The sequence below is a fragment of the Enterococcus avium ATCC 14025 genome, from assembly GCF_000406965.1.
Lineage (GTDB): Bacteria > Bacillota > Bacilli > Lactobacillales > Enterococcaceae > Enterococcus_A > Enterococcus_A avium.
Genome location: NZ_KE136357.1, coordinates 297,352 through 355,022 on the forward strand (window position 1 = coordinate 297,352; position 57,671 = coordinate 355,022).

Genomic DNA, 57,671 nt, shown 5'->3' on the forward strand with positions numbered 1-57,671 from the left:
ATTGAGCAGAGGCTTCATAATCCTGTCGTTCACTCGCCGCTTGTACTCGCTGATCAATGCGGGTCAGTAAAGCAGTAGATTGACCTAAAAGAGTCTGTTTGATCTCCTGAATACGCAATTCAAATTCCGCCTCTGGTGTCATATCATCGTAGTTTTTAACGATTCCCGCTACGTATTTTAATGGGCCATCTAAACGATAGGTACTATTAATAATTTGCTTCAATTCTTGGATTTTGCTTTGTTTAAAAAAAGGACCGATGACTAAGCCATCTTCAGACCATTCACTTAAGACTTTCAGATACGGAGCTTTATCAATAAATTGAAAGTAGCCGTAACCTTCATAGTAATTCATCATTCGATTATAACGAGGGCGAATTTGATGAATTAAATGGCATTCTAATAAGAGAGCATCAAATTCTGTATCGACCGTTTTGTAATCAAAATCATCGATCCAACGAATCATTTCTAAAACTTTTCGTGAGTGCTGCCTATTTTGAATAAAGTAAGAATTGACTCGTTGTTTCAAATTTTTTGCTTTTCCCACATAGATAATATCTCCGTGCGTGTTTTTCATCTTATAAATTCCAGGTGATTTTGGTAAATTCTTAATTTTCTCTTTTAGCATCGTTTCACTCCGTTTGTTCGATTTGACAAAAAGACTTTTAATAAATCGTTTAAAAGACTATTCCAGAATCAATTTTTTAAGAAATTTGAAAATAATTGAAAAGTAGGCGTTTTTGGTCTATTCTCTGAAAAAATAATCTAAAATATCAAAAAATGCAGTTGTTAAACAATGACCATCCATTTCTATTGTGTTATAATTAATTACGTTAAGAAAGCAATGAGAGAGAGAAATGGAGAGATGTTAAATGTCAAATAAGGTTTTGACCAGACGTGAATTGCGTCAACAAAAGCGACAGAAGACCATCAATTACCGTAACATTAAAAAAGGTTCTGCTGTAGTAGGTACGGCACTAGTAGCGGTTTCAGTAGCGGCACCACTACTAAACACTAACGAAGTAGAAGCTGTTGAAGGAAAAACAACCGCCACCACGTCAAATGTTGATAAGAAGGCTTTCATTAATGAGATTTCAAATGAAATCAAACCGTTAGCCGAAAAACATGACCTGTATGCTTCAATTATGATCGCTCAAGCCATCGTTGAAAGTGATTGGGGACAAAATGAATTTGCGAAAGCCCCTTATTACAATCTCTTTGGTTTAGAAGGTCAATACAAAGGTCAATCTGCAATGTTGGATAAAACGAACCAAGAAACTGGTGCTACTGAAAAGAAAGAAATGAAGCACTACGGTTCTTATAAAGAAGCAATCCAAGATTATATTGAGATCATTAAGACAACTTCACGCGATGGCAACGAAAATTATTTCAGCGGCACATGGCGCAGTAACGCTAAAGATTATCAAACAGCTGCTGAAGCACTAAAGGGACGTTTTAATGACGATGAAAGTTATGTTCAAAAATTGGTTTCAGTGATTCAAGAAAATGATTTAACTAGCTATGACGCAACTGAACCAGTGACACCGCCAGTAGCACAGCCTGCTATGGAAACTCCGGCACAACCACAAGAGTATACAGTTCAAACTGGTGACACGATTAATTCTATCACGGATCAATTCGGAATTGGTGTTGATGAGTTTACTGAATGGAACAAGATTGATAATAACATCATTTATGAAGGACAAAGAGTGGTCGTTGGCAATGGAACAGCAAGTGAAGAAACAGCTCCGGTTGTTTCAACTACTCCTGTAGAAACAGCAACACCAGTCGAAAACACCACTCCAGTAGTTAATGAACCGATTATTGATAATACACCGGTACTAGAAAATACACAAGTACAAGAGGAAACAAATAAAGTACCAGAAGCATCAGTTGTAACACCAGATGCAGTACAGCCAACGCCAGAAACGCCAGTTCAAGAAGAACAAGCACCGGCTGAAGTACAAACACCAGAGCAACAACCTGAACAAACGCAACCTGAACAAGTACAGCCAGAACAAACAACACCTGAACAACAACCAGCACCAGAAACACCGGCAACTTCAGGTGAGCAGCAACAAACAGCTCCAGAACAAACAACTGATTCTCGGGGTCAGCAAATTGTTAATGAAGCGGAAAAATATATTGGCACACCTTACGTATGGGGTGGAAAAGATACTAGCGGCTTTGACTGCTCAGGTCTTACTCAATATGTTTATAAGCAAGTAACGGGGAAAGATATCGGTGTTTGGACTGTGGCACAAGAATCATCAGGCACAACAATTGATGTTAGCCAAGCACAACAAGGTGACCTATTATTCTGGGGTGACCAAGGATCAAGTTATCATGTGGCAATCTCAGCAGGAGGCGATCAGTACATTCATGCTCCTCAACCAGGTGAAAACGTGAAGTATGGTTCGACTCAATATTACGCACCAGATTTCGGAGTTCGCGTATACTAAAATTAACTTAAAAATAATATCCAAGCAGGCTTAATTCACATTAATCTGCTTGGATATTTTTTGATTGATTAATAGAAATAATATCCGCTAAATTAAGTGACGACATTTTTGAAAATGATAGGAGAGTAACTTGCGAGAAAAACTATTGAAAACAGAGCGTCTTTACTTTTCGTTTTGGTCAGAAATCGACATAGCTTTAGCAGAACAATTATGGGAGAACAAAAAGGTAACGCATTTTATTGCTAAGAACGGCTGCCTTTCAAAAGATCAGGTGATTCAACGATTATCTTTAGAAATTCAGAGTCAAGAGGAGTTTGGTTTTCAGTATTGGCCGCTCTTTTTTAAGCAAAACGATAAGTTTGTTGGTTGTTGTGGGTTGCATCATTACGATTTAGAAAACCGAATTTCCGAACTTGGCTTTCATTTAGTTCCTGAAGCATGGGGAAAAGGCTTGGCTGCTGAAGCTGCTAGAGCAGTAATTTCTTATGCGGAGGCTCAAACAGATTTGAAGGCATTATTTGCGGGACATCATCCGGAGAATCATGCCTCTAAGAAGTTATTGCAAAAATTAGGGTTCGAATTTCAAAGGAAGGAATATTATGAACCAACTGGATTGGAGCATCCATCATATTTGTTGAAATTAACTTTGAAGGAATAGCTGATGAGATCTAGGAATCTTGTCAGCTTTTTTTTGCTTCCCCTTATTGAAAATGGTTCGAATGTAGTAAAAAAATGATTATGTTTTCTTTTGGGATATCCCTCGATCTGGAAATCTTTAAGTACGTGGCTAGTTTGGTCAAATAATTTATCAAAATGTTGGATCGACAATATTTGGCTGATGAAATAGAGTTAGAAGAACCGGAAGCATCGGTTGGCATAGAAAAAAATCTGTAAGTGTAAAGCATAATACTTTAGTTTGCTTCTAATTAAAATGGTTGGTCATTTAGTTGACTGACCTTTTTTTGATTTTCTATTGACTGGACTAAATAGGCGTGCTATAGTTTAATCAAGGATTAATCATGATTAAACCATGGTTAATGAATCGTCAGGAGGTATAAAAAATGGAACAATCAGATGCACAGAAAAAGATCTTAGATACTGTTGTTACAGCGATGCAGGAAAATCAAAATATTGAAAAATTGACGAACCGTCAAATCGCAGAAAGAGCTGGAGTGAATAGTGCATTAATCAATTACTATTTCAAGTCAAAGGAAAATCTTTTACTGGAAGCAGTCAATATCTGTATGGGGAATCTATTTGAAGATATTATCCAAAGAACTTCTACAGAAGCAGATCCGTTACGTCGACTGAAGGAAATGATCCAAGGAATCGTCAGCTTAGGCTACCAACATTATCCCTTAGTCAAAATTTCTATTCTGAATGAAATGAATGATGGCGGAATTGGCACAAACAAAATGATTCAGCCAATTTTGAAGGAGATTTTTCAAGCAGAAAAATCAGAATACGAGCTTAAACTTATTGCGGCTCAGCTGCTACTGCCATTGCAGGTGATATTTTTAAACGCAGACAGCTATCAAAACTATTTGCAGAAGGATTTAAAATCAGTCGAAGAAGAGCAGGAAATGTTGGTGGAGACGATTTTCAAAAATTTATCACTAGTCCAGTAATTTGAGAAAGGGTGTAACAAAATGAAGAAGGTTGCAGTTGTTTATAGTTCCAAATCAGGTACGACAAAAATTTGTGCAGAGTACATCGCTGCACAGATCGTTGGTAGTCAGTTAATCAATTTAAACGAGGTAATACCGGATATTTCAGCATATGATGCGGTGCTAATCGGGTCAGGCATTCGCATGGCGAAAATGTATAAACCGGTCAAGAAATTTCTAGCAAAGAATTCACAGCTATTAAATTCTAAAAAAACGATTCTGTTCCTCAGCAACTTTTATCCGGAAACGATCGATAAAACACTTGAAAAGAATCTCCCTAAAAATCTCGTAGATCAACTAGATGTAGTAGAGTGCGGAGGGTTGGCACCGTTCACTAAAGTAACAGATTGTGCGTGGCTAAAATCTGAGGAGATCGATGCGTCACTGGCAAAGCATGGATTGATTTAAAAATGAAAGGGTGAATTAAGATGTTTTATCGAGCAGAATATAAACTGGTCGCCAAAGAACGTTTGCAGGGTAGTTGGAAATATATGGCTGGAATCTATGGGATCATCTTTGGATTGATTCTATTTTATGGACTATTCAGTCATGTTCCGATTTTAGGGATCAGTCTCAGTGTAGTTTGCGGAAGTTGTTTATTATTTAGCAGTATCCGGATGAATCGAAAACTGCACCATGATGAGAAAGTGCAGCTTGCTGATTTACTCAGTGGATTTAGTCATTGTTTTAAATGTGTCGGGTTGTCTTTATGGATTGGAATTTGGGTCACTTTATGGTCTTGCTTATTGGTTATTCCTGGGATCGTTAAATTATACAGCTATAGCATGGCCGTCTATTTTTTAGAAGAAAATCCGAGGATCAGCATTCGAGAAGCATTAAATAGAAGTAAAAAACTCACCAATGGAAGAAAGTCTCATCTATTCGTTTTACAGTTGTCTTGGTTAGGTTGGATCACACTGTCGATTTTGACCTTTGGTCTCTCTTTACTGTGGTTGATGCCATACATGGGTGTGACAGAGTACGCGGCGTTTGCAGATATGCAGAGTCAAGAATCTCATGTTTTTGAAGGATAGTTTCTCTGCTTTCCAAAAGAATAGTCACTAATTAATTCCATAAATAGAATATTCGCTGACCGAGAAAAGTCAATCCTATATGTCGATTTTTCAGCATATTTGTGAATGGTTGGGAGCCTTTCACAAGGTCGATAATGATAAAACACTAGTGAGCTTCTCATCGATTGGAAGAAGTTCGCTAGCGTTTTAGTTTGTCATAAAGCGACAGAGTAAATTTTGATTTTTGGGTCTTTCAACCATAAGGGATAATTCAAAAGCCTATTGAGTCGATTCGATAGCAGAAAATGAATTTATTTTTCTGATCTAGTCTTTATCGCAAATTATCTTTTTTGTTCAGCCTTATTCACTTATTTTACAAAATTACTCGAAACATTTTCTCGTGCTCGTTTAATTCAACAAAGGAAATTTTGCCCCCGTGCTTCTCAACGATCTTCTTGCTGATTGCTAGACCTAAGCCACTGCCATTTTTTGTGGTGCGAGAACTGTCTCCGCTGACAAAGGGTTCAAATAAATGTTCTTGTAATTCTTTTGGAATGGGATTGCCATTATCCTTAATCTCTAAAATCACTTGATGATTTAATGGATAGAGTCGAATTTGAACAGTCGTATTCGCTGAATTATGCTGGATACTATTACCAATCAGGTTGTCAAATACACGACGTAGTTCAATTGGATCGCCAAAGATTTCCAATGGATCATCTGTCAGATCAATAATCATGTCAATCTGATTTTTTTCAGCTAAATCTAGATGTTCCAATAATACTTCGCGAAGTAGCTCAGATAGATCAATTTTTTGTTGCTGAAGGTGATAGTCAGGACTTTCGAGTTTTGAGAAAACCAATAAGCGATTAACAAGTTCATTCATGTGATTTGTCTTCGTAATAATCGTTTCCATTGTTTGATTCAATTTATCTTCGCTAACTAATCCATCTGCTACAGCTTTAGCAGAACCATGAATAGTGGTGATGGGGGTTCGCAAGTCATGAGCCATGTTCGCAAATAGCAGTTGCCGTTCTTTTTCATAGAGGACTCGTTGTTGTTCAGCTTCTTCCAATTGCCTTGCCATATGATTGAAGGAATCTTCAATTTCCACGTACTCATATTCTGCGTTCATATGAATCTTTTTTGAGTAATCGCCATTTTTTATTGTACGTAATCCATTAATTAGAACAGTGTTCGGAGCGATGAGATGCTCTTTGACTGATTTAGAGTAGCGTTTCAAACAGAAGATGAAAATTAATAATAATGGAATAAGTAGAAGTACAATATTTTTTAAATTAGCTGATGCGGTTGCTGAGTAAAGTCGATTAAAGACCAACATAAAGTTTCCACGAATCGTTTTTTGTGGCATCTTAGTTATACAAACGTACTCATGACCGTCTACTCCTTTGAAGGGAGCAAAGGTAGCCATATATTTTGTTTGTTGATCGTTAAACTTAAATGAAATAATACCAATTTGATAGAGCTTTTGATTGATTATGGATTGTAGCGCGTCCATTTCTAATAATTCATTTTGTGAGTAGTGTATTTTTTTTTCTGCTACTTTTCCTTTGGTGTATATGACATTATTCTCTTCATCTAGGATTTCTAACCATCCATCCAGATCTTTTAAGGTAGAAATATCGATTTTTTTATAATCTGGACGGACGATAGTTTGAGCACATAAGTTCTTAATCATCTCATTGGTACTAGAAATAAAAAACTGAGCCATCGTACCAAATAATGAAACCAATACTAATAATAGAAGCGAAGTCGTAATATATTTTTTAGTCAAAAAACGTCCAAGTGTTTTAGGCTTCTTCTTCATGGCAGTATCTTATATCCCAATCCGCGGATTGTTTGGATATAGGATTCCTCCTCTCTGGTTCCCAATTTTTCTCTAAGACGGCTGATATAGACCATGATATTATTGTCATCAACGATATAAGTGTCTTCCCAGACAGCTTCATAAATCTGCTTTTTAGTGAAAACACGGCCAGGGGAGCTCATTAGTAACCGTAAGATTTTGAATTCAATCGAGGTTAATGCGATTTGTTCATTTCCTTTGAAAAGGAGGCATTGTTCAAGATCGAGAGTCAGATCATGTAGGTCGATTTTTTTCGGACTGTTTATCTCTTGGGCACCTAAAGAATAGAAGCGGCGAAGCTGAGCGCTGACGCGCGCTACCAATTCTAAAGGATCGAAAGGTTTCGTTACATAATCGTCTGCACCAATATCCAGTCCTAAGACTTTATCTGCACTCGCGTCTTTCGCAGTTAAGAAAATGATCGGTATATTTTTTTCTGCTCGAATTTTTTTGATCAATTGATAGCCATTCATTTTTGGCATCATGATATCTAAAATCGCCAGATCAATTTTTTCTTGCTGAATATGTGCCCATGCATCTTCCCCATCTGTTGCGGTAAAAACGGTGTAGCCGTCTTTTTCTAAATATAAAGTGACGAAATCAATGATTCCTTGCTCGTCATCTGCTACTAAAATTGAGAATCCCATTGAACAACACTCCTTTGCTCATCTATTATTCTCTATTATACCGTTCAAGAAGCTATTTTATATCTACTCTTTTAAAAAGCAGGGAGGTTGATATCAAAATACAAGCGATGATTAAGATGGAAGATAAAAGTGCAGGAATTAGATTTTCCGCTTCTCCACTAATCAAATGATTGCTGACCGACAACGCTGAATATTTCGCAAACTCAAATGCATTACTGTTAATTAAATAATTGACCGCAAACAAACTAACTAATGAAAGGATAAAGGCGATAAAAGGAGATAGAAATAATCCCGCAAGTAAAGCAATTGCCATAAATAATGCTAGGTGTAAAAGGATAAACCCAATCATTGCTACTAAGTTAGGAAAATCAATCGTCGCAGAAGAGAAGCTCGCATTTCCGATAGAGGAATTGGCAACAAAGAGATAGTAACTACCAACCGCAGTGAGTGTAAACAGGACAAAAGCTCCAATTGCTGCAGTTGTAAGAGCAAAAAATTTCGCGATGATGATTGGACCTCGTTTACCAATTCGTACCAAGGTCATTTTGATTTGTCCGCTAGTAATCTCGCCAGAAAACTGAAAAGCTGTGACTAAAATCAGTAAAATCCCCCAAATTCCCAGCGTACTGAAAAATCCCCACATTGCTGTAACAAAGTCAAGACAAGCAAACGTTCCATCACTAGATATCCCTTCACCAGTAAACGTTAATCCGCCTGTCGAAATACCAAATGCCATGATTACGATCAAAATTGATGGGATCAACAGAATTAAACTATTTTTTCGTTTCAATGTTTTGATTATTTCCATTTTATAAATATTCCATATTTCCATGATGATTCCTCCTATTTCATTTGCTCAATTAATTGAGCCTGCTGGTTTTCAACGTGCGTGTTCTGATCAGAATAGCTGATAACTCCGTTGCTTAATACCAAAATATTGTCAGTCAAATCGCAAACCTCCTGCATTTGATGGCTGGAGAAAAGAATCGCTGTACCATGCTCTCGACAGAGTTTTTGTAACAATTCTTTAACTTCTTCCACACCAATTGGGTCCAAACCCACAAATGGTTCATCTAAAATCAATAGCTCTGGTTTTGTAATCAATGATAGGGCCAAAGCCAAACGTTGCTTCATACCGAAAGAAAAATTTTTGACCTTTTTCTTGGATGCGTTGCTCAGTTCCACAAACTCTAAACTTTCCATAATCATCTGTTTTCTTTTTTTTCGAGGAATCGAGTCAATTAATCGAATCGAAAGCATCAAATTATCATAAGCATTCAAGTCTTCATAAAATTGAACATCCACTAATGAACCAATTTTCATTTTCGTTTGTGTATCTGTTGTGTTTAAGTATTGTCCGTTAAAAGTCATCTCCCCTTGATAGTTTGCCGTTAATCCCAAGATACATTTCATCAAGGTTGTTTTTCCAGCACCATTTCGTCCCAACAAACCAGTAATTTTCCCTGGCAGCAGTTGCAAATTAATCCCTTTTAAGATCTCGTTTTGTCCATAGCTTTTCCGTAAATTATTAATTTCTAAAATGGTTGTTGTTACCATGATTCTTTCCTCCTCATTGTTTTTAAAATAGGTTGAGCATATATTACTCAATCAAAATATTTAAGCAAATCTTCTGTTCCTCATGACTACAGTATAGAGAGGAAAACTTGCATAGAACTGGACTTAACCTTAAAGTAACCTTACAAATAAAATAAAACGAAATAGTTGGAGCTTTAGAGATAATCAGTTAGTATTTATTAATTTTTATCATATTTTGGTATAATTAATTTGATATAATCGGATGATTTTTGGTGAATGAAAAAAGGGATATGGGGTGAAGAAGATGGCAAAGTCTTTCCAATATTTGAAGTCATTTCTTAATAATTGCGGTATACCAACGAAGAAGGCAGAGGCTGACGCAATTTTATATGAACTGATTGTTTCAATAAAAGTAGATCCCGCACCGAATTTCATTCAACATGAAAAGATAAAGGACGCTGTGGATTGGGAAATTTATGGTGAGGGTGTGTATAAGGGAAGAACTCATTTAACAAAAGAAGAAATAAAAAAGCTGCTAACAAAGGAGTTGTGTTTAGTAGAAGAGAATGTGCTTGTAATTGATGTGACAAATACTATTGTAAACGCAAAAAGTAAATAGAAAGAGGAAAATCTGCAGGCAGATCTCCTCTTTTTAACTGCTTGTATTATTGAAAAAAAAGCCACGAGCCAATGGCGATAAAAGATAATGCAATGAGATAGACGAGGACACTGGTACAAAGGATGATTAATTTACCATTTTCATTAAGAATATTGACTTTGAAAACAGGTAAAAATAAATCATATTTGTGAAAAAGGAAGACGCGACCGGCAACAATCCCAGCAACAATTCCGAATAATAGCAGAAAAAGCGAAAGGCTGATGGTGGACGTAACCTTCAGAAAAATGGAAGACGTTAACATGACAGCATAGACATATTTTTCCAAATTGATCACCTGATTCCTTTAATTATTTAGTTTCTCCCTTTATTATACGAAAATGAAATGTGAAACTGCTGCGGATTCTGTATATTTTACTGTCGTTTTTTTTACTCATCATAAAAAAAACGGGAAAAAGAAACAGCAATAAGTGTAATCAGCTTGAAAGACATCAAGTAAAAACCGAACGAGCATAAGCTTCTTTAATGAAGTGACCCCCAAATGTTAGACTTTTTTCGGAGTAGAGAAATCTACTCCGTTTTTTGTTTCTTAAGCTAAGCGATTATGCCGCTTTCTGTGCTGTTTCTCGAAACTGAACAGGGCTTTTCCAGTTCAATTTCTGTTTCATCCGGTGATTGTTGTAGTAATAGATAAAATCATCAATCGCCGTTTTTAGTTCATCAAAACTGTGATAGGTTTCTCCATGAAAAATTTCTTGTTTTAGAAGACTGAAGAAATTCTCCATGATGGAATTATCTAAACAATTTCCTTTTCGAGACATACTTTGAAAAATTTTCTGTTTCTTTAGTTTTCGACGGTAGGCTTTCATCTGATAGGCCCAGCCTTGATCCGAGTGGAAAGTGCGACGATACGGGCAATCATTCGTGATCGCTATGGCTTCTTCTAAGCCTTCCATGATTGCCAAGGCATTTGGCTTTTCCGAGATGCGGTACGAAAGAATCTCGCTATTATACATATCCATAAACGGGTCCAGATATAACTTTCTCTGACGGATCACGCCTTTGATATCCACTTCAAGATATTTGAACTCTGTTGTATCTGTCGTAATTTTTTGGTGACAAATAGTCGTATAAAAGTGACGACGAATCCGGTGTTTCGCCACTTTCCCGACTTTTCCTCGGTAAGAACTGTAGCGCCGTGATTTCCGCGTGTATGAACGCACTTCGATTCCTAGTTTTCGAATCAAACGTTGGACTTTCTTTTTATTAACATGGAATCCACGATTCTTTAGTTCGTTCGTCATTCGTAAACAGCCATAATTTTTATGTTCTTTACGAATACGAAGCATTTCGGCTTCAATTTCTTGATCAGGGTTTTCTCTGTCAAATCGTTTTTGCCAGTACATAAACGTTGCTTTAGGAAAGTCCAAGGTCTCAAGAAGCTCAACTAATTTGAAGGATCCTCGGAGGCTGTGGATGATTCGTGCGATTGATTCGTTCGTCTTTGTTGGGCTTCCTGATTTCGCAGCTTCCTCAGTTCTTTTAAAAAGGCATTTTCTATCTGAAGTGAACGGACTTGTTTTTCTAATTCTTTAATACGGTCGCGTTCTTCCGATGTTACTTTAACAAAATCTTTCTTTGGCTTTTCTTTTTTCTTAGGCACGGTAGGTGGACGTCCTTTCGGTTTTGAGAGTCCCTTGATACCATCATCTCGAAAACTCCGCATCCAACTGGCAATCAGAGCATGATTCCTCATACCGAGTCTATTGGCAACTTCACGATAGGACAACTCACTCGTTTGATATAACTCTATCGCATCCATCTTGAATTGAACAGAGTAAGTATTATCATAATGTTTTCGAAAGAGTCCTTCCTCACCAAATTGTTGATAGGAATTAATCCAGCTTCTTACTTGATCCGCGTTCTTAACTCCATACTTTTTCGCTAGATAGCGATAGCCACCTTTTCCATCCAAATAATCTTGAACAACTTTCAGCTTGATTTCAAAGCCATATTCAGTCATAAAAATACCGACCTCCAAAAAGTTAGATTTTTGGTCTAACTTTTGGGGGTCGGTTCATAATAGAAGGATTATGCTCGTTCGGTTTCTTTTTAGAATGGAGCGACTAATGAAGATTTTTAGTCTGTCTTCAAATATCGCCACAATGATGTTCGGCTGATCCCTAGTTGTTCCGCGGTTTTTGTTTGGTTGCCATTGTTTTGCTCTAACACGTTTAAGATGATTTCTTTTGAATAATCAAAAAGCGTCGGATTTTCAACTTTTGTTTGTAAGGTAAAGCTTCCCAGATGCGAGTCTGAGAAATGTTGAATCAACCGTTCTTTTTTTAACAACTGAATCACTTGATGCTCAGAAATGTAATGAGTGGTTGCATTGATGACTAATTCCTTAAGAGCGGATTGTAGCTGATTGAAATTTCCTGGCCATTCGAAGGCTAGAAATTCTTTTAAGGCATTTGGTTCAAAACCAAGTACATCTTTATTGCATTCGATGTTTATTTTATTCAACAATAATGTAGTGATCACACTCAATTCATGTTTTCGTTCCTTGAGAGGCGGGGCGTAGATACTGGCGCAATTTAATTCAAATAATAAACGATTATAGATTTTCTCTTCACTAGCATTATTGGTATTATAGGTGAACAACAAATTATTTCTTTGCAGGAGCTTGGTGTTTTTAACGATTGTAATCAGCTGTTCCGCGTCTCTTACTGAAAGTTGTTCGATGTTTTGAAAGAGCAGGGTATTATGCTCATCAACCAATGGACCATTGGTGGGATTTACGAGAAATTTCCACATTTTTTCATTCATCAGCTTGGCATCAATTGAGATTAGTTGATTATTATGCATTTCTTGATTCAAAAAGGTCTGATAGGCAATACTGGATTTGGCGGTTCCGGTCTCGCCGACGATAATGATAGAATTGTAGAAATTTTTGATTCGTTGCAGATTTCTTTTTGTTTCCTCTTGAATAAATTGAGTAAATAAAAGCTTTGTTGTAAAAATTTCTTCCACCTCAGAGCGCTTTTGGTAAAAAATGCCAAAGCGATTATTTATGATAGGCGGGGTCGAAATTTTTAGAATACAGCTATAGTAGGTTCGCTCATCAACTATTATTTTTTTTACATTAAGCATATAGACCCTGTTTTTAAAGGTATGATAGTATTGGTTTTCGTCTGTCATATCTTTTTTTGTGTTTAAAAATTTGGCGATCGAGCTGGATAAATCATTCGACGTATTTGCATAATACACCTGAAAGGCCTCATCAATGATGATAAAATCCTGTTTTTGCTGGTGAAGACTTTCTTCCAAGACTGATTTCTCATGAATGACTCTTTTTAATTGTTTGGCAATCGTCAAAGCCTCCTGGTAAGCATGCTTGATACTTTCAAACCCCGAAGTGATCAAAATAGTATTAATTGATTTCGTCAGTGCGAGCCGATTCGTGATGGCGTCGCACAGAATCATTTCGTATTGCTCCTCGATTAAGATATCCAAGGTCATACTCGTATCCGTTGATTCATCTAATGTGATGATTTTAATCGTGTATCCTAAAATATCACAAAGCAAATGAGCCGTTTCAGTAATACTGGCGTAGCCGACAATTGCGAAATTTTCTGTATAGTTTTTAGCTAAACGTATGGTTCCAAGAATATCGTAAATGGAAATTGAGACATCAATCACTGGAATTGAGACTACCTGACGAATTAAATCAGCAGTTCCTCCACGAGAAATGATCGCATCATAGTCATTTTCAAACAGCTCTGAGGCAATTTTTTGTCCTTCTTTCAAATCAGCTGTATAGATGTCGGATTCTACATCAGTAAATTGTTTACTGACGATACTCATGGAATTATTTAGTTCTTCATAAGGAGCAATTCCTAAAATTTTGATTTTTGCTGACATGCTTTTTCACCTCTTGTTTCATATTGGGACAATTATACATCTTTTTATTTAAGGAAAACATCAAAACAAAGAAAATGTTTCAATAATAAACGATTTTTTCTTTTTTTAAATATCCAAGGGCAAGGATGCAAGCTAAAATGAAACCATGAAATCTAAGGTGGTGAACGGATGATAAAGCTATTAGTTATCGCAGATGATTTTACCGGAGCGTTAGATACAGGTGTTCAATTTTCTAAACGAGGAATTCCAACGATGGTTTCGACTGATACAACATTTAACTTCAATGAAATGAATGAAGAAGTCGATGTATTAGTAATTGATACAGAAAGTCGTTACTTAAGATTTGAAGAGGCATACAGCTTAATTCATCGGATAATTGTAAGCGCTAAAAGTGCGGATGTGCCTTTCATTTACAAAAAAGTTGATTCTGCTTTGCGAGGGAATATCAGTGCTGAGATTAAAGCTGTGTTAGATGCTAGTCGAGCAACTGCGGTACCGTTTTTACCAGCTTATCCTGAAATGAATCGTGTATTAATAGATGGGAATTTATACATTGATCAAATATTAGTTTCTGAGAGTGTCTTTGGAAAAGATCCCTATGAGCCAGTGAATGAAAGTAACGTATTGCGACGATTAAAAAAAGAAGCGAATATTGATGGCCTCTTAATAAAAGAAACATTTCCGCAAAGCTTCAACGGTGTTTTACTATTTGATGCTAAAACGAATGAGGATATGGAGCAGCATGTCGAAAGGCTGCAACAGAAGAATTTGCTGTCAATGACGGTAGGATGTGCTGGGTTTGCGAAGATATTAGCAACAAAACTATTTCCCGAATATGAACCTAAAAATTATTCCTTAAAAAAACCTCTTGTGGTGATATGCGGAAGTGTCAACCCAATCACAAAAAAACAGGTCGATTATGTAGAGCAGAGGAACTATCCTAGAATTTCCTTGACCCATCACCAATTGTTACGCTCAAATTATTGGTTCGATTCAGAAGGAAAAAAGAAGGTGGATCATTATTTATCGTTAATGGAGAAGCATCCGCTGATTCTCTTTGAAACATTAAGTAAAGAAACTAGCATAGGAATTGAAAGCTACAAACAAGAACAAGGCTTAGATATTTCAGATTTTCGTTTTAAAATTGGTCGGTCATTAGGAGAACTAACGCAAGCTATTTGGTCGAAGGACTCTGAAAACACCTTCCTATTCACAGGCGGTGATACCTTGTTTCAGTCAATGAGTGTGTTAGGGATCAATCAGATAAAACCGCTGGTAGAAATTAGTGCCGGTGTGGTTCTTTCCTCAATTATATGGAAGAATCGAGAAATTCAGGTGATTACTAAGTCTGGTGGCTTTGGAAATGTTGAACTTTTTGAAGAAATCAGCCAATTAACAGAATAGATAAGAAAATGGAGGAAATAAAAATGCTTGCAGATTACAGCTTAAAAATGCCAAAGAATATTATTGCCGGCGAACATGCAATTGAGCAACTTTCAGATATCCTTGCAAAATGTGTTCAAAAGATCGTGATTTTTACCGATAAAGGAATTTTAGGCGCAGGGCTATTGGATTTACCTAAATCAATGATTGAAAAGGCTGGTGTAGAATACACGATCATATCGGAGATTCCGGCAGAACCGAATTATCATGAAGCCCAAGCGATGGTGGAGGAATTTAAGAAGGAAAAAGCAGATTTTATTATTGCAATCGGCGGCGGAAGTGTGATGGATGTTGCCAAACTAGCGTCAATCTTAGCGACAGATAGTTACACGGTTAAGGATTTATTGGACAATCCATTATTGGCTAAGAAGCAAATTACTAGCTTAATGATTCCAACTACCGCTGGAACAGGTTCAGAAGCGACTCCTAACAGCATCGTTGGAGTTCCGGAAAAGGAATTAAAAATTGGAATCGTCAATCCTGAAATGATCGCCGACTACGTGATTTTAGACAGTCGAATGATCAAAAATTTACCAAAACCGATCGCAGCAGCGACTGGAGTGGACGCGTTATGTCACGCAATTGAATGCTTCACTTCTACAAAGGCAAATCCAATCAGTAATACCTTCGCGTTAGAAGCATTGGACTTGATTATGAACAACATTATTGAAGCTTGCACCAATCCAGAGGCATTAGACGCAAAAAGTAACATGCTTTTAGGCTCCTTCTATGCTGGAGTAGCGATCACCTCATCAGGAACAACTGCCGTTCATGCACTTTCATATCCATTAGGTGGGAAATACCACATTGCTCACGGTGTTTCTAATGCGATGCTATTGACACCGGTGATGAAATTTAATGAACCAGCGATCAAAGAATTACTGGCGGTGGCATACGACCGAGTAGTAAAAAATGGCGATAAAAATTTAACAGTGGATCAGAAATCTAGTTACATGATCAATCAGCTAGAAGAAATCGTCAAAGTATTGGAAATTCCTACTAGCTTGAAAACTTTTGATGTACCAGCCGAAGACTTGGACGGTTTAGTAGCTGCAGGGATGGAAGTAACACGCTTGTTAGTCAACAATAAGCGCGAAGTGACACCTGAAGATGCAAGAAGCATCTATTTAGAAATTTTATAAAAAGGAATGGGGCAGAATAATATGGTAGAAATCAAAGGAATCATTTCTCCAATTTTAACACCAATGAAAAACGATGAGAGTGTTAATTATGAAGAGCTTCGTGTGCAAATCAATCGACTAATTGATGGTGGTATCCATGGAATCTTTGTTTTTGGGACCAATGGCGAAGGCTATATTCTTTCAGAAGAAGAAAAAATTGAAATCATGAAGGTGGCAGTTGAAGAGGTAAACGGTCGCGTACCTGTTTATGCTTCAACAGGACTTGTAGGAACAAAAGATACGATTCGTTTGTCACAAAAGGCGAAGGAGGTTGGTGTGGATGTACTTTCAATCATTACCCCTTCGTTTGCGGCAGCATCACAAGAGGAGTTGTATACCCACTTTAAAACAGTGGCTGAAAACGTGGATATGCCAATCGTTCTATACAATATCCCAGCGCGAACCGGCAATGCCATTGCTCCAGCTACCGTTGGTAAATTAAGTACGATTGACAATATTATTGGTGTGAAAGACAGCAGCGGAAATTTTGATAATATTTTGCAATACATTGAACAGACTCGTGAGCAGAAGGATTTCGCTGTTCTTTCCGGTAATGATTCATTGATTTTGTGGACGCTTCTAGCAGGTGGACAAGGCGGAATTGCGGGATGTTCAAACATCTATCCATTTGTTATGGCTCAGATTTATGAACAATTTTTAGAAGGAAATATTGAAAAAGCAAGAGCTTATCAAGATTCGATTCGTTCATTTAGAGATTGCTTCAAATTTGGTAATCCGAATACAATTGTCAAGCATACAGTAGGACTGTTAGGTTACCCAGTCGGGAAATGTCGTGCACCGTTCAATCAAGTTTCCCCACAGGCAACAGAAGCGTTGAAAAAAGTAATTGCAGAAAATCAAGAAAAAGGCATGAAATAGGATGGAGGAAGCGAAGTGAAAAAAATCGTTGGAATCACCATGGGCGATCCAGCTGGAATTGGTCCTGAGATCGCGATTAAAACCTTGAACAAACAAGCGTTATATGATCGGTGTCGTCCGCTATTAATCGGTGATGAAAGTGTTTTGAAATACTACTTAGAAAAGCATCCGGAATTAGCTCTAGCTATCAATGTAGTGAAAAAGCCAAATGAAGGAAAATTCACGTTTGGAACAATTGATTTGATTGATTTAGCTGTTGTAAACATGAAAGATTTGCCAATTGGGGAGGTCTCTAAAGTTGGCGGAAATGCCGCCTTTCAATATGTAAAAAAAGTGATCGAACTAGCGATGGCTAAAGAAGTTGACGCCACTGTTACAAATCCACTGAATAAAGAAGCAATGAATGCGGCTGGTCATCATTATGCTGGACATACTGAAATTTATGCAGATTTAACTGGAACTGAAAAATATACGATGATGCTGGCAGACGGGAATTTGCGGGTTGTGCATGTTTCGACTCATGTTTCCTTAAGAGAAGCCTGCGATCGTGCCACAAAAGAACGGGTTTTAGATGTGATTCGAATTGCGAATCAAGCCTGCAAAAATTTAGGAATCGCTGAACCGCGAATCGCAGTGGCGGGCTTGAATCCTCACTGTGGTGAAAATGGTTTGTTCGGTCAAGAAGAAATCAATGAGATCAATCCAGCCGTAGAAACTGCTAAGGCAGAAGGCATCAAAGCGTATGGTTCTTTACCAGCGGATACCGTGTTTTCCAAGGCGAACGGCGGGATGTATGACATCGTTGTTGCAATGTATCACGATCAAGGGCACATTCCGTTGAAAACATTAGGCTTTGTCTATGATCAGAAAGCAGGTGCTTGGGAAGCGGTCAAAGGAGTAAACATTACTCTTGGTCTGCCGATTATTCGAACTTCTGTGGATCATGGTACCGCATTTGACCAAGCCGGAAAATGGACGGCAAGTGAATTCAGTCTTGAAAATGCTATCGACTATGCGATTCGTTTAGCCGAGAATTCTTAGGAGGTTGAGAAATGATTATTGATGCAGTAGCAAATTTGAAACATTATACGAAATTATTTCCCAATATTCCTGATGCGCTTGAAGCAATGAATAGGATTGAGCAACAGGAATTTGGCAAAAAGTATTTCTTCGAGGGTGGTTTCTTCTTCTTTCAAGAAGGAGCGACCAAACCCATTGAAGAGACACAATTCGAAGCGCATCGAAACTTCGTAGATCTTCAGATTGTCTTGGAAGGGGAAGAATATATCGCTTGGAACAAAATTGACGATTTAACCGAAGCGATCCCCTACAACGCAGAAAAAGATGTTCAAAAGTTTACGGGTAAAGATACACATAAGATGAAAATATCTGAGGGCATGGCATACCTTTGCTTTCCTTGGGATGGTCATAAAGCGGTTTTTCACGTCGATCAGCCGCTGCGCTTTAAGAAAGCAGTCATTAAGTTAGCACTTAATTAAAAAGGAAGCACTCTGGAAAAATAAGTGAGCGACTGCCGGTGAAACCTAGTTGGATGGGATGCGACATGAATCGTTTACTTAGTTTTTCTAGAAGAAAAAATAAACACATTAATAGGAAGAATAAGGAGGAAAAAGTATGACAGAGTTACCGAAAGTACGACAATCTGAACCAAATGGCGTGGTTTATCGGGATGATTTTATGAATATAGATTTTGGATTGATTCCCACTGGCGGAAAAGCAACTGCTCATGCACCCGCATTAATTGAAACGAAGGATGGTGGGATGTTGTGTGCGTGGTTTGCTGGAAGTTTTGAAGGAAGCGGAGATATTTCCATCGCTGTTTCCAAGTTAGACCCTAAAACACAGGTTTGGTCAGAGGCAAAGATTGTTTCTAAGGGTGAAGATCGCAGTGAACAGAATCCAGCCTTTTTCAGAGCACCGGATGGCGAGATTTGGTTAATTTATACGTCTCAATTGAGCCGTCAAGAAGGCAAAGATAACATGCAGTTTACTTCTATTATTATGGTTCAAAAATCTGAGGATGAGGGAGAGACTTGGAAAGAACCAGAGGTATTGTTCGATAATGAAGGGACCTTCTCTAGACAAGCAATTCAAGTTTTAAGTAACGGCCGTTGGATTTTTAGTACATGGCTATGTGAAGATTCACCAGATGGATTGACCAATGATCCAACGGAATTTCAAGTTTCAGACGACCAAGGAAAAACGTGGAAAGCGGTTCGGATGCCTGATAGTAATGGGCGAGTACATGCAAATCTAATTGAAGTAGAAGAAGGACATTTAGTTGCCTTTATGCGTAGTCGATTTGCGGATCATGTTTATAAGAGTGAATCGCATGATTTCGGTGATACTTGGTCAGTTCCAGAAGCGACCATGCTACCGAATAATAATGCGAGTGTCAGTGCAATTAAGCTGCAATCGGGTGAAATCGCTTTAGCTTATAATGTGAACGCTGCCAATCGTGCGGAATTCGGAAAAGTGGCATGGCCTGGCTTACGAAATCCAGTTGCTGTTTCAGTTACAGAAGATCATGGTAAAACTTGGCCAATCGGCAGAGTCTTTGAACCCGCTGAAGGCTATATTGGAATCGAAAATAAAACGAATAACTCGCAGCACGAATATCCGACACTTTATCAAGACAGCAATGGGGTGTTGCATTTGGTTTATGCCTACAAGAATCGTTTGTGCGTGAAGTACGTTCGTTTTACAGTGGAAGATTTATTTGGCGAAAAAAGAGAAGCAGAGGGTGTCTATAATCCAACTTCGGGTGAAGGCGTCTAACCGAAAAAAATAACTATTTGAAGTTTCCAGCATCAGTGTGTTGCGCTGCAGAGCGACCACTGCTCAGGACTTAGAATTACATTTACTGCTGATACATAGGGCGTTGATCTTCCTTATGTATCAACAGAAAGTAAAAAATTATTTCATTTTAACAAAAAAGGAGAATACAAAAATGACAATAGAAATGATTCTCGCCCTGGGTATTTTGGTTTTCATGATCGTTTTGATCATGTCTGACAAATTGGCCTTTGGCGCTCCACCTTTGTTGGCCTGCTTGTTATTGGTTGTTACTGGTTTATCAACAGTTCAAGAGGCTTTTGCAGGATTTGTAAATTCAAGTGTAATTATGGTAGCAGGATTTATGGTTGTAATGGCAGGTTTAATGAAGACCAGTTTGATTGGCAGAGTCCAATCCACGATGATTTCTTTGGTTAATCGTGGCGGCTATAAAAGTTATGTGTTACTGCTGATCGTGGTGATGCTTGGTGCAAGTCTGACAGGTTCTGGATCTACTGGGTATTATGTTCTTATTTTATCGTTAGTATCGATGATTCCTTATAATAAAAAAATGCCTACATCAAAATTAATGATGCCTTTAGGTTTTGCGACGAACCATCCGTTACTGCCCTTTAACTGCGCGTTATTTTATGGCGTAACTGTCAGTGTGTTAGAAACGGCGGGGTATAAAGAGACGATCTCAATGCCGAAATTTGCAATCGTTAACTTCATTTTAGCAATGGGTTTCCTAGTTTGGAGTTTGATTGCTTATCGTTTATTACCAGATCATCCAATTACAGAACCAGGAGAAGAGGATAAAAAAGAAGAAGCTGAAGCAGTAGTATTGCCGGCGTGGAAAGAAAATCTTACGATTGCTTTATTCATGTTAAGTGTTGCTGGCATGATGATGATGAATACATTAGGTGATGCTTCTTATGTGATTCCGGGATTAGCAGGTGCTATCCTCTTAGTAATCAATGTGTTAGATTTCAAAGAAGTGCGTGACAGTATGGGAGCACCAGTAATCTTGATGATGGCTGGTGTTATCGGAGTGGCAGATGCCTTAGCAAATACTGGATTTACAGCGATGATCGGTGATTTAGTGGCAGATACGATCGGAACGAATTTCCATCCATTCTTCTTAGTGTTGATCTTCGCTTTATTAACTAGTACTTGTGCAACATTTACGGGTTCAAACATGGGATCTGTTTATATTTTCGCTCCAATCGCGATAGCGACAACGATTAGTTTAGGTTTAAGCCCTGTTGCAGCGGCAACAGCAGTTGTGATCTCTGGTTGGAATGGAGGGTATATGCCTGTAGATGGAATGCCAGCCATGATCATGGGGATGGGAAAATACAAGCTGCCGGAGTTCTGGAAATATTCAGTGCCTATGTATCTGATTCGAATCGTTGCACTGACAATCGGATCAGTCGTAGTCTTTCCATTTTAAATGAAGTAATTGTTTTGTTTGGATTGACCGTTCTACATTAGAATTTTAATTTCCACATAAGGGAGTAACCAGCAGTGTAACAGCTGAGACAGTATCACCAATAACGAAAAAATTTTTCTGGTGCTGTCTTGAATGGTGAGACTTGTGTATGCCTTTTTAGACATACACAAGTCTCTTTTTTTAAGAAAAATTAGGAGGAAGTTATGACAGAAACGAATAAGAAACAAAGTACAACAGCATTTTATGCGGAAGCTACAGAACTTGTTTTGACTGAAATGCAGACATCAAGCGATGGATTAAGTAATAACGAGGCAAAAAAACGTTTAGCAGCATATGGAAAAAATGAACTGGCTGAAGGTAAGAAAAAGAGTCTATTGATGAAATTTGCGGAACAGTTCAAGGATTTTATGATTCTGGTTTTACTTGCTGTTGCAATCATCTCAGCAATTGTATCTCATGAAGTTGTTGATTCAATCATCATTTTACTCGTTGTGATCATTAATGCGATCATGGGTGTTTTTCAAGAAGCCAAAGCGGAGCAGGCGATTGAAGCGTTGAAGCAAATGTCGACACCAAATGCTACTGTCTTGAGGGACGGGCATACCTTATCAATCAAAAGTGATGAGCTAGTTCCTGGGGATATTGTATTACTAGAAGCGGGAGATGTTGTTCCAGCAGATATTCGATTATTAGAAGCGGCTTCATTAAAAATTGAAGAAGCGGCCTTGACGGGTGAATCGGTACCAGTGGAAAAAGAAACGGGCGTATTACCAGCTGGTGATATTGGTATTGGGGATCGTGTAAACATGGCTTTTTCAAATAGCAATGTAACCTATGGCCGGGGTAAAGGTGTTGTAGTGAACACTGGAATGAGTACCGAAGTCGGAAAAATCGCTGATATGTTGGCTCAAGCGGACGAAACAGAAACGCCGCTGAAGAATAATTTGAATGATCTGGGTAAATTCTTGACTATAGCGATAATTGCCATCGCAGTGATTATGTTTATCGTTGGAACATTGATCAATGGGACTTCTTTCGTAGACATGCTGTTGACTTCGATTTCCTTAGCCGTTGCAGCAATTCCTGAAGGATTACCAGCAATTGTGACAATCATTTTAGCTTTAGGAACCCAAGTAATGGCAAGACGTAATTCTGTTATTCGCAAATTACCAGCTGTGGAAACGTTAGGAAGCACGGACATCATTGCTTCGGATAAAACAGGAACTTTGACACTGAATCAAATGACTGTAGAAAAATTGTATGATGAGTTTCAGCAAAAATCGGCTAAATCTACTATTGGAACAGACGACTTAGCGATAAAAATCATGAATTACGCTAATGATACAAAATTTGCTCAAGATGGAACATTGATTGGTGATCCCACGGAAACGGCTTTAGTTCAATTTGGGATTGATCAGAATTTTGATATTCACCAAAGTCTGAAAAAAGAGCCTCGTGTCGGAGAGCTCCCTTTTGATTCAGATCGGAAACTCATGAGCACGGTTCATCAACTTGCTGACGGAAGATATCTAGTTGCGGTAAAGGGAGCTCCAGATGTCTTAATTCAACGAACAAAACGTGTATTTGTAGCTGGCCAAGAACATTCCATGACGGAAAAACAAAAGAATGAAATTCTGTTTAACAATGCTGATATGGCGAAGCAAGCACTACGGGTGTTGGCGATGGGCTTCAAGTATTTAGACGAACTCCCACAAGAATTGACGTCAGAAATACTTGAAAATGATTTATGCTTTGCTGGATTAGTCGGGATGATTGATCCCGAAAGAGAAGAAGCTGCCGAAGCGGTGAGAATGGCAAAAGAAGCTGGGATTCGACCTATTATGATCACAGGAGATCACAAAGATACTGCTGAAGCCATCGCGGTTCGTCTAGGAATTATTCATGATGGAAATTCCAACGCTGTCTTAACCGGTGCAGAGCTGAACGAGCTGAGTGATGAAGAGTTTGCTAAAAAAGTGTACAACTATTCTGTGTATGCGCGCGTATCGCCAGAGCATAAGGTCCGGATCGTAAAGGCCTGGCAGCAAGAAGGAAAAGTAGTAGCGATGACCGGCGATGGTGTCAATGATGCTCCGTCATTAAAACAAGCCGATATCGGAATTGGTATGGGGATTACTGGTACAGAAGTTTCTAAAGGCGCCTCCGATATGGTACTGGCTGATGATAATTTTGCTACGATCGTCGTTGCAGTCGAAGAAGGTCGGAAAGTATTTTCGAATATTCAAAAGACTGTTCAATACTTGTTAGCAGCGAATTTAGGTGAAGTATTGACTTTATTTATTGCGACCTTGTTTGCTTGGGATACTTTGTTGCCGATTCACTTATTATGGATCAATTTAGTAACTGATACATTTCCAGCAATCGCATTAGGAATGGAACCAGCTGAAAAAGATTTAATGAGTCATAAACCAAGAGGGCGCAGTTCAAATCTATTCTCTGGTGGAGTGTTCAGCAGTATTATTTATCAAGGAATTTTAGAAGGCGGGATTACGTTGTTTGTTTATTGGTTTGCGATTCAAAATCCAGCGCATACAGCGTTAAATATGCCGGAATTATCCACTCAGGCACTTTATAATTTGCAACATGCAGATGCCTTGACGATGTGCTTTGCGACACTTGGATTTATGCAGCTATTCCACGCCTTTAACGTGAAGTCTGTGAAGCAATCAATTTTCAAAGTAGGGCTGTTCCGTAACAAAACCTTCAACTGGGCGATTTTGCTTTCCTTTGCTCTGATGGGTGTAATTATTTTGGTACCGGGACTAAACGATATTTTTCGTGTAGCTTCTTTAAATGGTATCCAATGGAGTGTAGTTGCTGGAGCGTCCTTCTCAATTATTCCGATTGTTGAATTTGTAAAGTTTTTTCAGCGAAAAGTTTCTGCTGAAAAAGTTGAAGAAGCAGTAATCGAGTAAAAAAACAGGCAGTGTGTCAGAATTTAGATACGCTGCCTGCTTTTTATGCACTAAGCTATTTTTTGGGACAGACATATTTCATTGTCATAGTCCCGACAATTATCGTATTTACATAGATTTGTTCGATGATTCCTGTTACTTTTTCTCCATGGCAGTCTACGGTAGTAATTTCATTACCAATAACATATTCCATTAATCATCCATCCCTTTCACCTGACATCCTACCACTGATTAAGGAATCATTCTCTTCAATTATTTATTATGAAACGAAATTATTAATAGTGCGTATCATTTGTTATTTTACTTTTTTAGATGATTCATCCGAAACTAAAATCTAGTAAAGAAAAATACAATTACACACCTCCTTAGTCATTGACTGATTGGTATACTCAGAGTGTAACTAAATGAAAGAGTGATTTAAGAATGAGGCGCATCTGAGGATTGTTACTCATTTAGAAAGCAATGAAGCTAAAGACTTTTGAGAAATCCTTCACCCGATTTGACGATACACGCTATAATGGGTTTAATAAAAGAATGATTAACAGGATGAGAGGTGATTCCATGAAATCAGAAAAAGAGACGACAAATTCGTTGATTGAAAATCGAGCAGCTTCCCTGCAAACTACCTCAAAGGTTGTGCTGCCACCATCTCTAGCTGAACGAATAGAACGTTATCCAGAAAATAAACGGCGGCCCGTTAATAAAACGGTTTTTAAAAATGATTATTTTCAATTGACCTACAATACAAGAAATCAATCTATGGCAATTTCCTCAAAAGGCGATTTAGTCTATTCAGCGATTCCTTATGATACAGCTCGAAACTATATCCAACGTGCCGCGATCCAATACTTGCTTCATCCAGAAGAAATTCGACGCTATATCGAGCTTCATCAGACAACAATAGAGAAATATTTGATGTTGAGCATTTTTCAGGTGTCTGGAAATCGTGTGGATGATAAATCATTTGAAGTAAAGCAGGCTTATAAAGCGATCCTGCAAAATCCGTTATTAGAAATTCAGGTTGCTGGACGATTGATGCAACACGATGAAACCGGACCGTTATCAGCGAATCTGGCCGGAAAATTTCTTTTTAGTGAAAATATAAAAACCGGAATTGCAGGCTATATTTCTGAGTATTTGAATTTCGTTGTTCAGCTGGCTAATTCATTGCCATTGATGATCGATGGAAAAGATGTTCAGTTGTTAGATGCAGTGGAGCAAGATCAACTGCTGATCGACAAAGGACTGACGATATATTCGGATATTGAATCGGCACTTTCCTTATTGCCTCAAGAAGTGAAGCATGATGTTGAACAGGCTCTAGCTGTTACTGATTCAGCTCAAATGGTCAATACTCAACCGCTTCTACGCTCTCAATATGGGGAAGAACTCTCCCGAACGCGGGAAAACTATGTTGCTCACAGTGTCCATCCCGATGAAGCAGAGAAGTATTTCAAAAACGTCCATTCCACTGAAAATCGTAATCTGATCAATGTGGTTTCAGATATCCATGCGCAGGATGGAAAGTTGCCATTTGTTAATCGACATTTTAATGTGCTGGTCGGTGATGTGTCGGATTCTCATGTTCAAGATGAAGAAATTGAAGGGATCTATGTGATAGGAGGACATGAACTAATGGATGTTCTACCTGAAACGACCGATGTATCTGATGAGCAATGGGATAAGTGGCGACCGTTTTTCAACTATGAATGGTTTAAGGAACTAATGCAAGAAACGGATGAAGCGTGGTATTTATTACCGACTGGTGAGCATGATTTTTATGAAGTGGTCAAAACGGAAATCACTAGTCGCTTTCCAAAAATGAAGCTTTTGAACAATGAGTATCTTATTTATGAAGGTATTCGTTATGTCGGTTTGACAATTCCTGTTGCGTTAGTGAGACGAAAAGAAGCGCTGCAACGATTCATTTTAAACGCGCTGGAAAAAATCTTAGGCGAGGACGTGGATACACCCACTGTAATTGTTTCTCACGCACCATTGTTCAATGAACTGAGCCTACTGCCAGAAACAAGCGATGCATATAATAAAGATTATGTTTGTTCAGAACCACAGATAGAAAAGCTATTTGAAAGATACAATATTATCGGCGCTATTCATGGACATCATCATATCCCGGCATCTTCAAGACGCTTCAAAAATGTTGAATTTGCTGGAAAACGGATGTTTGTTGTGTGCTCGATTTATTCAAAAGTAAATACCGGGTTTGAATTAATGAGCTTATTAGAATGCGGAAAATAAGTGACAGAGGAGAAGAAAGATTTTCGCCTCTGTTGATTTTTACGATTATTCAAAGATAATATATTTGTTCGTATATAGCTTTATCCGAATATGAAAGAATGTATGGAGGAAATCTATCAGAGTCGTAATCTCAGGCAATATCACTTTTCAAGAGTAATATAGAAATTTATTAACAGAACTTGCTAACGCTGGATTTGACGTAATTGACTATTCACGAGAAACTCAAAACTTAGCAGAGGAGTATCCGCAAATTTTGATGGGATTTTATAAAAAGATAGAGATCACTGATATTTTTTCCTTATTTAATCAAGATAAGAGAGGATTTTCGTCGAAAGATCGCTGTACTTCAAATGAGTCGACGGATTTAGAAACAAGTAATGAGCTGTGACGAAATTTTTGTCACAGCTCTTTTTTTGATTTTTATAAAAAATCTTGAATCAGCTTCTTATTTTCCGGTCTTTTATCAATTTCCAGTTTGGCGATTTTGTGGATTAACATATCAAGCGTAATCTCATTCATTTCTTCTTCTACTTTTTTCTGCAGCGCATCGTATTTTTCGCTAAGCACTTCTTGAATATTTGCGCCAACGATACAATTCGGATTTGTTTTAGGATCTACTTGAATCAAGTTCGTATTTCCCTCAATACTTTTATAAATTTCTAATAGCGTGATATTTTCCGGTCGTTTTGCGAGAGTGGGGTTTGGTTTTCCGATTTGTGTGAGGATCAGCCCAGATTTTTTTAGTTGGCTCATGATTTTTCGAACATTTGCTGGATTCGTTTCCACACTTTTAGCAATCATTTCACTAGATAGCGCATCAGTTCCTTTGCAGATTTCAATATAAGCAAGGATGTGGATGGCATCACTGAATTGTATCGAGTATTTCATGACCTCAGCTCCTTTTGTAATTTTCTTTCTTGACATATCTTATCATACTACTTATGATTATAGGTGTAAATTATAAATGTACAGCAAAAGAAAAGGAGCGGATCATATGAATTATTTAGTAACAGGTGCAACTGGAGGATTCGGAAATCATGCATTGGACTTCTTGAAAAAAAGTATTTCAACCTCGGAGATTTTTGCTTTGGTTCGAAGTGAAGCAAAAGCTGAAGCTTTAAAAAGGGCTGGTATACATGTTCGAATCGGTGATTATGGGGATAAGGAGGCTATGGAAAGAGTATTTGAAGGAATTGATCGTGTGCTGTTTGTGTCTGGTGCTCCAGGCAATCGACAGAAGGAGCACGCAAATGTGGTTGAAGCAGCAATAAAAGCAGGAGTATCTTACATTGCTTATACAAGTTTTGCTGAAGCGGACAAAGCAACTAGTCCTTTAGCTGAGGATCATCTTTTTACAGAACGATTGATTGAAAAAGCAGGCATCTCGCATACATTTTTGCGTAATAATTGGTATTTAGAGAATGAATTGCCGTTAGTCGAAGCGGCTATGAATAGTGGGAAATTTGTTTATGCGGCTGGAAATGGAAAAACAGGTTGGGCGATGAAAAGAGAATACGCAGAGGTGGCTGCAAAGGCTCTACTAGGAGCTGACTATCCAGCCATTTTAGAACTTTCTGGAAAACCAGTAAACTATAACACTTTGGCGAACGCGCTAAAAAAAGCGACAGGAAAAGAGTTTGAAGTAATAAGTTCAGATGATTCAGGTTTTATTAATCATTTGGTTGCCAACGGAATGCCTCAATCGGTCGCAGAACTATTTTTATCTTTCCAATATGATATTAAAAATAATCAACTAGATGTTACTTCTACGGATTTCGAAAAAGCATTAGGCAGACCACTAATGAGTTTGGAAGCAGGATTTAAAGAGCTTTTGCATTGATGGATACACAGACTTTTTTGTCTAAGCATTATAAAACAGCTAGATAAGCCTAAAATGACTATTCCTTCTTTGGAATAGTCATTTTTAGTAAATGAAAAACTTGTATGGAGATACTAATCAGAAATGATTTCATACATAATGGCAAGATCTTCCGCCGCCATTCGAACCTTTGATTTTTCAATCAAAATATTTTTACCAGTCATGATGTAAGAGGGCATGATTCGGATATTTTGATAGTAAAGTTCAGTGTTTCGCAATTTATAGGTGGAGATAGCTGGGACAATATTTCTTTTTGTAGACTTTTTGGTGATCCGATTAAAGCATTTTTTTGCGACATCGCCCATCAACATAATTACTTGAACATTTGGAAAAAGGTTCAATTCCTTTTCTAAATAAGGCAAACTTTTTTCGATGCTGTCATTAGAGATTGTCGTTTCTGATTTTGGAATTTTTATCGCGTTAGTTAGATAAATACCGTAAGACAATATGTCTTGAATGTTTGTAACCTCGATACCGGCTTTTTGAAATAATGGTATTGTAGTTTCCATGTAAGCAGCATCTTCTAAACCGTAGAAATCATTGTTTGGATCAGCAGGAACCACTTCGTTAATCATAATCGCCTTTATTAATTTTGGATCGATATCAATATCGTTTAAATAAATCTGGTCATTTTCATCTACGTATTTCTCAATTTCTTGTTTGATATTCATTTTGTGACCTCCTTTAGTTTAGTATACAAAAGAAATCTTGACAGTGAGTGTCCAGTTTAGATTGATTGCCAAAATAATTGAGCGATGCTGGATTTTGATGACAATGAACTTATCAGCTGCTAAGCAGATTATTTTCCTTCATAAAATAATCGTGTTAGGGTAATTTTATCAACTGATAAGTGGAGGTCTTTTTATGTTTTTAGCGATTAATGAAATCAAACATTCGAAATTGCGTTACACGTTAGTAATGGGAGTCATGTTTTTGATTGCCTATCTGGTATTTTTTTTAACGGGGTTGGCTTATGGGCTGGCGCAAGATAATCGAACAGCAGTAGATAAATGGAATGCAGATTCCATTCTTTTAACAGAGGAAGCGAATAATAATCTCAATATGTCAATGATACCGCTGAAAACTTTTGATGATGTAAAGGCAGATGAAAAAGCCTATCTTGCTCAAACAGCGGGAGTAATCAAAAGTGATGGGGGAGAAAAAATTGATGTCAGCTTTTTTGGTATCGATAAGGATCAATTTCTGGCTCCAAAGCTGACTAGCGGAAAGATGTTTTCTTCTGATAATGAAGCAGTAGCGGACCGTTCGCTAAAGGATGAATACAATCTGAAGCTCGGTGAAACTGTTAAAATGGCAGGAAACGATAAAACATTAAAAATCGTTGGGTTCACGGATAATGCAAAATTCAATGTAGCACCAGTATTGTATACAACGATTGGTGCGTATCAGGAAATTCGCTTTGAAACACAAGGAACTAGTGAAAACACTCGAATCAACGCGATCATTACTAGAGGAGATGTTCAATCTGTTCCAAATGATTTAGAGGAGACGGACATCAAGAGTTTTATCAATGATCTACCAGGTTACAGTGCACAGGTCTTGACCTTTGGATTTATGATCGGTTTCTTGATCGTAATTGCTGCAATCGTCATAGGAATTTTCATCTATGTGTTAACGATGCAAAAGGCAGAAATATTTGGTGTGATGAAGGCTCAGGGAATTTCAAGTCGCTATATTTCAAATTCTGTAATTGCGCAAACATTCCTATTAGCGACTGTTGGGGTAGTGATTGGATTAGCAGCTACGTTAGGAACAGCTCTGATATTACCAGATGCAGTGCCATTTCAGGTTAATATGCTGTTCTTTGGCGGAATCAGCATATTGATGATCTTAGTTGCTTTAATTGGTGCGTTCTTCTCAGTGCGAACCATTGTAAAAATTGATCCATTGAAGACAATCGGATAGGGGGAAGAAAAATGAGTGCAATTGAATTTAAACGAGTAGAAAAATCATTTAAAGATGGCGATTCAACGATTGAAGCGTTGAAGGAAACAAATTTTTCAGTGGAAAAAGGGGAGTTCGTTGCCATTATTGGTCCGTCTGGTTCGGGAAAGAGTACATTTCTGACGATTGCAGGCGGTTTACAGGCTCCTTCGGAAGGAGAAGTTCTGATCAACGATGATGATTTCAGCGAAAAGAAGGAAAAAGAACGGGCAAAATTACGCTTCAAGGAAATTGGTTTTATTTTGCAGGCATCAAACCTAGTCCCGTTTTTAACCGTCAAAAAGCAATTAAAGCTAGTCGACAAAGTTAGTAAAAGTGATAATTCGGAAATGGCGGAAAAATTATTCGAGCAATTGGATATCGCCAGTTTAGAAAATAAATATCCTGAAGAGCTTTCTGGCGGGGAACGTCAACGAGTCGCGATCGCTCGGGCGTTGTATCATGACCCAACGATTATTTTAGCCGATGAACCGACAGCCAGTCTGGACTCTGAGAAGGCTTATGAAGTTGTAAAAATTTTAGCCAAGGAAACCAAAGAAAAAAATAAGGCGACAATCATGGTCACTCATGATACTCGGCTGGTGAAATTCTGTGACCGAATTTTAGAGATGAAGGATGGAGAATTAACAGAAAAAGACATTTCAGAAGCGAACGAATAACCTTATCGCGTATAATGATGGTATCAAATAAAAAAGAGGCGATTGGATGTATGAAGAGATTTTAGATGTTGCTGAAGAATTATTTATGAAGCAAGGCTATAATGACACATCTACTAGGCAAATCGCGAAAATACTTGAGATTACGCAACCAAATATTTATTACCATTTCAAAAATAAAGAAGAAATCTATTTTCAAGTAATGCAGCGATTGGCAAATGAAGTTGGGAAAAACCTATCAGAGCTTTCAGCTCAAGATATTAGTTTTGAAGAAAAAATCTTGGCAATGGCTTTCTATTTACAACAAAGGCATCCTTTCAGCCTTTTTATGATGATGCATGATATTCAGCATACGCTGAGTCCTGAAACAGCTCAAAAGTTATTTGTACTTTGGCAGAGCTCTTATAAACATCCTTTTCTTAAGGTATTTAACAATGAATCTCAAATAAGGGAGACGGTTGATCCGAATTTTGCTGTGAGTCAATTGTTTATCTTGATATCCGCTTACTTGGATTCACCTGTGAATGTGCGGCAAGAAAATCTGGAGAAAGCAATTCAACTTTTTTTCCATGGTGTATTAAAATAACGAAAAAAATCCCACTGTCATCTTCGACAGTGGGATTTTGCTTAAGCTAAGACAGCTGCGATCATGTCTGGCAATTCTTTTTTCATGACACGTTTGGTATTTAGTGCATCTGTATAAGTAACAGTTTGATCTGCTGCGATAGTTGCCAATAATTGACGGTCTTTCTTCGGTGGGTTATAAAATACCTCGATCGCTTTATCAGCATCAGACCATTCAGCAGAGTAATTTGCTTTTGATTTTAAAGATTGATTCAATGCTTCTGCTTGGTCTGCGGTTACATCAGCACTAACAGGTTCCTTGACTACATCAGCCAAGATATCTTGAGCAAGCTCCGCTGCTTTGTCAGTATCCTCACTTTCAACAACAGGTTCTGATGTTTTAAAACTTTCTGACCATAAATTATAGATGCTGTTGGTCAATTGATTTAAGGTATTTGTTTGTGGTTTTTGAATATGAGCATTGACTAATTCTCTAAAGGAATGGTCATGCTCAGCACTTTGAATATGGCGAGTTTTTCCATCAGGAGTTGTCTCATCAAGGTGGATTTGATGTGTGTTCACTTTATCAAAATAGATTTTTACATCACTGTGGATGTGCTCACTCAGTGTTTTTTCCACTTGAGCAAAAGTTTTGTTGATTTGTTTGTTACGAATTTTGAGTGATTTTTTGATACTTTTTAAATTCACGAGTATAATTCAGTCGCTTTCTTTTAAGAGTTGTACTAATCCGTTAGTATTATAGCATACTTCGTGAAAAATGCAGTAGGAATACGATAAAATAGGTTATTTGATTCAAAAAAAGCGACTTTCAAATAAAATATTGAGTAATTCAATTTAAAAATGCTTAATTTTTTAGCATACGATGACTGTTAGTGTGGAAAAAGGGAAAGAACGGAGGTTAAAAAAAATCTCAGCTGCTTTTACCTGAAGACAGCTGAGATTTCTTACTTATCTTAAATCATCTAAAAATTCAGTTTTACCAGGATCGATTTCATCCTTCATCTTGATGATCTTGGCAGGGGTGCCAGCGACAACGGCTCCAGCTGGAACGTCTTTGGTAACGACAGCACCGGCTGCAACAACGGCATCTTTTCCAATATGGACTCCCTCTAAAACAACGGCATTAGCTCCTACTAAAACATTGTCTTCTACGACAACAGGTGAAGCACTAGGCGGCTCAAGTACGCCAGCCAACACCGCTCCTGCACCAATATGGGCATGTTTCCCAACAGTTGCACGTGCACCTAAAATAGCTCCCATGTCGATCATCGTGCTTTCACCGATGGAAGCACCGATATTGATAATGGCCCCCATCATGATGACTGCTTTATCACCAATCTCAACACGATCACGAATCAATGCACCAGGCTCAATGCGAGCGTTAACTGATGAGATATCCAGCATTGGAATTGCCGAATTTCTGCGATCGCTTTCTACATGTACATCACTGATCTTTCCTTGATGCTCGTTTATTACTTCTTGTACCGCTTGACTTTCACCAATCAAGATCCAGGTTTGTTCTTGACCGAAAAATTGAACTTTTTCTTTGGTGATTCCCGCTAAGTTTCCTTGAACATAGGCTTTCACAGGAGTCGTTTTTTCGGCATTTTTAATAAATTTAGCAATTTCATAAGGATCGGTTAAAGTCATTGAATCTGCTCCTATCTCATACTAAGGTAATTATTTTTCAAAAGGCGAAAAATAAGTTTGATTTTCGCCACGTATATCATCCAACTAAAGATTTAGAATTAAAATAGACAATGATTTATGTCTTAATAGCAATTCAAGTATAACTGCCAAAAGTTGGACTGACATCCTATCTCATACTAAGGTAATTATTTTGTCTCGTTTGTTATTTCTCATCAATCAATTTTTCCATATCGTACAAACCAGTCGCTTTATCACTGATATATTTTGCGGCTTTAACTGCGCCACTAGCAAAGATATTTCGGGATAAAGCCAAGTGGTTCAACTCGATCACTTCATCAGGACCGGCATAGATTACGGTGTGTTCACCAGGAATCGTACCGCCGCGAACGGCGTGAATACCTAATTCTGATAACGGATTTTCTAAATCATTGCCATGGCGGCCATAAATATAAGTTTTCTTTTCCTCTACCGCGTCATTTACCGCATCAGCTAATAATAACGCAGTTCCGCTAGGAGAATCCTTTTTCTGATTGTGGTGTTTTTCCACGATTTCAATATTGAATTCTTCCTCTAAGACGGGTGTGATTTCGCGAATCGCTTTTGCTAAGAGATTGATCCCTAGAGACATATTGGCTGAGAAGAAGACGGCCGTTTGTTCTGCCGTTTTAGCTATTTGTTCTTTTACTTCATCAGTCAGACCGGTTGTGGCTACAACAACAGGGATTTTCTTTTCTGCACAATAATCCAAAACAGCAGGGACTGCGGTATAGTGAGAAAAATCAATGACTACATCTGCATTTACCTGACAATCGTTGATTGCTTGAAAAGTAGGAAAGTCCGCTTCGAAGGCTTCACGATCAATTCCGGCAACGACTTGCATATTGGATTGATGCGCGATCATTGTCTGTAGAACCTGGCCCATGCGGCCATTGGCACCATTTAAGATAATATCGATCATTTAGCAACCTCCAATCCATAAGCAGCCATTTCCTTTTTCAATCCTTCAACGGTTTCGTCTTTCGCTGCAGAAAGTGGGAGACGGAAGTTTGGTTCGATTTTTCCTAATAAACTCACACCTGTTTTGACTGGAATAGGATTTACTTCGCAGAAGATCGCATGAATCAATGGAATTTGTGCTAACTGAAGTTCTTTGGCTTTTGAAAAGTCGCCATCTAATAAGGCTTGTGTTAATTCATGGGTTTGCCGTGGGGCAATATTGGCGATTGTTGAAATAGAGCCTTTTCCACCAAGGGCCATGATCGGTAAGACTTGATCATCATTTCCAGAATAGATCGTAAAATCGTCTGGCATGATTCGTGCAATATCAGCAATTTGTGAGATATTCCCACTGGCTTCCTTGATTGCTACCACATTAGGAATTTCGCCTAGGCGTTTCACCATTTGTGGTGTGATATTCATATTAGTACGTGAAGCAACAGAATATAAAATAATCGGTAATTTCACGCTTTCAGCAATTTTTTGATAATGTAAAAAGAGGCCTTCATCTGATGCTTTATTATAATAAGGAGTCACGATCAATAGAGCATCGGCGCCAACTTTCTCAGCACCAGTCGATAATTCGATGGCATGCTGGGTATCGTTTACACCAGTTCCGGCAATAACTGGAATTCGTCCGTTCACCTTTTTGACGACTGTCTCGATTACAGCAATATGTTCGTCATTGGCTAAAGTGGAAGCTTCGCCAGTAGTTCCGCAAGCGATGATTGCATCGGTTCCTTCACTGATCTGCCACTCGACTAGCTCCTCTAACTTCTTGTAATCAACAGCACCATCGGCTTTCATGGGCGTAACTAGAGCAACACCAGATCCTTCAAATATTCTCAAGGGAAACAACTCCTTCTTCATTTTTTTCAAAGCCTTTGTAAAAAGGTCTTTAATAGTAGAATTATATCTTAATTATGAGTGCCTGCCAACGAAAATCTCATGAAATTTTTAATCAAAGAAAGTCAAAAAAACAAGGACGTCTAATGTCCTTGTAAGTTTAGTTGATACATTAGCCATAGATCAAGACTAGCAATCACTAGATAAGACGTACCAATCTTGGTACCGAAGAGGAAAAAATAGGTAAGGCTACCAAGAAAATAAACGATCAGTTCTAAGCAAAGTTTCCCGTTGCCAGTCAGAACAGTTGGGGATTTTGGCGCACCATATCTCGCCCAAACTAGTGTGATAGTAATTGTTAAAACAGCGAAGAGAATTCGTTGTAAAATACCTTTTTTGATAAAGATACCACTAAAAAGCCCGCCAGCTGTTGCGATTTCAAGTAAAAATCGGATACCCAATACAATACTAGCCAAAAACGTGCACCTCCACAAAAATTTCTATCATTATAAGTAGTAGAAAATTCTAAAACATCAGGAAAAAACAATCAATGTATGGACGTTTTAAAGAATAAATGCGATCGCTACAAAAAGATAAGTCCAGCGAATATCTTTTTGGCAGAGAAGATAGATACATCCGGCAACTACTGAAAAAAAGATCGTATACAATCCGCCACTGAACCCTTGAAGAAGAAAATGAATTAGGCCCCAAGTGATCGCAAGTAGTAATCCTCCACTAGGAAATCGCTCAGACAATCCAAATTGAGATTCGAAAAATTTCTGACCAAACGCGATGACTAATACAATCAAACTACATTCTGCAAAATAATAGAATAGACGAAAAATAAAGGCAATAATACTTTTCTTCAGTTCCCCATTAAACTCGACGACTGGTTTGAATCCGCCAAAGCCGATTGTAGAAACTACGATCACAGAAAATACTAAGCAAATAATTAGTATAAGTTTTTTATTTTCCAGAGGCCGAGAAATGCTAAAAACATCAAAATTAAAGCGGCTCTTCGCATAATGAATTAAGAAAATAGAAACAACTGACCATAAAATTGCCGTCAATCCGGCATTTACAGCTAGACTCAAACCACTGCTAACCAACCCAAGAAGCAATTCCAAACTAAACCCTGCAAAAGCATAAAGTGCCAACCATAAAAAGTCGACAGGCATAATCTTTTTTTCTTTTTCCAATTTTGTTCCTCCAAATTTCTTTTTACTAAGTGTACCAAGTAATTAAGGGATAGGTACTAAAAAATTGAGTAAGGCTCAAGAGAACAATGAGAGGAGATCAAATGAATTGTAAATTTTTAGAATTTAAAATCACAATTACTCGTTTAAACGAAAGAGAATCATGTATTAATTTTGAAAAATTTCAAAAACAAATTAATGACCGCTGATGCAATCTGTACTATAATATGAGAAACTATCAATGATTTTCTAATCAAAAAATAGGATTATGAGAATTTTTATGGAAATGAGTGAGACGATGATCGATACGGAAGTCAAAGAGTTAGAAGAGTTAGTCACTACTATGCGCCGCGAATTGCACCAAATCCCCGAATTAGGATTGGAGGAAAAGCAAACGGCAGCGTATATTCGAAAGAAGTTGGCATCCTTTGGTGTCACAGAGACTTATGAAGTCATTGAGACAGGTACGATCGCGGTCTTACACGGCACCAAACCAGGTAAAACGTTAGCCTTTCGTTCAGACATTGATGCGTTGCCTGTAGAAGAACAAACGGGCTATGATTTTGCTTCAAAAACACCTGGAAAAATGCATGCCTGCGGTCACGACGGACATATGGCAACGCTGCTAGGTTTCATTGCCTATTTACACAAGTATCCAGAAAAAATTCAAGGAACGCTTGTCTTTGTCTTTCAGCCGGCGGAAGAAGGACCAGGTGGTGCGGAATTAATTATGAAGTCCGGTATTTTACAAAAGCTAGGTGTAGAAGAAATCGTGGGATTGCATGTCTTTCCAGATCTTCCAGCAGGAAAAATTTCTTGTCGACCAGGGCCAATGATGGCGCGTAATGCTGAGGTGACGATCACAATCAAGGGCGTCAGCACACATGGCGCACAGCCGCAGCTCGGAGAAGATGCAATTGTTGCTGCTGGCGGTGTGATTACTGGTTTGAATAGTATTTTAGCACGAAATATCGGACCATTGGATAACGTGGTGTTGACCTTTGGAACAATTCACGGTGGCGAGGCGATGAATATTGTCGCTAAGGAAGTTGTTTTACACGGAACAATGCGGGCCTTTGATGATGCCGTATATGAGGAAGTCGTTCGAAGGACGGAATTAGTAGCCGGGGAAATTGCTAAAGGCTATGGCTGTGAGGCAGTGGTTGATTTCAATCATATGTATCGAGTCGTTGATAACGATCCGGAAATGGTGAAGAAATTGGAAAAGGTTGCGGCTGATTATTACGTGGAAACTCCACCATATTTAATCGCGGAAGATTTTTCTTGGTATCAGCAGGAGATTCCTGGGATGTTTTTCTTCTTAGGGATTCGTGATGAAGAAAAGGGCTATACGTATCCGCTGCATAGTGGAAAAATGAAATTTGATGAGGTAAATCTGTTACTAGGGATTCAAACCTATGTAAACTTAATTGCTGGATTGAACGAGAATTAATTGAGGGGGCTTACGATGGAATTTGAAACTAAAAATGGTCATTTAATGTGGGATGGTTGCGATACTGTTGCTTTAGCAGAGAAATTTGGAACTCCGTTATATGTGTTTTCGCAAACCATGATTGAAGAGAAGTGCCAAGAACTGCAGCGAGATTTTGTCGAAAAATATGAGAATGTTCGTGTGGCTTTTGCCAGCAAAGCTTTCTCAACGCTTGCGATGCTAAAAATTATTGAAAAGCAAGGCTTTTCTTTAGATGTTGTTTCTGATGGTGAATTGTACACGGCGATCAAAGCTGATTTTCCCGCGGAGCATATTGAAATGAACGGCAACAATAAATCAATCGAAGAACTAGAAATGGCGATTGATTATGGCGTTGGTCGAATCATCATCGACAGTCTGCAGGAGGTTGATCTGATTGCGGCAATCGCCAAAGAAAAACAAAAAGTAGTGGATGTTTTGTTCCGTATCACACCTGAAGTCAATGTTCAAACTCATTCATTTATTTCGACAGGACAAAAGGATTCAAAATTTGGGATTCCGATCGATGAGGCGATCTTGTTCCCGCAAATCGAACATGCGATTGAAACACCAGAAGTGAATTTTTTAGGTTTTCATTTCCATGTAGGTAGTCAATTATTTGATAATCATGCCCATCTTGCAGCGGTAGAAATTGCTTTAGATTTGGTTAAAATGGTAAAAGACCGTTTTGACTATACAATCAAGGAATTGAACTTTGGCGGCGGTTTCGGTGTTCGCTACACAGATGCAGATCAGCCAAAGCCTTTTAGTTATTTTACAGATCCTATGATGGAAAAAGTATTGGCTTTTTGCGAAACAGAAAACTTTCCGCAGCCTGCAGTTGTGATTGAGCCAGGCCGGAGTATCGTTGCTGAAGCAGGGATCAGCCTACACAAAATCGGAGCAATCAAAGAGCTTCCTGGATTGCGAAAATATGTCAGTATCGATGGTGGGATGACCGATAATATTCGTCCGGGACTTTATGAAGCGGAGTATACAGGGATTTTAGCCAACAAAGCAGATGTTAAAGCAACGGAAAAAGTGACGGTTTCAGGTAAGGCCTGTGAAAGTACGGATATTTTGGTCAAAGATATTGAGCTGCCAGTGGTTGAAGCTGGCGATATTTTTGCTACTTTTTCAACGGGAGCTTATGGCTATTCTATGGCAAGCAATTACAACAAATTAGCGATTCCAGCCGTTGTGTTAACAAAAGCAGGACAAGCCGAAATTATCGTAAAAAGACAGACCTTGGATCAGATGATTCAAAATGAAGAAATTCCTGAATTTTTGAAATAAAGACTCTTGAAATGAGGTGGATGAATGAACATTCCTTTTTATAAACTACAAGGTGCAGGCAATGATTTTATTTTGATCGACAATCAAGAACTGAACTTTGCCAGTGAACAATTGACCAAATTTGCGGCTCGTGTTTCTACTCGTCGTGTCTCCGTTGGAGCAGATACTTTGATCGCGGTAGAGGCAGCCCGCGGATCCGGTGATTTTTATGCTCGCTTTTTCAATGCAGACGGTTCTGAAGCAGAAATGTGCGGAAATGGTGCTCGCTGTGTGGCGCGCTGGGCCTTTGAGACAGGGATAGCTAAAGAAAAAATGATCATTGAAACGATCGCAGGTGATGTGCCAGCAGAACGTTTGGACAAGAGGACCTATCGCGTACAGTTGAACTCACCAACCGTTTTTGAAGCAGACAAACTTCTTCAGGTTGATGGGAAAGAGGTAACCGTGGATTATGTTGAATTGGGAAATCCAGGGATTCCTCATTTAGTTGTTCACGTACCGGATTTAGCTATGACTGAATTAGAAACGATTCTTGATTTTGCAAGAAAATTGAGAATTCATCCCGCCTTTGAAAAGGGCGCTAATGTGAATTTCTATGATATATTGTCTGATCAAACGGTGGTAGAGCGCACCTATGAACGAGGTGTGGAAGATTTCACTTTGGCCTGCGGTACCGGAACCGGCTCAACGGCATATGCATTGACTAAAAAAGGTCTGGTCAAAAGTGATCCAGTTGTGATCGAAGTCTTAGGCGGACAGCTTCAAGTGAATGTTGTCGAGAATGACCTTTATTTAATCGGTGATACGAATATGGTTGTCAAAGGAACAATTTTAGATGAAGATTTAGCGTAAAAGAAGGTGACCGAGCGTGGTCATCTTTTTTTGGTTCCTACGTATAAATAGTCTTAGACGGGGCTTTTTTGATGATAGCGGTTTAAATCTTGCTTATTGACGCAGAAATTTGTAGAACGTATCATGAGATGAATAGAGTTACTTAGGAGGCCGACATGGAGAAATTTAAAAAAATGGTGGCGATCGAGCCAACCAAATTATTACCTGAATGGGATGAAAAACTCAAGGATCTAGCAGAAGAAACTTTTTTTTATGAGGATATTCCGACGGATGCAGCGACAATTATCGATCGAATAGGTGACGCAGATTGTGTGATGTTGAGTTTTACCAGCTTTATTGATAAGGAAGTCTTAGATGCTTGCCCGAATATTCGTTATATTGGAATTTGTGCTAGCTTGTATGCGCCAGAAAATGCGAACGTAGATATTCTCCATGCAGAGAAAAAAGGGATCGTGGTAACAGGCGTTCGTGATTATGGCGATGAAGGTGTGAAGGAATATGCCATCAGTGAATTGGTTCGTTTATTACAAGGGCGCGGACCTGCGATGTGGAAGGATGAGCCAATGGAATTGACCGATGTCAAAGTCGGCATTGTGGGCATGGGAACAGTCGGCAGCTTATTGGCGAAAACGATGAAGTTCTTTGGTATGAACGTCAATTATTATAGTCGAACGCGCAAACCTGAAATTGAAAAAGAATTGAATATGACTTATTTGTCCTTAGATGAGCTGTTAGAGAAGGTAGATATCTTAATTACTTGTCTGAATAAAAATGTTGTCCTATTAGATGAAGTAGCTTTTAATCAGTTTGGCAATGGGAAAATTTTGATGAATGTTTCGATTGCGCCGTCTCATGAAGTGCCAGCGCTAAAAAAATGGTTGGCAGAACCTGGGAACTATGCGTTTAGTGATACTGAAGCAGGATTAGGCGAAGAAGTGATAGGGTTACCGAATGTTTTTGCCGGAAAAACCAACGCCGGTCTAACTTCGATGGCAAAAGTTCGTTTGGCTCAAAAAGTCATTGCAAATATTAAGGAATTTCAAGCAAATCATTAATGGAGATTTTATGAAGATTCAAGCGTAATGTCGTTTGAATCTTTTTTAATGTCCAAGCGTATGTAAAGAAATATTACGTGAAATGTTGCTTTTTTCAAATTATTTTTATCTCATGTCATATAATATTACATTGGTTATTGAAATTCCCTTGAAAACTCGCTATGATAATACAAATGATGGTTGCGTGTTTTGAAAAGAAATGGGGAAAAGATATGGAATATCAATACTTAGTTCAGGTAGAAACGATTGTCGGAGAAATGACCGAGGAAACATTCAATACTCGTCGAGAAGCGCTGTGCTATGCAACAAATTATGCAAAAGTTAAGATGAGCAAAGTATTCAGATCAGGCGAGATATTACATGAGTTCAATTATTAAGCATTGAGACCATAGGATTATTGAAGTTTGTATAGTGTTTAGAAAAAGGCTTTGTCTCTATGGACGAAGCCCTTTTTTTCGTACTTGAATCAAATTTCCGGCAACAAAAATCAGAATACCTAACCAAATAAAGGCAAAGGCAATGAATTGCGGCAAGGCATATGGTTCATGGAATAGGAAGATTGCCATCACTAGCATGATGGTCGGATTCACATACTGGAGAAAACCGAGCGTTATATAAGATAGCTTCTTCACAGCAGTTGCAAAAAGTAGCAAAGGAATTGCCGTTACCACACCGGCCCCCATTAACAATACATTCGTACTCATTGAATAATTCATGAATCCAGTCGGTGAAATAAAAAACAAATAGATTAGACCGATTGGCGCAATAATCAATGTTTCCAAGGTGATGCTTGTTGCAGAACTCAACTGCAACTGTTTTTTTGTTAATCCATACAAACAAAAACTAGTTGCTAAAAAAAGCGAATTGAAGGGGAAAACACCGGTTTGGAGCGTCAACAATATCACTCCAGTTAGTGCCGAAAGACTAGCCAGCTTGGCTTGCTTCGTTAGCGGCTCTTTTAAATAGAGAGCGCCAGCCAGTACATTTAGTAATGGATTAATATAATAGCCTAAACTAGCTTGTTGAACTTGTCCAATTGACACCGTATAAATAAAGATTCCCCAGTTTAATGAGACGAAAATCGCCGCTATAATAACAGCGAGAACCTTTTTTCGATTTTTTAAAAGTACTTTGACCTCTTGAATAAAAGTCGGCATCTTTCGTAATGCAATCATGTAAAGCAACATAAAAATCAGAGACCAAATAATTCGATAAAACAAAATATCAATAGAGCTGACACCACCTAGCAGTTTCCAGTAAAGCGGCAGGATGCCCCAAAGAATATATGCACCAAAACCATAAACTAACCCAGAATCTTTTTTCATCAGAACCTCCTTGTTTGAATCGTATTTTACCATTTTAACATAAACAATTGAGAGATAATTTGAAAAAAAGGGATTTGATGATTATAAATAATATGTGATTACGAAAATTGGATTAACGATTTTGAGCTTCTTTGATTGATTTGAAGGCATTGATACCAAATGAAATTAGAAAAAAGAAGCTTGCTAGTTTTAAGACCGCACCCGATTGAAAGGCGAAGAAAAGTGAGACGAAAAAATAGGAAATAGCGATATAGGTATACATATTATTGAATTTTTTCAGGTTCAAAAGGATCACCTCTTTAAAGAAAGTATATGCTTTTGAGGAAACCGCGTCAAAATGGAGGTTTTGAAAAAATCGTATTCAGAAATTTTGTAATATAGAAGTTAAGAAATCTTTATAGCTCAGCTTGGGAATAGAATTGTAGGACTTCTATTAAGAAACCCAAAATGAAAAAAGAAGAGAAATGGTCGTTGAATGAAAGATTAGCCGAAAAATTTCACTTTTTACAAGTTACAGTGATTTTAGTCGTGAGAGGATCAAAGAATCCACTCCATCAAAAATTCTTCTTCAGTTGTTTCATAATCTGTTGTTTCCTTTAGAATCGTGAAACCTTGTTTTAAGTAAAACTGAACAGCACGTTCATTTTTTTGATAAACGCTTAATAATAATTTTGAATGCTTCTCTTTTATTCTTGCCAATAATTGCCCACCAATTCCTAATGATCTGTATTCCTGCAATACAAAGATTCCAGCAATATACTCGTCAATCAAGCCAAGAAAGCCGATGATTTTCTCGTTATGATAGTAGGCATAAAGATCAGCGGTAGTGAGGGACGCCTTAACTGTTTGATAATTTTTGAGCCAATAATTCCGGTCAATAAAAGCATGAGACTCCAAATTGCTCCTTAACCAAATAGATGCAATGGTTTCTAAATCTGCGTCAGTAATTGTTTCAATCCGTCTAATCATCATAAGCTCCAAATTTTTTAGTTTAATATAGTTAAAGTTCAGTCTTTATCTATCGATTGAAAAAATGGTTCTTCAGCGTTTGAGTAATAGTCTTTATTTAGTTTATCCTCAGATTTTACTCCTAATAAAGAAACGAGCATCGGACTGAATCCTAAAACACCGAGTAAAATTGCTAAGGGAATATAAACCCGTTTCTTTTCTAAGATGGATCGTTTGCTCGACATGGGAAAGACTCCTTTTCCATAATTGTAGACGAAAGATAGTTTGAAGGCAAAATTCTTTGATAACAAAAAACGCTCTCTACCCAAAACGATGGATAGAGGCGTTCATTACTTTAAGGTTTAACCGATCTTTGTTGTTCCACTGCCGATATGTGCGACATAGAAATCTGGCGCGTAACCAACAATTTCCATGTATTTGTCGTAGACTTTGTTTTTGAAGGTTGGAATATTTTCTTCTTTGACAACAGCAATCGCACATCCACCAAAGCCGGCACCTGTCATTCGAGCACCTAAGACACCGCTTTGAGCTTGAGCCGCATCGACTAAGGTGTCCAGCTCAATTCCTGTTACTTCATAGTCATGGCGAAGTGAATAGTGAGAGGCATTCAACAATTTTCCAAAGGCTTCCAAATTGCCTTTTTCTAATTCTGCCTTTGCTTCTAAAGTTCGTTGATTTTCGGTTACAGCATGGCGTGCGCGACGAATCAAGGTGTCGTCGCCAATCAAATCAATATTTGCTTCAAAAGTGGCTTCATCTAGATCGCCTAATGCTTGAATGTCCAGTTTCTTTTGCAGACGAGCAAGTGCTTCCTCACATTCGCTGCGACGTTCATTGTATTTGGAATCTGCCAATTCACGGCGTTTGTTGGTGTTCATGATCACCACTGCGTAACCGTCAAGCTTTACTGGAACCATTTCATATTTTAACGTGTTGGTATCCAGCAGAATCGCTTGATCGATATCGCCAAAGCCAATGGCAAATTGATCCATAATCCCTGAATTGACACCGATAAATTCATTTTCGACTTTTTTTCCTGTTTTTACTAGCTCAAGACGATCGGTCTTCAAATCAAATAAATCTTCTAAAACAACTCCAACTAATAATTCTAAGGAAGCACTGCTGGACAGCCCAGCACCATTTGGAATCGTCCCTTCTACTAATAGCTCGAAGCCATGATCAATTTTATGACCGGCATCCTTCAGTTTTAAGACCATGCCTTTTGCATAGTTGGCCCAGTTGTCTTTTTTATCGTAGTCCAATTGATCGACGTCAAAGGTGATGACACCAATATCTTCAAAGTTAGTGGAATAAACCAAAACTTTCTTATCTTCGCGAGGAGCCGCTATACCATAGGTTCCATAAGTGATGGAAGCAGGGAAGACGTGACCACCATTATAATCGGTATGTTCACCGATCAGATTAATCCGTCCGGGTGAAAAGTATTGGGTCGTTTCTTTGGGACCAAAAATTTCAGCAAATTTTGTGTTTAATTCGCGTTTAATTTCCATGTGTATTCGCTTCTTTCAAGTTTATTTTATATTCAGTAATCGTTTCAAATGGTGTGTTCGCAGGCAGTTTAATGGAGCCGAATTCAGGAAATTGTTCTGCTCCTGGTGCGACCTGTGTTTCAAAAGTGATGCCGCCGTGATGAGCGAGTTGTTTTCCTTGCATCATCGGTCCATCTTCACCAAAGTTGGCGGTAAAGATGACAACACTAGAAGAATCTGTTGAGACAGTTAGTTCAACTGTTCCATCAGGGCTAGTCAGTTTTGCTGCGGGTTTGTTCAAATCGCTTTCCTTTAAGAAGAAAGGATGATCCAAGCCGTTACATAGATTTTTTTGTTCAAAGTCACTAGTAAACATATCAGCCAAAGCTGTTTCTGTTTGGAAATCAAAAGGTGTTCCAGTTACATTCATGATTTCGCCCGTAGGAATGGTATCTGGTCGCAGAACAGCAACAGAGTCACTATTTAGCCAGAGCTTGTGTTCATCGATTGCTTGAGTAGGATCGCCTGTCAGGTTGAAATATACATGATTGGTAGGGTTGAACAAGGTAGTCTGATCGCTGGTAGCTTTAGTGGTCACACGCCAAACATTTTCCTGTGTCAGGGTGTGTCGAACCTCCACCTTCAAGTTTCCTGGAAAACCATGCTCGCCATCAGGGCTAGTCAGTGTGAAAATAATGGATGCTTCCTGATCACCATTTTCGATTGCATAATCCCATTTTTTCGTTTCAAAGCCTGGTTTGCCGCCGTGAAGAGAATGACCAGTTTCTGGATCAATCGCTACTTGATAGTCTTTACCATCAAGTGTGAAGCGTCCATTTTCGATTCGACCAGCGGTTCGACCGATTGAAGCCCCGATAAAAGCATCCCTTTCTAGATATTCTTCGGCTGAATCAAAGTTTAGTACCAGTTCTTTGTCGTGCCCTAGACTGACGATTCGTGCTCCTAAATCAGTTACCGATAAGTGGAAACCGGATTCATTTTCAATGCTAATTAAGTGATAACCTTGACCAAAATCTTTTTCTGTAATTTGCATATAAAAAAACCTCGCTTTTTTTGTGTAATGGAAAATTTCTCGTGTCTTAATAAGTTTAGCGATTTCTTGATTAAGTGACAAGTTCTAAGAAAAGCATCATCATTCCCTGAAATCAATTTATCAAGAAATCGTTTTCTTTTAAACGTCTTTCTGTGACGACTATTTAACTTTTTGTTGCATTTTTTCTCAAAAACAGAAGAAGATCTTCTACAAATGAGCGGGTCTTCTAAAATAATGGCTAAGATAAAAAAGAAGTAAGCCAGAAAAACCAATTACAAAGGAAAAGTTGCCAATATAATCATAAACAAGTAAATCATACCTTCCCAATGGTGTTACTAGAACAATACAAATCAAAGAACACACTGCTGCTGCAATGGTTTGGATTAAAAAGTTCTTATCGCCAGAATAGGTGAGAATCCAAGCGTAACAATTTGTAAGTATTAGCCATAAGACGAGTAAAATTAATGCATGGGAACTTCTTTCGATCAGGCGACCAGATAAAATAGTCATAAATAAAATGACAAAAACCGCAAGAGCGATCAATGGCACAATTACTGTGAGTTTTGTAAGAAACATGCCGATTTTCTTTGTTCTCGCTGAGCTGGTTAAAGTGCTGGATTTTCTTGCCAAATAGAAATAATAAAAACCTAATAAAATAAAAATACCTGAAATCAATTGTTAAACCTTCCTTATTCATAAGATAGAAATATCCTTAGTATACAATACTCAATTCATACTGCAACATGCAATCAAAGCTCACCATGTGCTTCGATAAATTTTCAGCGTTCAAGTGAGTAAAAAGGGTATCGTGACAATCAAGAATAACAAAAAAGTAATCATTCTTTTGTGCTTTTCCCTTAGCAGCAAACCGGAAGTAGCTGGATGTGATTCAATAGTTGTGAATACTATCAAAAAATACACTATTTTCATGTATACTTTAGAGTGAAGATTAGGATGGAGGTACTGGTGATGGAACAGGCAATTTTTTTAAAAAAGGAACAGCGTCAGTTGAAAACCGATCTGCATTTTGATTATTGCGGAATTTCAAAAACGCTGCCCTTTCACGCTTTTGGACCTGCGATTCGGCAAAATTATACACTGCATATCGTAATGGAGGGTAAGGGAACCTATCAAGTGAAAAATCAACAGTATCATTTAAAAAAAGGTGATTTGTTTTTGATTCGTCCTGGTGACTCAACCTTCTATTTGGCGGATGGGGAAGATCCGTGGATGTATGGTTGGCTTTCTTTTGGCGGAGCCGCAGCAGACGAAATCATTCACCATTCACAGTTTAAAAAGGATCAATACACGATGGTATCTTCAGATACGCAAAAATATATCAATACTATCCTAGCTTGTTTACCATTTGTGGAGGAAACACTCACGAATGAGCTGCATTTAAATGAATTGACCTATCGTTTTTTAGCAATTCTCTTAGAAGATGGTGGCAAGAGTCATTTAGGTAATAAAAAGGTCTATTCACCTTTGGCGGTAGCGACTGTCGAATACATTGAAGCTCATTACGCAGAGCATGTGACTGTTGAGGAAATCGCCCGGCGGTTAGCGGTTAATCGCAGTCATCTATCACGAGTCTTTCGTAATCACATGGATATTAGTATCAGAGATTATTTACTGGGGGTACGAATCAATCGAGCTGCTTTTTTACTTTCTATGACAGATGAGTCCGTCGAGAATATTGCTGAGCAGGTTGGTTTCAATAGTCTTGTGGTTTTTAGCCGAATGTTTAAAAAATTGACTGGAGAAACAGCAACAGCTTATCGCAAACGAATGAAAAATGAAGATTTTAAAAATGTATCGTTAGATGATTTAAAAAATCAATTAAAAAAACAAGCGGTGGTAAATAGAGCAACATAGCTAAGTGAGCGTTTACAAAGCCTTGAGGTTATCCTATACTTATTTTATAAGTATAGTTTTTTTACATAAAATGCCTAAGCTGTCTTTTTGGGGAAGATACCTATTTTTTAATTATCCAAAAGTATGGCAGATATGGTGAAAATAAACGGGAGGGATCCAACCATGAAAAAAGCGAGTGAAATGACCGTTGAGGAACTGGGTGCGTATATTGATCAGTCCGTATTGAAGCCGGATTTTACGGAAGCAGAGATTCGACAATACATTCAAGAGGGCATTGATTATCATTGCGCAACGGTTTGTGTAAACCCATCTTCTTTGGATATCGCAGCGGAGATGACAGAAGGAACCGATACCAAGATTTGTGTCGTTTGTGATTTTCCATTTGGGACGAGTACGACTGCCTCCAAAGTGTTGCAGGCAGAGACGTATTGTCAGCGAGGGGATATTTATGAGTTAGATATTGTCGCGAATTTTGGTTGGATTCGTAGTGGAAAATATGATGAAGTAACCAAAGAGCTGAAGATTATCGTGGAGACGTGTCATGCTCATGGGACAGCAGTGAAGGTTATTTTTGAAACGGATACATTAAATGAAGAACAAATTCGTCAAGCCTGCGAATGTGCGATTGCGGCGAATGCTGATTTTGTTAAAACAAGTACTGGCTTTATCACGGGTTATGAGAGTAAAGGAGCAACTAATGAAGTGATCCAGATCATGATGGACCAGTGCAAAGGTCGAATCAAGATCAAAGGAAGCGGTGGTATTCGTACGCGGGAGCATTTCTTAGAACTAATTGATATGGGGATTGACCGAATGGGTATCGGCTTCAAATCCACACCAGTCGTTTTAGGAATGGATAATTAATATGGAGAATAATCTACTTTTTGAAAAACGAGAAGACTTTCGAACGTGGCTCACGGAAAATGCGACAACCAGCGGCGGTGTATGGCTGGTTTTTGGTAAGACAAAGCAAGTCAAAAGTCTAAAAGCTGGGGAAGCATTGGAAGAAGCGCTATGTTTTGGCTGGATAGATGGGGTGATGAAAAAGGTTGATGAACACTCTTATCTGAAATATTTTGCTACACGACGTAAAAATAGTAAATGGTCTGAAAAAAATAAAAAAGTCTTGGATAAACTGGAGCAGCAAGGCTTAATGACAGATTTAGGTCGAGAAAAAATCGCAGAAGCAAAGCAAAATGGCCAGTGGGCGAATGCGACGAAGCCATCAGCGATTACAGATGAACAAATTGCGGAAGTAGCAGCGTTGTTGAAGAAAAATGCCGAGGCTTCAAAGAATTTTGAAAATATGCCGCCTTCGGTTAAGAAAACCTATACCCGAGCCTACTTAGATGCTAAAACTGAGGCTGGAAGAACCAAACGACTAGCCTGGATGATTGATCGATTAGAGAAAAACTTAAGACCAATGTAACGAAACGCTGGAATCTTAGTCTGATTCCGGCGTTTCTTTGCGCTGAATATAAGTTGACAATTCTTTTTGGTAAACTTGCCAGTTCGCTTCACCTGTATTCAAATAGTGAGCCAATAAATAGCCAATATACGGACCAGTTGTCAACCCAGAGGAGCCAAGCCCGCTAGCAACCAATAAATGATCATCCAATTGACCAAAAAAGGGGGCATAATCAGACGTATATGCGCGTGTCCCAACTCGATAATGAAAGGGTGTAGTTAATAATTTCTCAGGTTCTATGAGGAAATCCCGAGCACTATTCGTGAGTTGTTCAAAAGCTTCTGGTGTTTCTGACAAATCCCAAGCCGCTTCATTTTCATGTGTTGCGCCCAGTAAAATTTTTCCATTTAAGAAGGGGATCAAATCAGCTTCGCCATCTAACATGGCTACCGGGAAATTTCCGCTAGAGTTAAAAGCCGTTTCAAATACTAAGAGCTGCCCCTTTTGTGGACGTAAATCGACTTGGTAGTTTAAAGGAGCTAATAATCCTTTTAAATGAGGGCCGACAGTTAAAATAATTTGATCAAAAGCTGCTTGGTTATTGCCATAGGTGAGGGACTGTATATTTGCTAACTGAACACGTTGAGAAATAAACTTAACGCCGCTGTCTTGCGCTAATTTACGCATTCGAATCAAATAGGCCTTTCCATCTAAGCGACCGCCACCGCTAATTTTAAGAGCTGGCAAGGGCTTTAGTAAGGGTAATTCTTGCTGTGTCTGTTCGCCAGTCAGCTGCTTGATCGTACCGATTTCTGGTGCGCTTTTTTTACGTTCTTCTGCCAATGCTCGTAGCTCTGCTATTTGCTTTTCGGGACGTAAAAGCAATGTTCCAGATTGCTGATAGATTGTATGATCTAGCTGGAAATCTTGGATCAATTTTGGAAAGAAAGCCGCACCATCTTTGGCTAATCGATACCACTGCTTATTTCGGCGTTTGGACAGCCAAGGAGAGATAATCCCTGCACTGGCTTTTGTTGCTTGTCCAGTAGGATCATCAAAAAGCGTTACTTGATATTTTTTTGGATCTAAATAATTTGCCAGTGTCATCCCAATGATGCCGCCGCCAATGATTGCGATTTTTTGCATAAGTTTCAATTCCTTTTTTTCTTAAAATTTATATAGTCAGTAAGATCATATCACTAGATTGAAAAAAATGCTTTTTAGATCATTGCTGGAAGAATAGTGATAGTTTAACGCTTTCATTGATTAATTTTACTGTTTTGAAAATATTTTTCGAAAATTCAAAAATATTTTACTTTACCTGTCGTAGTAATTAGCGTACAATGATTACAACGACAGATGAAGTAATTTCAGGAGGTGGCAAAATGATTTCTAGCGATGGGATTCGCGGATACAATGATGTCATCATTTTGTCCGTACTTAAGGATGGCGATTCCTACGGGTATGCTGTTTCCCAGAAAATTAGAGATGTAAGCGAAGAAATCTATGTCATCAAGGAGACGACACTGTATTCGGCGTTCAATCGTTTGGAGAAAAATGGCTATATCCATTCTTATCCTGGAGAAATTACCCATGGTAAAAAACGAACGTATTATCAGATTACAGATAAAGGAATGGCTTTTTTGGAAGAAAAGCGGGATGAATGGAAGCAAACCAAAAAAGTTGTGAACCGATTTATGAAAGAAGGGTAAAAAATGGATACGATCAAAAATTATGTAGAGACATTATTTCTTGAATTTCCAAAAACAAAAGAAGTCTTGCGAGCAAAACAAGAGATTTTAACAATAATGGAAGATCACTATTTAGCGTTAATAGATGAAGGAAAGAGCGAGCACGAAGCGATTGGTCAGGTAATCAGTGAGTTTGGCTCCGTTGATGAATTACGTGAAGAATTAGAATTTGCTTCTCGTGAAAAAGAACCGGAAAATGGAATCAACGAAGACGAGATGTATCAGTATTTGACCGAACGTAAGAAAGATGCAATGGGTTTAAGCTTAGGGATCAGTGGTTGCCTGCTTGCGGTTGGAGCATTGATTGGATTGGGCATCCGTGGTTCTGAGATGATGGGATTTTTATTGTTTTTTGTTATGATCGCTATCAGTGTTGGGATTATTATTTATAATGGGATGCAGTTTTCAAAAAATAATTCAGAATTAAATGATCGTTATATCCCGATTGACACGAATAAAGAGGCTCAAAAGTTGAAAAAGGGGTATCAAAAAAGCTTTCAAGTCAGCTTAGTATTTGGGATTTGTCTGTGTGTATTAAGTATCTCGCCGATTTTCTTTTTCCAAATGTTTACCTACGCGGAATACGGAATTCCCGTGATGTTCTTCTTTTTGGCAATTGGGGTGTTTCTAATTATTTACGGCAGTATCAATTACAATAGCTTTGATAAATTTATTAAGGAAAAATACTTTATCGCTGATGAAGATGAATTAGGCCCCAATGCGATGCAGGCAAAATATGGTGACTCAGCACGTACGAAGCATTTGCTTGAGAGAGTCTATTGGCCAATTGTTGTGATGATCTACTTAGGTTGGTCGTTTTTGAGCGGGGCATGGGGTATGAGCTGGATGATCTTTGTAATGGCAGGAATTTTTTACAGTGTTTTGGAGGCCATTTTTGTAAAAAAGTAGTATAAGATTTATACGTTGAAAGACGTTTTAGGCATAATTAAGATGCTTAGAACGTCTTTTTTATCTGTTTTATCAGTCAAAATCCTTTGGAAAATTTCTTATTAAATCCTCATCGGTTAATGATTGACAAAAATCCAGAATAAACTTAAACTTAAAACGAACATATGTTTGCTTTTTGAGGAGGTGGTTTTGATGAATGTGTACGAAGGGGAGCCTGTCAGAGATGTTTTCTGTATGGACTCGAAAAGCTTTTATGCCAGTGTGGAGTGTATTGAGCATGACTTAGATCCGTTGAATGATCTGCTAGTTGTAATGAGTGGGGATCGCGAGAATGAGGGGTTGGTTTTAGCAGCAAGCCCGATGGCGAAAAAAGTTTTAGGCATCAGTAATGTTAGTCGGGGATTTGAAATTCCTAATCATCCCAAACTTCACATTGTACCGCCGCGGATGACACTCTATATTCAATATCACATGCGTATCCAAGAGATTTTTCGTTCGTATATGGCAGAAGAAGACATTCATACCTACAGCATTGATGAACAATTTGGGGATTTGACCCATAGCTGGAAATTATTTGGCAAAAGTTCGGCGGAAGTCGGAAAGATGATTCAAAATGAAATTATTAAAAAAGTTGGTATTTATACTTCGTTAGGAATGGGAGACAATCCTTTATTAGCAAAAATCGCGATGGATAATGAGGCAAAGCTTACTAAAGAGCGGTTTGCTCAATGGCATTATCAAGATGTGCCTGAGAAAATTTGGCCGCTTCGCTTAAGCGAATTCTGCGGAATCGGCAATCGGATGGAGCGTCGCTACCAAATGATGGGTATGTATACCATGGGTGATTTGGCTCATACCGACCCCTTTGTCTTGAAAAATCATTTTGGTGTGATGGGGATGCAGCATTATATGCATGCTTGGGGGATTGATCGTTCTGTTCTCTCGCAAAAGGATTTGTATCCTACTAAGGAAAAATCGATTGGCAACTCACAGGTTTTACCAAAAAATTATGCTCATAAAGGTGATATTCTAACTGTTATCGCTGAAATCTGCGAACAGGTTGCACAACGATTACGAAAGAACGATGTATTAGGCGGTACACTGCATCTAGGAATTGCCTATGCGTATTTTGGCAGCGGAAAACGCGGAGGGTTTCATCATCAATCGAAAATTCCACCGACCTATCAAGCGCGCGAACTAACAAAAGTAGCTTTTGCGTTGTTTGAAAAATACTGGGATCATTCTGAAGTCCGTAATATTTCTATCACAGTTTCCTCTTTGCGACCAGCAGGGAATCTACAGTTAAATTTGTTCGAAGACCCGCAGCAAACGATCAAAGAAGAAAAAATTGATGAAGTTATTGCTCAAATACGCAGTCGTTATAAATTCAGCTCGATTGTGCGGGCACATTCGTTAAATGAAGGAGCTACAGCAATCAAACGAGCCGGTTTGGTTGGCGGTCATGCCGGTGGAATGGAAGGAATGGATTAGGGATGATTTATGATGATGAAAGTGCCGAAAGATTATTTATGGAGGCAAAGCAGGTTTATCAGGATCGTGGAATGATAAAATGGATCGGTTTTTATCTTTCTGATCATACCGCCGTACTGAATAAAGAGTCGAAAGAACGGAACCACATCAATAGTGAAAAAGAACCAATGTCTTTAGAAGAAATCGGGGCAGTTTTGCAGCAGGCATATTTGCAAAATAAACGAATCGCTATCCAGCTGGAGGCTCTAGATGATGAAGGAAACTATTTAGATGATTTGGTAGGCAGGCTTATTGGACAAAGAGAAGAACAAATTTATTTAAAAGAAGAGGAACGAGGCGCAATTCATTTGACGATTGAGCAAATTCATCATGTTGAGATTTTAGGTCCGAAAAAAATTCTTAATCAGAAGATTACAAAGTAAGAAGTAAAGCCATGACGAGAAATCGTCATGGCTTTTTCGGAAAATAGTTAGAATAATTTGATTTCGTTTAACGGCCAGAAACGTACAACCACTTTTCCTTGGATCAAGGATTTGTCAACGAAGCCGAAAATTCGGCTGTCTTTAGAAATCAAGCGATTGTCTCCTAAAACGAAATACTGATTCTTTGGAACAGTTACTTCAAAATCGTTGGTAAAACTGTCAGCATTAGCTGCTTGTTCCTGAAACGCAGTATTATAGGAATATTCCTCATTAAGCTTGTCCTTTTTGAACTTTTTCTTAAATTCATCAAGATATGGTTCGGCGTATTCTTTGCCGTTGATTGTAAGTACATTGTTTTTCATCTGCACATGATCTCCAGGTAAGCCGATGATTCGCTTTACTACATACATATTTTGATTGTCTGGTTCCTTCGTAGTGATGATATCCTGTCGATCTAGATTAGATATTTTTGATGTGACTAGACGCTGCTTGTCGTGAAGCGTTGGGTCCATCGAATGTCCTTCAACCTTTACCGGAGAGAAAACAAACATCCTGGCTAAAAATATCAATGCTATGATAATGACTACAGGAAGCCATTCCTTGATTATTTTATTCAATAGATTCACCTCATTGCTAAATTTTATCATTCTTCAAAACAAAAAGCTCTTATTTGCTTCTAATATAAGAAAAAGGCGATTGAGGGTAGAGATTTTTGTATGAATATGGGAAACTGTAATCATGCTGAATGAGGAAAGAGGTAGCTGTAAATTTTAAGCATTAGAAGAATGATCTATGGTGTAATTCCATTACTTTAAAATGAACAAGGATGTCAGTTCTGCTTTTTGCAGTGTCTAAGAATGCAAGAGAAAAATGCGCTTCTGAGGATGATCACAAATGAGCAGTTTAGCAGAATGATATACGGCGAGAAACTGAAATTAATTTTTGATAAAAAATTAATACTTTAAAATGAACAAGGAGCAAGACAATGAAAAAGAATTATCCTGCACCACCGATTTTACCGAAAAATTTCTCTGAGGATTTTTACTTGGAAGATGAAGCAACCATTGAGGATGTCCATGGCACGGATTTTGATTATAGTTATTTAACCTGTGAAAATTTAGTGTTACGTCGTTCGATTTTAGAGAAAATCACGATGCAGCGGACTAAATTATATCGATTTGAAGCGAGTAATGTAATTTTTAAGAATTGTGATTTCTCAAATCTGGAATGGATCGGTGGCAGCTTTCATCAGGTTATTTTTGAAAGCTGTAAATTGACTGGTTGTAATTTCGCAGAGAGTTATTTAAGGGATTGTCAGTTCAAGGATTGTGTGATTAACTTCGGCTCATATAGTGCGACGAATTTAAAAAATGTCACCTTTGAAAATTGTCAAATGACGGACAGCGAATTCTTTGAAGTGACTTGGAAGCATTTATTCTTGTTCAATAATGAATTGGATAATAGCAACTGGATGCGGACAAAACTATCTGGATTGGATCTTACTACGAATCAATTTAGCAAGATAGCTTTTTCGATGGAGCATCTGAAAGGATTGAAAGTGAATTCTTATCAAGCTATGACCATTGCGGCTGGATTAGGTTTACAAATTGAGGAGGCTTAGATGAAAAGAGAAAAAAAGAATATCCAAAAGATTCCGGTTATTTGTTGGGGAGAACCAAGCGATGAGATAATCTTAGCATTTCACGGCGATCAATCTCATAAGGAAGATACCGTCATTCAATTGTTGGCTGAAACTGCCACACAAAATGGATATCAAGTTTGGAGCTTTGATCTGCCAGAACACGGCGACCGAAAGGGAGTTGACTATGCGTTAAACCCGCAAAATGTTGCAGCCGATGTGAATAAAATTTTGCATGAACTGGAAGAGCAAACAAAAACATTTTCGTTATTTGGCTGCAGTATAGGGGCCTATTTTGGTATGTTAGCGTGTCAAAATAAACCGATCGAACACAGTCTCTTCCTATCACCAATCGTTGATATGCAGGAATTGATCGAAAATATGCTGCTTTGGTCGGGATTAACCAAAGCCGATCTGCAACGGGAAAAGATTATCGAAACGCCGATCAAGACACTGGAATGGGACTACTATAAGTATGTTGTTGAGCATCCGATTAATTGGACAGCTCCAACAAAAATTCTTTATGGCAGCAAAGATAATCTGACCTCAAGAGCAACGATTGAAAAGTTCTCTGAAACACCCAATAGTTCATTAACTGTTTTTAACGAAGGAGAGCATTTCTTCCATACGACAAAGCAGTTGCAGGTTTATCAGGAATGGTTGAAAAAGAGTATTTAAAAGAAGTATCCTAGTTAATTTTAGCTAGGATACTTTTTTTCGATGTGCGCCCTGCATGGGTGAAAACTTGGTGGTGAAAGTCCACTACAGGCTTGGCAGTAGGAACTGTTAGCGAAAGACAAGGCGGCAATCGTGAGGCTGTGGCTGAAGGAAGTCGGACGCAAACTCCTGAACTGACGAACAGAAACTAGATACAAGGCTGAATTAGGTCGGATAAGTCTTCATCACAAGACAAAGTCCAATACTGCCCGAAACCTATACAGTAAATCTAGCAGTTACATGGGAGGAAAGTTTTCACTCTTACCGGGGGAGATCTCATGAGGGTGTTGTGGGCGTTGAATGAAAACAAACCAGCACAACGATCATGGCGACATGATGGTGAATCATGAGAAGTCAGCCGAGGTCATAGTAGTAACGACACTGACTGTTACGAAGGACTGAACAATAAGAATCTTGAATAATTTAGGAGGTGTGAGAAGATGCGACGACCGCAGAAAACAAGAAAACTTGGCTATCATCAAAGAGCTAGTGTGGAACACGAAGGGTATGATGAAGTGCGCAGCACTTCTTGCGGTGAACAGAGGAAACAAGATGGTGTAGAAAATCTGTTTGGGAGAATTCTAGAGCGGAATAATCTCAATCAAGCGTACCTTCAAGTAGTCAGAAATAAAGGGGCGGCTGGTGCAGATGGGATGACCGTCGATCAACTGCTTCCTTACTTGAAAGAGCACCGCGAGGAATTACTATCCAATTTACGCCAAGGGAACTATAAACCTCAGCCTGTTTTGCGAGTAGAAATACCGAAACCAAACGGCGGTGTAAGAAAACTAGGAATTCCCACGGTTATTGATCGTATGCTTCAACAGGCAATCAATCAAGTGTTACAACCGCTATTTGAACCAGAATTCTCAGATAATAGTTATGGGTTTCGCCCAAATCGCAGCGCACATGACGCAGTGAAGAAAGCAAAATCTTATTATGAACAAGGTTACCGATATGTGGTGGACATTGATATGAAAGCCTACTTTGACACCGTAAATCACGATAAGCTGATGTATTTCGTTGAGCGGAAAGTAAAGGACAAACAAGTCCTAAAACTGATCCGTCAATACTTAATGAGTGGTGTAATGGAAAATGGACTCATCACAACAACGGAAGAAGGAACGCCTCAAGGAGGCAATCTCTCTCCCTTGTTAAGTAACATCTACCTGAACGAATTTGATCAAGTGCTAGAAAATCTAGGACATAAATTTGTTCGATACGCCGATGACTGTGCGCCATGAAAGTGTGCGTGAATAGATAAACTATTCAAAGCAGCTATGCTGTATAGATGATGGCAGACGGCCTGCCGAAACCGCCATACAGGTGGAGGTTTCAAACCACCTTAAGGTGCTGTAGTCAAAAGCTATGGTATTGAGCGTTAAGGAAAAGGCAACCAAGAGTTGTCAGGTGTGTGTTATGGAGATGAGTGACCATACGAACCACCCACAGAAGTGTCGAAAGCGTATAAATTCCGTCAAAACTGGGTATAGTCGTT

59 protein-coding genes and 1 pseudogene (1 of these 60 running past the window's edge) are annotated in these 57,671 nt (G+C 38.4%); 34 read left to right on the top strand and 26 right to left on the bottom strand.

Features of this window, described 5'->3' with window-relative positions:
• Positions 1-625, bottom strand: the 5' portion of a protein-coding gene (locus OMU_RS01400; RefSeq protein ID WP_016178191.1) for a GIY-YIG nuclease family protein. It extends 332 nt beyond the left edge of the window; only the first 625 of its 957 coding nucleotides appear in the window; it begins with the start codon at positions 623-625; its stop codon lies off the left edge, out of view.
• Positions 626-869: 244 nt separating this feature from the next.
• Here OMU_RS01400 and OMU_RS01405 point away from each other — a divergent pair, with 244 nt between their 5' ends.
• The 5 genes from OMU_RS01405 (at position 870) to OMU_RS01425 (ending at position 5,160) form a co-directional block, all read left to right on the top strand.
• Entirely contained in the window at positions 870-2,459 is a 1,590-nt protein-coding gene (locus OMU_RS01405) for a glucosaminidase domain-containing protein (protein WP_016178192.1), read from the top strand.
• A 130-nt stretch (positions 2,460-2,589) separates the two neighbouring features.
• Positions 2,590-3,117, top strand: coding sequence for a GNAT family N-acetyltransferase (locus OMU_RS01410; protein WP_016178193.1), 528 nt, complete (start codon positions 2,590-2,592; stop codon positions 3,115-3,117).
• A gap of 403 nt (positions 3,118-3,520) precedes the next feature.
• Positions 3,521-4,087, top strand: a complete 567-nt coding sequence (locus OMU_RS01415; protein ID WP_016178194.1) for a TetR/AcrR family transcriptional regulator — start codon at positions 3,521-3,523, stop codon at positions 4,085-4,087.
• Between the two features lie 21 nt (positions 4,088-4,108).
• Complete coding sequence (locus tag OMU_RS01420) at positions 4,109-4,534, top strand: flavodoxin domain-containing protein (protein WP_016178195.1); 426 nt, start codon at positions 4,109-4,111, stop codon at positions 4,532-4,534.
• Between the two features lie 20 nt (positions 4,535-4,554).
• Complete coding sequence (locus tag OMU_RS01425) at positions 4,555-5,160, top strand: DUF975 family protein (protein WP_016178196.1); 606 nt, start codon at positions 4,555-4,557, stop codon at positions 5,158-5,160.
• A 352-nt stretch (positions 5,161-5,512) separates the two neighbouring features.
• On the opposite strand, the gene OMU_RS01430 is transcribed toward OMU_RS01425, so the two are convergent.
• From OMU_RS01430 to OMU_RS01445, 4 genes are read right to left on the bottom strand one after another with little or no spacing between them, the layout of a single operon-like run.
• A complete protein-coding gene (locus OMU_RS01430) occupies positions 5,513-6,967 on the bottom strand; it encodes a sensor histidine kinase (RefSeq protein ID WP_016178197.1) in 1,455 nt (484 codons plus the stop codon).
• Positions 6,964-7,653 (bottom strand): response regulator transcription factor, encoded by a 690-nt coding sequence (locus OMU_RS01435; protein ID WP_016178198.1) that lies wholly within the window; start codon positions 7,651-7,653, stop codon positions 6,964-6,966. Before OMU_RS01435 ends, OMU_RS01430 begins: the two co-directional genes overlap by 4 nt.
• 52 nt (positions 7,654-7,705) lie before the next feature.
• Positions 7,706-8,485, bottom strand: coding sequence for an ABC transporter permease (locus OMU_RS01440; protein ID WP_016178199.1), 780 nt, complete (start codon positions 8,483-8,485; stop codon positions 7,706-7,708).
• 11 nt (positions 8,486-8,496) lie between these two features.
• Positions 8,497-9,210: an ABC transporter ATP-binding protein gene (locus OMU_RS01445; protein WP_016178200.1), complete on the bottom strand. Its 714-nt coding sequence runs from the start codon at positions 9,208-9,210 to the stop codon at positions 8,497-8,499.
• Between the two features lie 283 nt (positions 9,211-9,493).
• Here OMU_RS01445 and OMU_RS01450 point away from each other — a divergent pair, with 283 nt between their 5' ends.
• Positions 9,494-9,808 carry a hypothetical protein gene (locus tag OMU_RS01450; protein WP_016252558.1) on the top strand — a complete coding sequence of 105 codons (315 nt, stop codon included), beginning with the start codon at positions 9,494-9,496 and terminating at the stop codon, positions 9,806-9,808.
• A 46-nt stretch (positions 9,809-9,854) separates the two neighbouring features.
• Here OMU_RS01450 and OMU_RS01455 read toward each other — a convergent pair whose 3' ends face one another.
• The 3 genes from OMU_RS01455 to OMU_RS01470 form a co-directional block, all read right to left on the bottom strand.
• Positions 9,855-10,142 carry a hypothetical protein gene (locus tag OMU_RS01455; RefSeq protein WP_016178202.1) on the bottom strand — a complete coding sequence of 96 codons (288 nt, stop codon included), beginning with the start codon at positions 10,140-10,142 and terminating at the stop codon, positions 9,855-9,857.
• A gap of 265 nt (positions 10,143-10,407) precedes the next feature.
• Positions 10,408-11,828 (bottom strand): IS3 family transposase gene (locus tag OMU_RS22755; protein ID WP_248620879.1). Its coding sequence is split into 2 segments (ribosomal slippage): positions 10,408-11,351 and positions 11,351-11,828, totalling 1,422 coding nucleotides; the frame shifts between segments, so codons are not numbered across the junction.
• Between the two features lie 116 nt (positions 11,829-11,944).
• Positions 11,945-13,729 carry a sigma-54-dependent Fis family transcriptional regulator gene (locus OMU_RS01470; protein WP_016178205.1) on the bottom strand — a complete coding sequence of 595 codons (1,785 nt, stop codon included), beginning with the start codon at positions 13,727-13,729 and terminating at the stop codon, positions 11,945-11,947.
• A gap of 168 nt (positions 13,730-13,897) precedes the next feature.
• Here OMU_RS01470 and OMU_RS01475 point away from each other — a divergent pair, with 168 nt between their 5' ends.
• From OMU_RS01475 to OMU_RS01510, 8 genes are all read left to right on the top strand, one after another.
• A complete protein-coding gene (locus tag OMU_RS01475) occupies positions 13,898-15,133 on the top strand; it encodes a four-carbon acid sugar kinase family protein (RefSeq protein ID WP_016178206.1) in 1,236 nt (411 codons plus the stop codon).
• Positions 15,134-15,156: 23 nt separating this feature from the next.
• Positions 15,157-16,314, top strand: a complete 1,158-nt coding sequence (locus OMU_RS01480; RefSeq protein WP_016178207.1) for an iron-containing alcohol dehydrogenase — start codon at positions 15,157-15,159, stop codon at positions 16,312-16,314.
• Positions 16,315-16,335: 21 nt separating this feature from the next.
• Positions 16,336-17,232, top strand: a complete 897-nt coding sequence (gene dapA / locus OMU_RS01485) for a 4-hydroxy-tetrahydrodipicolinate synthase (RefSeq protein ID WP_016178208.1) — start codon at positions 16,336-16,338, stop codon at positions 17,230-17,232.
• Positions 17,233-17,271: 39 nt separating this feature from the next.
• Complete coding sequence (pdxA, locus tag OMU_RS01490; protein WP_071879953.1) at positions 17,272-18,273, top strand: 4-hydroxythreonine-4-phosphate dehydrogenase PdxA; 1,002 nt, start codon at positions 17,272-17,274, stop codon at positions 18,271-18,273.
• Positions 18,274-18,284: 11 nt separating this feature from the next.
• Positions 18,285-18,731 carry a NanQ anomerase/TabA/YiaL family protein gene (locus tag OMU_RS01495; protein WP_016178210.1) on the top strand — a complete coding sequence of 149 codons (447 nt, stop codon included), beginning with the start codon at positions 18,285-18,287 and terminating at the stop codon, positions 18,729-18,731.
• 136 nt (positions 18,732-18,867) lie between these two features.
• The gene (locus tag OMU_RS01500) at positions 18,868-20,031 is read left to right on the top strand and encodes a sialidase family protein (RefSeq protein ID WP_016178211.1); all 1,164 of its coding nucleotides are present in this window, start codon (positions 18,868-18,870) and stop codon (positions 20,029-20,031) included.
• Positions 20,032-20,203: 172 nt separating this feature from the next.
• The gene (locus OMU_RS01505) at positions 20,204-21,481 is read left to right on the top strand and encodes an SLC13 family permease (protein WP_016178212.1); all 1,278 of its coding nucleotides are present in this window, start codon (positions 20,204-20,206) and stop codon (positions 21,479-21,481) included.
• A gap of 203 nt (positions 21,482-21,684) precedes the next feature.
• Positions 21,685-24,417 (top strand): cation-translocating P-type ATPase, encoded by a 2,733-nt coding sequence (locus OMU_RS01510; RefSeq protein WP_016178213.1) that lies wholly within the window; start codon positions 21,685-21,687, stop codon positions 24,415-24,417.
• Between the two features lie 55 nt (positions 24,418-24,472).
• On the opposite strand, the gene OMU_RS23280 is transcribed toward OMU_RS01510, so the two are convergent.
• On the bottom strand, positions 24,473-24,610 hold the full coding sequence (locus OMU_RS23280; protein ID WP_016178214.1) for a hypothetical protein: 138 nt from the start codon (positions 24,608-24,610) through the stop codon (positions 24,473-24,475).
• 368 nt (positions 24,611-24,978) lie between these two features.
• Here OMU_RS23280 and OMU_RS01515 point away from each other — a divergent pair, with 368 nt between their 5' ends.
• Entirely contained in the window at positions 24,979-26,676 is a 1,698-nt protein-coding gene (locus tag OMU_RS01515) for a metallophosphoesterase family protein (RefSeq protein ID WP_016178215.1), read from the top strand.
• 420 nt (positions 26,677-27,096) lie between these two features.
• Here the strand turns inward: OMU_RS01515 and OMU_RS01520 are convergent, their stop codons facing one another.
• Positions 27,097-27,564 carry an Rrf2 family transcriptional regulator gene (locus OMU_RS01520; protein WP_016178216.1) on the bottom strand — a complete coding sequence of 156 codons (468 nt, stop codon included), beginning with the start codon at positions 27,562-27,564 and terminating at the stop codon, positions 27,097-27,099.
• 106 nt (positions 27,565-27,670) lie between these two features.
• On the opposite strand from OMU_RS01520, the gene OMU_RS01525 reads away from it, so the two are divergent.
• Positions 27,671-28,516: an SDR family oxidoreductase gene (locus tag OMU_RS01525; protein ID WP_016178217.1), complete on the top strand. Its 846-nt coding sequence runs from the start codon at positions 27,671-27,673 to the stop codon at positions 28,514-28,516.
• A gap of 113 nt (positions 28,517-28,629) precedes the next feature.
• On the opposite strand, the gene OMU_RS01530 is transcribed toward OMU_RS01525, so the two are convergent.
• Positions 28,630-29,226 (bottom strand): uracil-DNA glycosylase family protein, encoded by a 597-nt coding sequence (locus OMU_RS01530; protein ID WP_016178218.1) that lies wholly within the window; start codon positions 29,224-29,226, stop codon positions 28,630-28,632.
• 193 nt (positions 29,227-29,419) lie between these two features.
• Here OMU_RS01530 and OMU_RS01535 point away from each other — a divergent pair, with 193 nt between their 5' ends.
• From OMU_RS01535 to OMU_RS01545, 3 genes are read left to right on the top strand one after another with little or no spacing between them, the layout of a single operon-like run.
• On the top strand, positions 29,420-30,481 hold the full coding sequence (locus OMU_RS01535) for an ABC transporter permease (protein WP_016178219.1): 1,062 nt from the start codon (positions 29,420-29,422) through the stop codon (positions 30,479-30,481).
• Between the two features lie 11 nt (positions 30,482-30,492).
• Entirely contained in the window at positions 30,493-31,179 is a 687-nt protein-coding gene (locus OMU_RS01540; RefSeq protein ID WP_016178220.1) for an ABC transporter ATP-binding protein, read from the top strand.
• 46 nt (positions 31,180-31,225) lie between these two features.
• Positions 31,226-31,762, top strand: coding sequence for a TetR/AcrR family transcriptional regulator (locus tag OMU_RS01545; protein WP_016178221.1), 537 nt, complete (start codon positions 31,226-31,228; stop codon positions 31,760-31,762).
• A gap of 41 nt (positions 31,763-31,803) precedes the next feature.
• Here the strand turns inward: OMU_RS01545 and OMU_RS01550 are convergent, their stop codons facing one another.
• The 6 genes from OMU_RS01550 to OMU_RS01575 form a co-directional block, all read right to left on the bottom strand.
• The gene (locus tag OMU_RS01550) at positions 31,804-32,448 is read right to left on the bottom strand and encodes a hypothetical protein (RefSeq protein ID WP_016178222.1); all 645 of its coding nucleotides are present in this window, start codon (positions 32,446-32,448) and stop codon (positions 31,804-31,806) included.
• 261 nt (positions 32,449-32,709) lie between these two features.
• Positions 32,710-33,411 carry a 2,3,4,5-tetrahydropyridine-2,6-dicarboxylate N-acetyltransferase gene (gene dapD, locus OMU_RS01555; RefSeq protein WP_016178223.1) on the bottom strand — a complete coding sequence of 234 codons (702 nt, stop codon included), beginning with the start codon at positions 33,409-33,411 and terminating at the stop codon, positions 32,710-32,712.
• Positions 33,412-33,613: 202 nt separating this feature from the next.
• Positions 33,614-34,369, bottom strand: a complete 756-nt coding sequence (dapB, locus tag OMU_RS01560) for a 4-hydroxy-tetrahydrodipicolinate reductase (RefSeq protein WP_016178224.1) — start codon at positions 34,367-34,369, stop codon at positions 33,614-33,616.
• Positions 34,366-35,256, bottom strand: coding sequence for a 4-hydroxy-tetrahydrodipicolinate synthase (dapA, locus tag OMU_RS01565; RefSeq protein ID WP_016178225.1), 891 nt, complete (start codon positions 35,254-35,256; stop codon positions 34,366-34,368). Before dapA (OMU_RS01565) ends, dapB begins: the two co-directional genes overlap by 4 nt.
• A 140-nt stretch (positions 35,257-35,396) precedes the next feature.
• Complete coding sequence (locus OMU_RS01570; RefSeq protein WP_016178226.1) at positions 35,397-35,729, bottom strand: YrdB family protein; 333 nt, start codon at positions 35,727-35,729, stop codon at positions 35,397-35,399.
• An 87-nt stretch (positions 35,730-35,816) separates the two neighbouring features.
• Entirely contained in the window at positions 35,817-36,452 is a 636-nt protein-coding gene (locus OMU_RS01575; RefSeq protein ID WP_016178227.1) for a hypothetical protein, read from the bottom strand.
• Positions 36,453-36,729: 277 nt separating this feature from the next.
• Here OMU_RS01575 and OMU_RS01580 point away from each other — a divergent pair, with 277 nt between their 5' ends.
• The 5 genes from OMU_RS01580 (at position 36,730) to OMU_RS23285 (ending at position 41,500) form a co-directional block, all read left to right on the top strand.
• Complete coding sequence (locus tag OMU_RS01580; protein WP_016178229.1) at positions 36,730-37,902, top strand: M20 metallopeptidase family protein; 1,173 nt, start codon at positions 36,730-36,732, stop codon at positions 37,900-37,902.
• Positions 37,903-37,917: 15 nt separating this feature from the next.
• Positions 37,918-39,216: a diaminopimelate decarboxylase gene (gene lysA / locus OMU_RS01585; protein WP_016178230.1), complete on the top strand. Its 1,299-nt coding sequence runs from the start codon at positions 37,918-37,920 to the stop codon at positions 39,214-39,216.
• Positions 39,217-39,240: 24 nt separating this feature from the next.
• On the top strand, positions 39,241-40,068 hold the full coding sequence (gene dapF, locus OMU_RS01590; RefSeq protein ID WP_016178231.1) for a diaminopimelate epimerase: 828 nt from the start codon (positions 39,241-39,243) through the stop codon (positions 40,066-40,068).
• 155 nt (positions 40,069-40,223) lie between these two features.
• Positions 40,224-41,123, top strand: a complete 900-nt coding sequence (locus OMU_RS01595) for an NAD(P)-dependent oxidoreductase (protein ID WP_016178232.1) — start codon at positions 40,224-40,226, stop codon at positions 41,121-41,123.
• Positions 41,124-41,335: 212 nt separating this feature from the next.
• A complete protein-coding gene (locus OMU_RS23285; protein ID WP_016178233.1) occupies positions 41,336-41,500 on the top strand; it encodes a hypothetical protein in 165 nt (54 codons plus the stop codon).
• Between the two features lie 57 nt (positions 41,501-41,557).
• Here the strand turns inward: OMU_RS23285 and rarD are convergent, their stop codons facing one another.
• The 7 genes from rarD to OMU_RS01625 form a co-directional block, all read right to left on the bottom strand.
• A complete protein-coding gene (gene rarD / locus OMU_RS01600; RefSeq protein WP_016178234.1) occupies positions 41,558-42,448 on the bottom strand; it encodes an EamA family transporter RarD in 891 nt (296 codons plus the stop codon).
• A 112-nt stretch (positions 42,449-42,560) separates the two neighbouring features.
• On the bottom strand, positions 42,561-42,734 hold the full coding sequence (locus tag OMU_RS23145) for a hypothetical protein (RefSeq protein ID WP_155856972.1): 174 nt from the start codon (positions 42,732-42,734) through the stop codon (positions 42,561-42,563).
• Positions 42,735-42,985: 251 nt separating this feature from the next.
• Positions 42,986-43,417 carry a GNAT family N-acetyltransferase gene (locus OMU_RS01605; RefSeq protein ID WP_016178235.1) on the bottom strand — a complete coding sequence of 144 codons (432 nt, stop codon included), beginning with the start codon at positions 43,415-43,417 and terminating at the stop codon, positions 42,986-42,988.
• A gap of 38 nt (positions 43,418-43,455) precedes the next feature.
• Positions 43,456-43,641 (bottom strand): hypothetical protein, encoded by a 186-nt coding sequence (locus OMU_RS01610; RefSeq protein ID WP_016178236.1) that lies wholly within the window; start codon positions 43,639-43,641, stop codon positions 43,456-43,458.
• Between the two features lie 117 nt (positions 43,642-43,758).
• Positions 43,759-44,928 (bottom strand): galactokinase, encoded by a 1,170-nt coding sequence (locus OMU_RS01615; RefSeq protein ID WP_016178237.1) that lies wholly within the window; start codon positions 44,926-44,928, stop codon positions 43,759-43,761.
• Positions 44,918-45,961 carry an aldose epimerase family protein gene (locus tag OMU_RS01620; RefSeq protein WP_016178238.1) on the bottom strand — a complete coding sequence of 348 codons (1,044 nt, stop codon included), beginning with the start codon at positions 45,959-45,961 and terminating at the stop codon, positions 44,918-44,920. The genes OMU_RS01615 and OMU_RS01620 overlap by 11 nt, the downstream gene beginning before the upstream one ends.
• Positions 45,962-46,168: 207 nt before the next feature.
• The gene (locus OMU_RS01625) at positions 46,169-46,636 is read right to left on the bottom strand and encodes a hypothetical protein (RefSeq protein WP_016178239.1); all 468 of its coding nucleotides are present in this window, start codon (positions 46,634-46,636) and stop codon (positions 46,169-46,171) included.
• A 294-nt stretch (positions 46,637-46,930) separates the two neighbouring features.
• Between OMU_RS01625 and OMU_RS01630 the strand changes: the two genes are divergently transcribed.
• The 3 genes from OMU_RS01630 to OMU_RS01640 all read left to right on the top strand — a co-directional run bounded on the left by OMU_RS01630 (position 46,931) and on the right by OMU_RS01640 (position 49,265).
• Positions 46,931-47,836, top strand: coding sequence for an AraC family transcriptional regulator (locus OMU_RS01630; protein ID WP_016178240.1), 906 nt, complete (start codon positions 46,931-46,933; stop codon positions 47,834-47,836).
• 162 nt (positions 47,837-47,998) lie between these two features.
• On the top strand, positions 47,999-48,700 hold the full coding sequence (deoC, locus tag OMU_RS01635; protein ID WP_016178241.1) for a deoxyribose-phosphate aldolase: 702 nt from the start codon (positions 47,999-48,001) through the stop codon (positions 48,698-48,700).
• Position 48,701: 1 nt separating this feature from the next.
• Positions 48,702-49,265 (top strand): YdeI/OmpD-associated family protein, encoded by a 564-nt coding sequence (locus OMU_RS01640; protein WP_016178242.1) that lies wholly within the window; start codon positions 48,702-48,704, stop codon positions 49,263-49,265.
• A gap of 15 nt (positions 49,266-49,280) precedes the next feature.
• On the opposite strand, the gene OMU_RS01645 is transcribed toward OMU_RS01640, so the two are convergent.
• A complete protein-coding gene (locus OMU_RS01645) occupies positions 49,281-50,390 on the bottom strand; it encodes an NAD(P)/FAD-dependent oxidoreductase (RefSeq protein ID WP_016178243.1) in 1,110 nt (369 codons plus the stop codon).
• A 239-nt stretch (positions 50,391-50,629) separates the two neighbouring features.
• Here OMU_RS01645 and OMU_RS01650 point away from each other — a divergent pair, with 239 nt between their 5' ends.
• From OMU_RS01650 to OMU_RS01665, 4 genes are all read left to right on the top strand, one after another.
• Positions 50,630-50,956: a PadR family transcriptional regulator gene (locus OMU_RS01650; protein WP_016178244.1), complete on the top strand. Its 327-nt coding sequence runs from the start codon at positions 50,630-50,632 to the stop codon at positions 50,954-50,956.
• A gap of 3 nt (positions 50,957-50,959) precedes the next feature.
• The gene (locus OMU_RS01655) at positions 50,960-51,904 is read left to right on the top strand and encodes a permease prefix domain 1-containing protein (RefSeq protein ID WP_016178245.1); all 945 of its coding nucleotides are present in this window, start codon (positions 50,960-50,962) and stop codon (positions 51,902-51,904) included.
• A 192-nt stretch (positions 51,905-52,096) separates the two neighbouring features.
• Complete coding sequence (locus tag OMU_RS01660) at positions 52,097-53,395, top strand: Y-family DNA polymerase (RefSeq protein WP_016178246.1); 1,299 nt, start codon at positions 52,097-52,099, stop codon at positions 53,393-53,395.
• Positions 53,396-53,397: 2 nt separating this feature from the next.
• Positions 53,398-53,817, top strand: coding sequence for a hypothetical protein (locus OMU_RS01665; RefSeq protein ID WP_016178247.1), 420 nt, complete (start codon positions 53,398-53,400; stop codon positions 53,815-53,817).
• Between the two features lie 47 nt (positions 53,818-53,864).
• Here the strand turns inward: OMU_RS01665 and lepB are convergent, their stop codons facing one another.
• The gene (lepB, locus tag OMU_RS01670; protein ID WP_016178248.1) at positions 53,865-54,434 is read right to left on the bottom strand and encodes a signal peptidase I; all 570 of its coding nucleotides are present in this window, start codon (positions 54,432-54,434) and stop codon (positions 53,865-53,867) included.
• A 368-nt stretch (positions 54,435-54,802) separates the two neighbouring features.
• On the opposite strand from lepB, the gene OMU_RS01675 reads away from it, so the two are divergent.
• From OMU_RS01675 to ltrA, 3 genes and pseudogenes are all read left to right on the top strand, one after another.
• Complete coding sequence (locus OMU_RS01675) at positions 54,803-55,438, top strand: pentapeptide repeat-containing protein (protein WP_016178249.1); 636 nt, start codon at positions 54,803-54,805, stop codon at positions 55,436-55,438.
• Positions 55,439-56,134, top strand: coding sequence for an alpha/beta hydrolase (locus tag OMU_RS01680; protein ID WP_016178250.1), 696 nt, complete (start codon positions 55,439-55,441; stop codon positions 56,132-56,134).
• Positions 56,135-56,613: 479 nt separating this feature from the next.
• Positions 56,614-57,408, top strand: a pseudogene (gene ltrA / locus OMU_RS01685) (group II intron reverse transcriptase/maturase); the annotation flags it as partial.
• Positions 57,409-57,671: the final 263 nt, after the last annotated feature.

Bases quoted from the DNA above. Each gene is read 5' to 3' on its own strand.
- OMU_RS01405 (WP_016178192.1), top strand. From the start codon at position 870: ATGTCAAATAAGGTTTTGACCAGACGTGAATTGCGTCAACAAAAGCGA.
- OMU_RS01415 (WP_016178194.1), top strand. From the start codon at position 3,521: ATGGAACAATCAGATGCACAGAAAAAGATCTTAGATACTGTTGTTACA.
- OMU_RS01420 (WP_016178195.1), top strand. From the start codon at position 4,109: ATGAAGAAGGTTGCAGTTGTTTATAGTTCCAAATCAGGTACGACAAAA.
- OMU_RS01425 (WP_016178196.1), top strand. From the start codon at position 4,555: ATGTTTTATCGAGCAGAATATAAACTGGTCGCCAAAGAACGTTTGCAG.
- OMU_RS01430 (WP_016178197.1), bottom strand. From the start codon at position 6,967: ATGAAGAAGAAGCCTAAAACACTTGGACGTTTTTTGACTAAAAAATAT.
- OMU_RS01435 (WP_016178198.1), bottom strand. From the start codon at position 7,653: ATGGGATTCTCAATTTTAGTAGCAGATGACGAGCAAGGAATCATTGAT.
- OMU_RS01440 (WP_016178199.1), bottom strand. From the start codon at position 8,485: ATGGAAATATGGAATATTTATAAAATGGAAATAATCAAAACATTGAAA.
- OMU_RS01445 (WP_016178200.1), bottom strand. From the start codon at position 9,210: ATGGTAACAACAACCATTTTAGAAATTAATAATTTACGGAAAAGCTAT.
- OMU_RS01450 (WP_016252558.1), top strand. From the start codon at position 9,494: ATGGCAAAGTCTTTCCAATATTTGAAGTCATTTCTTAATAATTGCGGT.
- OMU_RS01470 (WP_016178205.1), bottom strand. From the start codon at position 13,729: ATGTCAGCAAAAATCAAAATTTTAGGAATTGCTCCTTATGAAGAACTA.
- OMU_RS01475 (WP_016178206.1), top strand. From the start codon at position 13,898: ATGATAAAGCTATTAGTTATCGCAGATGATTTTACCGGAGCGTTAGAT.
- OMU_RS01480 (WP_016178207.1), top strand. From the start codon at position 15,157: ATGCTTGCAGATTACAGCTTAAAAATGCCAAAGAATATTATTGCCGGC.
- dapA (WP_016178208.1), top strand. From the start codon at position 16,336: ATGGTAGAAATCAAAGGAATCATTTCTCCAATTTTAACACCAATGAAA.
- pdxA (WP_071879953.1), top strand. From the start codon at position 17,272: ATGGGCGATCCAGCTGGAATTGGTCCTGAGATCGCGATTAAAACCTTG.
- OMU_RS01495 (WP_016178210.1), top strand. From the start codon at position 18,285: ATGATTATTGATGCAGTAGCAAATTTGAAACATTATACGAAATTATTT.
- OMU_RS01500 (WP_016178211.1), top strand. From the start codon at position 18,868: ATGACAGAGTTACCGAAAGTACGACAATCTGAACCAAATGGCGTGGTT.
- OMU_RS01505 (WP_016178212.1), top strand. From the start codon at position 20,204: ATGACAATAGAAATGATTCTCGCCCTGGGTATTTTGGTTTTCATGATC.
- OMU_RS01510 (WP_016178213.1), top strand. From the start codon at position 21,685: ATGACAGAAACGAATAAGAAACAAAGTACAACAGCATTTTATGCGGAA.
- OMU_RS23280 (WP_016178214.1), bottom strand. From the start codon at position 24,610: ATGGAATATGTTATTGGTAATGAAATTACTACCGTAGACTGCCATGGA.
- OMU_RS01515 (WP_016178215.1), top strand. From the start codon at position 24,979: ATGAAATCAGAAAAAGAGACGACAAATTCGTTGATTGAAAATCGAGCA.
- OMU_RS01520 (WP_016178216.1), bottom strand. From the start codon at position 27,564: ATGAAATACTCGATACAATTCAGTGATGCCATCCACATCCTTGCTTAT.
- OMU_RS01525 (WP_016178217.1), top strand. From the start codon at position 27,671: ATGAATTATTTAGTAACAGGTGCAACTGGAGGATTCGGAAATCATGCA.
- OMU_RS01530 (WP_016178218.1), bottom strand. From the start codon at position 29,226: ATGAATATCAAACAAGAAATTGAGAAATACGTAGATGAAAATGACCAG.
- OMU_RS01535 (WP_016178219.1), top strand. From the start codon at position 29,420: ATGTTTTTAGCGATTAATGAAATCAAACATTCGAAATTGCGTTACACG.
- OMU_RS01540 (WP_016178220.1), top strand. From the start codon at position 30,493: ATGAGTGCAATTGAATTTAAACGAGTAGAAAAATCATTTAAAGATGGC.
- OMU_RS01545 (WP_016178221.1), top strand. From the start codon at position 31,226: ATGTATGAAGAGATTTTAGATGTTGCTGAAGAATTATTTATGAAGCAA.
- dapD (WP_016178223.1), bottom strand. From the start codon at position 33,411: ATGACTTTAACCGATCCTTATGAAATTGCTAAATTTATTAAAAATGCC.
- dapB (WP_016178224.1), bottom strand. From the start codon at position 34,369: ATGATCGATATTATCTTAAATGGTGCCAATGGCCGCATGGGCCAGGTT.
- OMU_RS01580 (WP_016178229.1), top strand. From the start codon at position 36,730: ATGGAAATGAGTGAGACGATGATCGATACGGAAGTCAAAGAGTTAGAA.
- lysA (WP_016178230.1), top strand. From the start codon at position 37,918: ATGGAATTTGAAACTAAAAATGGTCATTTAATGTGGGATGGTTGCGAT.
- dapF (WP_016178231.1), top strand. From the start codon at position 39,241: ATGAACATTCCTTTTTATAAACTACAAGGTGCAGGCAATGATTTTATT.
- OMU_RS01595 (WP_016178232.1), top strand. From the start codon at position 40,224: ATGGAGAAATTTAAAAAAATGGTGGCGATCGAGCCAACCAAATTATTA.
- OMU_RS23285 (WP_016178233.1), top strand. From the start codon at position 41,336: ATGGAATATCAATACTTAGTTCAGGTAGAAACGATTGTCGGAGAAATG.
- rarD (WP_016178234.1), bottom strand. From the start codon at position 42,448: ATGAAAAAAGATTCTGGGTTAGTTTATGGTTTTGGTGCATATATTCTT.
- OMU_RS01605 (WP_016178235.1), bottom strand. From the start codon at position 43,417: ATGATTAGACGGATTGAAACAATTACTGACGCAGATTTAGAAACCATT.
- OMU_RS01610 (WP_016178236.1), bottom strand. From the start codon at position 43,641: ATGTCGAGCAAACGATCCATCTTAGAAAAGAAACGGGTTTATATTCCC.
- OMU_RS01615 (WP_016178237.1), bottom strand. From the start codon at position 44,928: ATGGAAATTAAACGCGAATTAAACACAAAATTTGCTGAAATTTTTGGT.
- OMU_RS01620 (WP_016178238.1), bottom strand. From the start codon at position 45,961: ATGCAAATTACAGAAAAAGATTTTGGTCAAGGTTATCACTTAATTAGC.
- OMU_RS01630 (WP_016178240.1), top strand. From the start codon at position 46,931: ATGGAACAGGCAATTTTTTTAAAAAAGGAACAGCGTCAGTTGAAAACC.
- deoC (WP_016178241.1), top strand. From the start codon at position 47,999: ATGAAAAAAGCGAGTGAAATGACCGTTGAGGAACTGGGTGCGTATATT.
- OMU_RS01640 (WP_016178242.1), top strand. From the start codon at position 48,702: ATGGAGAATAATCTACTTTTTGAAAAACGAGAAGACTTTCGAACGTGG.
- OMU_RS01645 (WP_016178243.1), bottom strand. From the start codon at position 50,390: ATGCAAAAAATCGCAATCATTGGCGGCGGCATCATTGGGATGACACTG.
- OMU_RS01650 (WP_016178244.1), top strand. From the start codon at position 50,630: ATGATTTCTAGCGATGGGATTCGCGGATACAATGATGTCATCATTTTG.
- OMU_RS01655 (WP_016178245.1), top strand. From the start codon at position 50,960: ATGGATACGATCAAAAATTATGTAGAGACATTATTTCTTGAATTTCCA.
- OMU_RS01660 (WP_016178246.1), top strand. From the start codon at position 52,097: ATGAATGTGTACGAAGGGGAGCCTGTCAGAGATGTTTTCTGTATGGAC.
- OMU_RS01665 (WP_016178247.1), top strand. From the start codon at position 53,398: ATGATTTATGATGATGAAAGTGCCGAAAGATTATTTATGGAGGCAAAG.
- OMU_RS01675 (WP_016178249.1), top strand. From the start codon at position 54,803: ATGAAAAAGAATTATCCTGCACCACCGATTTTACCGAAAAATTTCTCT.
- OMU_RS01680 (WP_016178250.1), top strand. From the start codon at position 55,439: ATGAAAAGAGAAAAAAAGAATATCCAAAAGATTCCGGTTATTTGTTGG.